We start from the raw sequence: 56,604 nt of genomic DNA, 5'->3' as shown, positions 1-56,604 counted from the left end.
CGTACTGCCCGGACCGCGCCACCGGGCGGGCCGGCGCAGGCCGTCAGCCGCTGGCGCCGCGTCCGAGCTCCCACAGCTGGAGAGTCGAGGACGAGTTGAGCGCGTAGGCGGTGCCGGTAACGTTGTCGCGGGTGGCGACGTACTGCTTGCCCTGCCACAGGGGCAGCACCGGAACGTCGCGGGCAACGATGTCCTGGATCTCCGTGAGGCTGTCGGAGGCGGACAGCCGGTCGGCCTGGCGGCGCGACTCGGGGATCAGTTCCTTGATGATCTCGGGGTTGGCGTAGGGCGAGTGGAGGAAGTTGTCCTTGTCGAGGAAGGGCGCGGTGAAGGCGTCGGCGTCCGGGTAGTCGGGGAACCAGCCCATGCCGTAGACGTCGTACTTGCCCTTCTGCGCGGCGGTCTTGTACTTGCCCCAGGTCTCGCCCTTGATGTCGGTCTGGAACAGGCCGCTGTCGTTGAGCTGCTTGCTCAGCTGCTCGAACTCTTCCTTGGTGGCGGGACCGTAGTGGTCCTGGGTGTAGTGCAGGGTCACCTTCACCGGGGTGCTGACACCGGCTTCCTGCAGCAGCTTGCGGGCCTTGGCCACGCTCGGGTCGCCGTACTTGTTGAAGAAGGCGTTGGAGTGGCCGGTGACGCCGGCGGGGACCAGTGAGAACAGCGGCTGGGCCTGGGAGCCGTAGACCTTGCCGACCAGTTCGCTGCGGTCGATCACCTGGGCCATCGCCTGGCGGACGGCCTTGTCCTCCACGGACTCGGCCTCGGTGTTGAAGGCCAGGTACCGGATCTCCAGGCCGGGCGACTCGACGAGTTCGATGTCCCCGTCGACGGCGGTGCTGAGTTTCTGGATCTGCTCCGGTGACATGCTGCGGGTCATCAGGTCGATCTCACCCTTCTCGAGCGCCTCGCCCATGGCGTCCGCGTCGTCGTAGGTGATCATCTCGACCTCGTCGTTCCTCACCTCCAGCGCACCCTTGTAGAACTTGTTCTTGGTGAAGGTGGCCCGGACCATCGTCCCGTCCTCGACCGTGGCGTCGAAGGTGTACGGGCCGGAGCCGTCGAGCTCGAAGCCCTCGCGCAGTGCGCCCTTGTCGTAGTCGTCCGAGTTGACGATGCCCGCGACCGGGGTGGACAGCTTGTACGGGAAAGTGGCGTCGGCGCTGTTGAGGTGGAAGATCACCTCGCGGTCACCCTGCGTCTCGACGGTGTCGATGGTCGACAGCAGCGCGTAGACGTAGCTGTCGCCCTCGATGGCGAGCGCGCGATCGATCGAGAACTTCACGTCCTCCGCGGTGATCGCGTCGCCGTTCGCGAATTTCAGGCCGTCACGCAGGGTGCAGCTGTACCGCTGGTTGCCCGCGTCGGTGAACCCGCACGTCTCGGCGGCCTCGGGCACCGGCTCGCCGTCGCCCCGGGGCTGGACCATCAGGGTCTGCACGGTCTGCCGCAGGATGTTCCAGGTACCGACATCGTAGGCCCAGGCCGGGTCGAGGGGCGCGGGACCGTCCTCCTTGGACGCCGTGAACCGGTCCGTGGTGCCCACGACGATCGTGCCGCCGCTGCCACTCCCGCCGTCACCGTCGCCGCAGGCGGCGAGCGCCGGGGCGAGCAGGCCCATCGCGGCCGCCAGCACCAAAGTCTTACGGTTCATGCTCGAGTTTCTCCAGGACTGTCGACTCCGTGTATCCGGCATGTGGGGTTGTTGCAGCGGATCACAAGGATGGGGCGAGGTTTTCTCGCGACGACATTAGTCCGCGCCCGCAGAGGGGTTCGCGGCGGCTGGAGTTGACCGCCCATCACGCAGTGGAACCAGGTGTGAACGGATCCGCGACGGTGTCCGGGGAAGGATTGGTGCAGCTTCCCATCAATCGGGACACAAGGACGCACCGGCGATGCCCGAAATAGGACGGAGAGCACACCCGGACATCGTTGTCGAGACCCCTCCCTGTGGTGAACCTCACAGGTGAATGGAGTCATCGGGGGCCGCTGTGCGGCAGCCGTCAACCGGAGCGAATTCTTTCGATACCGACCCGTCATCGGGGAACCGAGTGGCACCAATTCCGTTCGACGGGCCGCCGTACGCTAAGTGAACGCCTAGCGCATTCCCGTCATCAAACCCCGCAGGAATGTCAGGTCCACGACTTCCAGGGAGGGGACGACCGTCCGCCGGGCGGCCGACGTGATCGGCCCCACCGAGGGCACCGCGACGACGTGGCAGCCCGCCGCCTCGGCGGCGGTCACGCCCGTCACGGTGTCCTCGACGACGGCGCACCGCAAGGGGTCCACACCGAGTCCGGCGGCCGCCGCGAGATACGGGTCGGGGTGCGGCTTGGTGCGTGGCACCTCGTCACCCGCGACCGACAGCGTGAAGTGCTGCGCGCCCAGCGTGGTCAGCACCCGGTCGATGATGCGCCGGTGGGAGGCGGAGACGAGCGCCGTGGGAATCTCGTACTCGGACAGCTCGGCGAGCAGCCGCGCGGCGCCCGGCATCAGCGGGAGGGCACGGTCGATGCGGTCCTCGAACCCGTCGTTGAGCAGCACCGTCAGGTCGGCGAGCGGGATGTCCGCACCCGTCGCCTCGATCAGGAACCCCGCACTGCGGGTCATGGGACCGCCCACCACCACATGGCGCCAGGAGTCGTCGAGGGTGTGGCCGAGGGAGGCGAAGACCTCGACCTCGACGTCCCACCAGAAGCCCTCGGTGTCCACCAGGGTGCCGTCCATGTCGAGAAGGACGGCCTGGAGGGCCGAGCCTTCGGCCGTAAGGGTTCCGAGCGCGGGGACCGTACTGGTCATCCACATACCTCCTTGAGGGACGATCAGGCCGGTTCCCACGAGGGGAACCGGCCTGCGGTGGACCGACAAGTGTACGCCGGGCGGGCCCGTGACGCCTGATACGACACGTGCGACCGTCCGCGGGGGCCTCAGCGGGCGCCCGCGCGCTCGTTGCTCAACGGGCGTTGAAGTACTTGGCCTCCGGGTGGTGGATCACGATGGCGTCCGTGGACTGCTCGGGGTGCAGCTGGAACTCCTCGGAGAGCTGGACGCCGATGCGTTCCGGCTGGAGCAGATCGGCGATCTTGGCGCGGTCCTCGAGGTCCGGGCAGGCGCCGTAGCCCAGGGAGAAGCGGGCGCCCCGGTACTTCAGGGCGAACATGTCCTCCATCGCGGCCGGGTCCTCACCCGCGAAGCCCAGTTCGGAGCGCACGCGCGCGTGCCAGTACTCGGCGAGGGCTTCGGCCAGCTGCACGGACAGCCCATGCAGCTCCAGATAGTCGCGGTAGGCGTTGGCCTCGAACATCCGCGCGGTCTCCGCACTGATGCGCGAGCCGACGGTGACCACCTGGAACCCCACGACGTCGGTCTCGCCGGACTCCTCCGGGCGGAAGAAGTCCGCCAGGCACAGCCGGCGGCCGCGGCGCTGGCGCGGGAAGGTGAAGCGGGTGCGCTCGTTGCCCTGCTCGTCCAGGACGATCAGGTCGTCGTCCTTGGAGACACACGGGAAGTAGCCGTAGACCACGGCCGCCTCCAGCAGGTTGTCCGTCTGGAGACGGTCCAGCAGCCCGCGCAGGCGCGGCCGGCCCTCGGTTTCGACCAGCTCCTCGTAGGTCGGTCCGTCGCCGCTACGGGCCTGCTTGAGACCCCACTGGCCCTTGAACAGGGCACCCTCGTCGAGCCAGCTCGCGTACTCCTTGAGCTGGATGCCCTTGATCACGCGGGTGCCCCAGAAGGGCGGGGCGGGGAGCGGGTTGTCGGTGGCGACGTCGGAGCGCACATGCCCTTCCTCGGGGCGCTCCTCGATCTCCACGGTGGCCGCGCGGACCCGGCGCTGCCTGAGTTCGGGCAGCTGGACGCCGGGGACTCCGCGCTTGACGCCGATGAGGGCGTCCATCAGGCGCAGGCCTTCGAAGGCGTCGCGGGCGTAGCGGACCTCGCCACGGTAGATCTCGTGGAGGTCCTGTTCGACGTAGGCGCGGGTCAGCGCCGCGCCGCCGAGGATGACGGGGTAGTCGGCCGCGAGTCCGCGCTGGTTGAGCTCCTCGAGGTTCTCCTTCATGATCACGGTGGACTTGACCAGCAGACCGGACATGCCGATGACGTCGGCCTTGTGCTGCTCGGCGGCCTCCAGGATCGCGGAGACGGGCTGCTTGATGCCCAGGTTGACCACGTTGTAGCCGTTGTTCGTCAGGATGATGTCGACCAGGTTCTTGCCGATGTCGTGCACATCGCCGCGGACGGTGGCCAGCACGATGGTGCCCTTGCCCGCCTCGTCGGTCTTCTCCATGTGCGGCTCCAGATGCGCCACCGCGGTCTTCATCACCTCGGCGGACTGGAGGACGAACGGCAACTGCATCTGGCCGGAGCCGAACAGCTCACCGACCACCTTCATGCCGTCCAGCAGCGTGTCGTTGACGATCGCCAGGGCCGGACGTTCGGTGAGGGCCTCGTCCAGGTCGGCCTCCAGGCCATTGCGCTCGCCGTCGATGATCCGGCGCTTGAGCCGCTCCTCCAGCGGCAGCGCGGCCAGCTCCTCGGCCCTGCCGGCCTTGAGCGACTTGGCGGTGGCGCCCTCGAACAGTTGCATGAGCTTCTGCAGCGGGTCGTAGCCCTCACGACGCCGGTCGTGGATGAGGTCCAGGGCGGTGGTGACCTCCTCCTCGCTGAACCGCGCGATCGGAAGGATCTTCGACGCGTGCACGATCGCCGAGTCCAGGCCGGCCTTGACGCACTCGTCCAGGAACACCGAGTTCAGCAGGATCCGGGCGGCCGGGTTCAGACCGAAGGAGATGTTCGACAGGCCGAGGGTCGTCTGCACCGCGGGGTGGCGCTCCTTCAGCAGGCGGATGCCCTCGATGGTCGCCAGACCGTCCTTGCGGGACTCTTCCTGACCGGTGCAGATGGTGAAGGTGAGGCAGTCGATGAGGATGTCCTCCTCCCGGATGCCCCAGTTGCCGGTCAGGTCGTCGATCAGCCGCTCGGCGATCTCCACCTTCTTCTCGGCGGTACGGGCCTGCCCCTCCTCGTCGATGGTCAGCGCGATCAGCGCGGCCCCGTGCTCGCGTGCCAGCTGCGTCACCCGCGCGAACCGCGACTCGGGTCCCGCGCCGTCCTCGTAGTTCACCGAGTTGATCACCGCGCGGCCGCCGAGCTTCTCCAGCCCCGCCCGGATCACGTCCACCTCGGTGGAGTCCAGCACGATCGGCAGGGTGGAAGCGGTGGCGAAGCGCCCCGCCAGCTCCTCCATGTCGGCCACGCCGTCCCGGCCGACGTAGTCGACGCACAGGTCGAGCATGTGCGCGCCCTCGCGGATCTGCTCGCGGGCCAGCTCCACGCAGTTGTCCCAGCGGCCCTCCAGCATCGCCTCACGGAACTTCTTCGACCCGTTGGCGTTCGTCCGCTCACCGATCGCCAGGTACGAGGTGTCCTGCCGGAAGGGGACCGTCTGGTAGAGGGACGCGGCGCCCGGCTCCGGGCGCGGGTCGCGCTCCGCCGGGGCCAGACCGTTCACCCGCTCGACGAGCCGGCTCAGGTGTTCGGGCGTCGTACCGCAACAGCCGCCCACCAGGGACAGGCCGTAGTCACGTACGAAGGTCTCCTGTGCGTCCGCCAGCTCCGCCGGGGACAGCGGGTAGCGCGCGCCGTCCTTGGTCAGCTCGGGCAGACCCGCGTTCGGCATGCACGACAGCCGGATCCTGGAGTGGCGGGACAGATAGCGCAGGTGCTCGCTCATCTCGGCCGGCCCGGTCGCGCAGTTCAGGCCGATCATGTCGACGCCGAGCGGCTCCAGCGCGGTCAGCGCGGCGCCGATCTCCGAGCCGAGCAGCATGGTGCCCGTCGTCTCCACCGTGACCGACACGATCAGCGGGACCTCGAAGCCCGCGGTCTCCATCGCGCGGCGGGCGGCGACGACGGACGCCTTGGTCTGCAGCAGATCCTGGGTCGTCTCCACCAGGAGCGCGTCCGCGCCGCCCGCGAGCAGGCCTTCGGCGTTCTGCTGGTAGGCGTCGCGGATGGCCGCGAACGTGGTGTGGCCGAGGGTGGGCAGCTTGGTGCCCGGTCCCATCGAGCCCAGGACCCAGCGGGGCCGGCCGTCCCGCGCGGCGAACTCGTCCGCCGCCTCACGGGCGATCCGGGCACCCGCCTCGGACAGTTCGGTGACGCGGTCGGGGATGTCGTACTCGCCCAGGGCGGTGAGGTTGGCGCCGAAGGTGTTGGTCTCGACGCAGTCGACCCCGGCGGCGAAGTACTCGGAATGGACCGAACGGACGATGTCCGGGCGGGTCAGGTTCAGGATCTCGTTGCAGCCCTCGAGGTTCTGGAAGTCCTCGAGGGTGGGGTCCTGGGCCTGGAGCATGGTGCCCATCGCTCCGTCGGCGACCACCACGCGGGTGGCGAACGCCTCACGGAGAGCGGACGCACGGGTCCGGCTGTCGGCGGTAGGGGTCAGCGGCAACGAGGCCATGAACAGGGCTCCCTCAGGTGCGACGGCTGTCGGCTTTGCGGCTGTCCGGAAAGCGTTTGTTCGCGCTTCCCGGCGGGGCGCACGCCGTCAGGGTATCCGGGACCGCGCCCCGATGTTCAGGACGTCCACGGGGCGGACGATGATGGCCGGGACACGCCGTACGGAGCAGGAGTTGCGTACCGATCACCGTCGACCATTGGCGAGAGGTCGGCATGGGCCGGTAGTGTTCGGCATTGTCGAACGGCGGCAGTGGACGTCGCGAGCGGCGGTCTAAGGGGATGGAGGCAGTACGGCGATGGCACGGAACATCCAGTCGCTCGAACGGGCGGCGGCGATGCTGCGGCTGCTCGCGGGCGGCGAGCGCCGGCTCGGCCTGTCGGACATCGCCTCGTCGCTGGGCCTCGCCAAGGGCACCGCACACGGCATCCTGCGCACCCTCCAGCAGGAGGGTTTCGTCGAACAGGACGACGCTTCCGGGCGCTACCAGCTGGGCGCCGAGCTGCTGCGCCTGGGCACCACCTACCTCGATGTGCACGAACTGCGGGCGCGCGCCCTGGTGTGGACGGACGACCTGGCCCGGTCCAGCGGCGAGAGCGTCTACCTGGGGGTGCTGCACCAGCACGGCGTCCTGATCGTGCATCACGTCTTCCGGCCCGACGACAGCCGGCAGGTCCTGGAGATCGGGGCCATGCAGCCGCTGCACTCCACGGCCCTGGGCAAGGTCCTGTCCGCCTACGACCCGGTGGCCCACAGCGAGGCCATGGAGGCGGACCGCAAGGCCTTCACCGAGCGCACCGTGTGCGATCTCGACGCCTTCGAGCACATCCTCGACCTCACGCGCGCGCGTGGTTACGCGGCGGACGTGGAGGAGACCTGGGAGGGCGTCGCCTCCCTCGCCGCCCCCATCCACGACCGGCGCCGCATGCCGGTGGGCGCGGTCGGCATCGCGGGGGCGGTGGAGCGGCTGCGCCGGGACGGTGAGATGCGGCCCGAGCTGATCGCGGCGGTACGCGACTGCGCCCGCGCGGTGTCGCGGGATCTGGGCGCCGCGCGGTTCTGAGCGGCACCAGCAACGAGAACCGGGATGCCGGACGGCATCCCGGGCACAGGCATGCCCAGGGGCCGCGCACCGGGAACGGGCCCCGGAACCGTCATGGAGATCGACAACTCGGGGCAGTCAATAACGATCGCGCTTCCGGCAACCAAACCCTTGACGCATCCGGGGCGCCGGGCAAGACTCCCGTCCATCGGTCGGCATTGCCGAACAGTAACCGGCAAACGCGTTAGAGTGTGACAACGCCAAGGGCCGGCATCGCTCTCACCCCCTGAGGGCGCCGATCCCCGGTGGGACCCGGGGATCGGCACCCTGGACGAAGGACAAAGGAGTCGCGGGTGTCCAGCTCCGACATCTTCATCGGCGAGACCATCGGTACCGCCATACTCATCCTGCTCGGCGGCGGCGTGTGCGCCGCCGTGACGCTCAAGGCCTCCAAGGCCCGTAACGCCGGCTGGCTCGCCATCGCCTTCGGGTGGGGCTTCGCCGTCATGACGGCTGTGTACATAGCGGGACCCCTTTCCGGGGCCCACCTCAACCCGGCCGTGACCGTGGCCCTCGCCATCAAGGACGGCGAGTGGAGCAACGTTCCGGTCTACTTCGCCGGAGAGTTCCTCGGCGCGATGCTCGGTGCGACGCTGGTCTGGATCGCCTACTACGGCCAGTTCCAGGCCCACCTCACCGACAAGGAGATCGTCGGCGGTCCGGGCGCACAGGCCACCGCCGCCAAGTCGGTCGAGGCCCAGGAGCAGGGCGCGGGCCCCGTGCTCGGCATCTTCTCCACCGGTCCGGAGATCCGGCACACGGTGCAGAACCTCGCCACGGAGATCGTCGGCACCGTCGTCCTGCTGCTCGCCGTGCTCACCCAGGGCCTGAACGACGCGGGCAACGGCCTCGGTGTACTGGGCGGCCTGATCACGGCGCTCGTGGTCGTCTCGATCGGTCTGTCGCTGGGCGGCCCGACCGGTTACGCGATCAACCCGGCCCGTGACCTCGGTCCGCGCATCGTCCACGCCCTGCTGCCGCTGCCCAACAAGGGCGGCTCGGACTGGTCCTACGCCTGGATCCCGGTGGTCGGTCCGCTGATCGGCGGTGCCCTCGCGGCCGGAATCTACAACGTCGCCTTCGCCTAGGCGACCACATCGCCCCGAAGCGCGAATCTTGTAGTAGCGCCGCACACCCAGCCCCGTAATCAAGGACAACCAGGAGCACACAGTGACCGACGCCCACACCGCCGGCATCGCCTCCCACGGCCACGGGCCGTTCATCGCCGCCATCGACCAGGGCACCACCTCGTCCCGCTGCATCGTGTTCGACCGCGACGGCCGCATCGTCTCCGTCGACCAGAAGGAGCACGAGCAGATCTTCCCCAAGCCGGGCTGGGTCGAGCACGACGCCACGGAGATCTGGACCAACGTCCAGGAGGTCGTCGCCGGAGCCATCGAGAAGGCCGGCATCACCCGCGCGGACATCAAGGCCATCGGCATCACCAACCAGCGCGAGACCACCGTGCTGTGGGACAAGAACACCGGTGAGCCCGTCCACAACGCCATCGTCTGGCAGGACACCCGCACCGACGCCCTGTGCCGCGAGCTCGGCCGCAACGTCGGCCAGGACCGCTTCCGCCGCGAGACCGGCCTTCCCCTCGCCTCCTACTTCGCCGGGCCCAAGGCCCGGTGGCTGCTCGACAACGTCGACGGTCTGAAGGAGCGGGCCGAGGCGGGCGACATCCTCTTCGGCACCATGGACACCTGGGTCATCTGGAACCTGACCGGAGGCGTCGACGGCGGCCACCACGTCACCGACGTCACCAACGCGTCCCGCACCATGCTGATGAACCTGCACACCATGCGGTGGGACGAGAAGATCGCCGAGTCCATCGGCGTCCCGCTGGCGATGCTGCCGGAGATCCGCTCCTCCGCCGAGGTCTACGGCGAGATCACCGGCGGCAAGCTGGGCGACCTGCTCGGCGGCATCCCGGTCGCCTCCGCGCTCGGCGACCAGCAGGCGGCCCTGTTCGGCCAGACCTGTTTCTCCGAGGGTGAGACCAAGTCCACCTACGGCACCGGCACCTTCATGGTGATGAACACCGGCGACAAGATCATCAATTCCTACAGCGGCCTGCTCACCACGGTCGGCTACAAGATCGGCGACCAGGACACGGTCTACGCCCTGGAGGGGTCGATCGCCGTCACCGGTTCGCTGGTGCAGTGGATGCGCGACCAGATGGGCCTGATCTCCACCGCCGCCGAGATCGAGACCCTCGCCCTGTCGGTCGAGGACAACGGCGGCGCCTACTTCGTGCCGGCCTTCTCCGGTCTGTTCGCCCCGTACTGGCGCTCCGACGCCCGCGGTGTGATCGCCGGACTGACCCGGTACGTCACCAAGGCGCACCTCGCGCGCGCCGTACTGGAGGCCACCGCCTGGCAGACGCGGGAGATCGCGGACGCCATGACGAAGGACTCCGGTGTGGAGCTCACCGCCCTCAAAGTCGACGGCGGCATGACCTCCAACAACCTGCTGATGCAGACGCTCTCGGACTTCCTGGACGCCCCCGTGGTGCGTCCGATGGTCGCCGAGACCACCTGCCTCGGCGCCGCCTACGCCGCCGGCCTCGCCGTCGGCTTCTGGAACAGCACCGACGACCTGCGCGCCAACTGGCGGCGGGCCGCCGAGTGGACCCCCCGCATGGACGCGGAGACCCGCGACCGTGAGTACAAGAGCTGGCTCAAGGCCGTCGAGCGGACCATGGGCTGGCTCGAGGACGAGGAGTAAGAACCGTCATGACCACCCAGTCCACCCTGCAGTCCGTGCCTGCCCTGGGGACGCGCCCGGCGTCCGGCTCGAACCCGAGCCGTGCCGAGACCCGGGAGCAGCTCTCCAAGGCGTCGTACGACCTTCTCGTGATCGGCGGCGGCATCCTGGGCATCTCCACCGCCTGGCACGCCGCGCAGTCCGGCCTCAGGGTGGCCCTGGTGGACGCCGGTGACTTCGCCGGCGCCACCTCCTCCGCCTCCTCCAAGCTGCTCCACGGCGGTCTGCGCTACCTGCAGACCGGTGCGGTGAGGCTGGTGGCGGAGAACCACTTCGAGCGCCGTGCGGTCTCCCGCCAGGTGGCCCCCCACCTGGCGAACCCGCTCACCTTCTACCTCCCCGTGTACAAGGGCGGGCCGCACGGCGCGGCGAAGCTCGGCGCCGGCGTCTTCGCCTACTCGGCGCTGTCCGCCTTCGGCGACGGCGTCGGGCACCTGCTCTCGCCGGCCAAGGCGGCGCAGGACGTGCCGGAGCTGCGCACCGACAACCTCAAGGCCGTGGCCGTGTACGGCGACGACCAGATGAACGACGCGCGCATGGCGCTGATGACGGTCCGCGCGGCGGCCGAGTCGGGCGCGGTCGTCCTCAACCACGCCGAGGTGACGGGCCTGCGGTTCACCAGGGGCCGGGTCACCGGCGCCGAGCTGCGCGACCGTCTCTCCGGCGACGAGTTCGGCGTCAGCGCCCGGCTCGTACTGAACGCGACCGGTCCCTGGGTCGACCACCTGCGCCGTATGGAGGACCCCGGTGCCGCGCCGTCCATCCGGCTGTCGAAGGGCGCGCACCTGGTCCTGAAGCGGACCTCCCCGTGGAGGGCCGCGCTGGCCACGCCGATCGACAAGTACCGGATCACCTTCGCCCTCCCCTGGGAGGACATGCTGCTGCTCGGCACGACCGACGAGGAGTTCGAGGGCGACCCGGCGGATGTCGCGGTCACCGAGAAGGACACCGCGCAGATACTCGACGAGGCCGCGTTCTCCATCCGCGACCAGCAGCTCGACCGCGATCTGATCACGTACGCCTTCGCCGGTCTGCGGGTGCTGCCGGGCGGTCCCGGGGACACGGCAAAGGCCAAGCGGGAGACGGTCGTCACCGAGGGCCGGGGCGGCATGCTGTCCGTCGCGGGCGGCAAGTGGACCACGTTCCGCCACATCGGCCGCACGGTGATGCAGAAGCTCCAGGCGCTGCCCGGCCACCCGCTGGGCGAGAACCACGAACCGGTCTCGTCACTGCCCAGGAAGCTGCCCCTGCCGGGTGTGGCCAACCCCCGCGCGGTGGCCCACCGGCTGCTGGTGGACGGGCCGGCGCCCGGCCCGCGCATGGCGGCGGACACCGCCCGGCACCTCGCCACCCACTACGGGTCGCTGGCCTTCGACATCGCCCGCCTGGCGAACGAGGACCCGGCGCTGGCCCGGCGCGTCCACCCGGACGCCCCGGAGATCTGGGCGCAGGTCGTCTGGGCCCGGGACCACGAGTGGGCCGAGACGGCGGACGACGTACTGCGGCGCCGTACCACGCTGACGATCCGGGGCCTGGCCACGGACGAGGTCCGCGCGAACGTCCAGGACCTGCTCGACAAGAAGTGACCGCGCCCCTCCCCGGGGAGAGGCCTCCCGGAGCGGCGCTCCGGGAGGCCCTGTGCCCTCGGCACCGGCCGGGTCCGGACCTCCCCGCAGGAGCATCACGCGGGCGGAGTCCATGTCCCTGGGGAGACGGCTCCGCACGCGGTGCGGCTGGAGATGCGTTCGGACGGCGGACGTGCGTGCCTGGCTCCCGCTCCGCACCTGGCGCGGTCCTCGCCCGTGGGCATCTCCACCGTCCGGCACGCCGCGCGGCATGCGTTCACATCCTTCCCGGCGTCACATCGCCGAGCACGGGATGCGATTGGCTCCGGAAGCCGGAAGTGATCCGCGCCCTGCGCACCGGGTGCCCGCGGATCGCGCAGGGGTGTTTCCCCGTGCGCGACGGGGCAGTGATGGGGGCACTCCCCCGGTTGAAGGGGGCTGCGGGCGCCCTCCGGGCACGCCGTAAGGTTGGGGCGTACGCGAGGGCACGTCGGAAGGAGGCGCTGGGTGATCGAGCTCGAGGGGGTTCCCGAGCTGGTCGACCCGGTCATGGTGGCCGCGTTCGAGGGCTGGAACGATGCCGGTGACGCAGCCTCCACGGCGGTCGCGCATCTGGACAGGGAGTGGAAGGGCGAGGTGTTCGCGGCGCTGGACGCCGAGGACTACTACGACTTCCAGGTGAACCGCCCCACGGTGTTCATGGACGGCGGTGTCCGCAAGATCACCTGGCCGACGACGCGGCTGTCGGTGGTCAGGGTCGGCGGCGACACACCACGGGATCTGGTGCTGGTCCGCGGCATCGAACCGTCCATGCGGTGGCGTTCCTTCTGCAACGAGATCCTCGGCTTCGCGCACGAACTCGGGGTGGAACTCGTGGTCGTCCTCGGCGCGTTGCTCGGGGACACGCCGCACACCCGTCCGGTCCCGATCAGCGGCACGACGTCCGATGCGGACCTGGCCCGCCGCATGGATTTGGAGGAGACCAAGTACGAGGGTCCCACGGGCATCGTCGGCATCCTCCAGGAGGCGTGCACCCACGCCGGCGTGCCCGCGGTGTCGCTGTGGGCGGCGGTCCCCCACTACGTGTCGCAGCCGCCGAACCCGAAGGCCACCCTGGCTCTGCTCAACCGGCTGGAGGACCTGATCGACGTGCGGATCCCGCTGGGTGAACTCCCCGAGGACGCACGCGCCTGGCAGGTCGGGGTGGACCAACTGGCCGCGGAGGACACCGAGGTGGCGGAGTACGTCCAGTCACTGGAGGAGGCCCGGGACACCGCCGAACTGCCGGAGGCGTCCGGCGAGGCCATCGCCCGCGAGTTCGAGCGCTATCTGCGGCGCCGTGACGGGGCGTCGGGCCCGCCCGGCGGACATGCGACGGCGGACGGTTCGGACGCTCCGCCGTACCGGCGGGACACCCCGGGCGGCCGCTCCCGGCCGCCGAAGCCGCCGAAGCCGGGGGCGGACACGGACTCGGACGGCGAGGAGTCGTCGGAGGACTGAGCCGGGTCGGCCGGACACGGCAAGGGCGCCTCACCCCGCGCGGGGTGAGGCGCCCTTGCCGTGTCCGGCCGGTCTCTAGAGCGCCACGCCGAGCAGTGCGTCCACCGCACGGGAGACGACGCCGGGCGCGCCGGTGTCGGTACCTCCGCTCTCCTCCTGGAGCAGGGTCCAGCGGTCCACGGCGGCCAGCGCGGCCGGGGCGTCCAGGTCGGCCGCCAGGGCGTCGCGGATCTCCTCGACCAGCGCGTCGGCGGGCGGTCCGTCGGGGCGGGAGACGGCGGCGCGCCAGTGTTCCAGGCGGGTCACCGCGTCCTGGAGGACCTGGTCGGTCCACTCCCAGTCGGCGCGGTAGTGGTGGGCCAGCAGCGCCAGCCGGATCGCCCCCGGGTCCACACCGTCGCGCCGGAGCGCGGACACGAAGACCAGGTTGCCCTTGGACTTGGACATCTTCTCGCCGTGCAGGGCCACCATGCCGGCATGGACGTACGCCTTGGCCATGGGGAACTCGCCGGTGAGCACCTGGGCGTGGGAGGCGCCCATCTCGTGGTGCGGGAAGACCAGGTCGGAACCCCCGCCCTGGACGTCGAAGCCCATGCCGAGATGGTCGAGGGCGATCGCCACGCACTCGATGTGCCAGCCGGGGCGGCCCCGGCCGAGCGATCCGCCGTCCCAGCTCGGCTCGCCCTCACGGGCGGCCATCCAGAGCATCGGATCGACCGGATTCTTCTTTCCCGGACGCTCCGGGTCGCCGCCGCGTTCGGCGGACAGCAGCCGCATGGCTGCCGCGTCGAGGTTCGAGACCTGGCCGAAGTGGGGGTCGGACTCGACGGAGAAGTAGATGTCGCCATCGATCTCGTAGGTCGCGCCGAGTTCGCGCAGCCGTTCGACCAGGGGAACGATGCCGGGTATCGCTTCCACCGCGCCTATGTAATGCCGCGGCGGCAGCATGCGCAGGGCCGTCATGTCCTCACGGAACAGGGCGGTCTCCCGCTCGGCGAGCACGGCCCAGTCGAGGCCGTCCCGGTCGGCCCGCTCCAGCAGCGGGTCGTCGACGTCCGTGACGTTCTGGACGTAGTGAACCTGCCGCTTGGTGTCGAGCCACACGCGCTGCACGAGGTCGAAGGCGTTGTAGGTCGCCGCGTGACCGATGTGGGTGGCGTCGTAGGGGGTGATGCCGCAGACGTAGATACGGGCGACGGGACCGGGGTCCAGGGCGATCGGGCCCCCGGTCGCGGTGTCGTGGATCCTCAGGTCGCGGCCCTGACCGGGCAGGGCGGGGACCTCGGAAGCGGGCCAGGCATGCATGTCACGAGCGTAACCGGACCGGAGTTCCGGATACGAACCGGAGGAGGCCGGACGACCGAGAAGGCGCTCTTGCGCGGCCCCGCGCGGTGTGTCTCCGTCCGTGCGTGTGCGGCGGATCACGCGGTGCGGCACGCGGTTGCGGCACGCGGTGCGGCACACAGTGCGGCACACGGTTGCGGCACGCGGTTGCGGCACGCAGTGCGGCATCCGCCGGAGCACGCGGTGGGGCACACACTGGAGCAACGCGGTGGAGCACGCGCGGTGGAGCACGCGCGGTGGAGCACGCGCGGTGGAGCACCCGCGGTGGAGCACCCGCGGTGGTCAGACCGGCGGCCAGGGGATGGCCGGCCAGTCGGTGCCCGGCTGCGGGTGGACGCCCGTGGCGAGCAGGGACGCGACGCGGGCGCGCGTGGCGTCGATCTCCGCGGGGGTGATCAAGGGGGTCAGAGCGGCGGTGAGGGAGCCGTTGGCCGTGAGGGCGCTTCTCATGGCCTCGAGGACGTCGAGGGCTTCCGGGGTCAGGGGCTCCCCCGCCCAGCCCCACAGCAGCGTGCGCAGCTTGTCCTCGGTGTTGAACGCGACCCCGTGGTCGATGCCGTACAGCCGTCCGTCCTCCGTGGGCAGCAGATGCCCGCCCTTGCGGTCGGCGTTGTTGATCACCGCGTCGAACACGGCCAGCCGGCGCAGCCGCTCGTCGTCGGCGTGCACGAGCAGCGCGGTGCGGCCCTCACCGGCGTCCGCGAATCCGATCGCCTTCCAGCCCGGCCCGGGCTCCTCGGCGTCCACCAGGGCGAGGAGCTCCGCGCCCGGAGCGGTCTCGATCCACAGCTGGCACATGCCCTCGCCGTACGGTCCGTCCCGCAGCACGGTGGGCGGTACGAGCCCCCAGCCGGCCGCCTGGGACACCTCGTACGCGGCGACCTCGCGCCCGGCGAGCGTCCCGTCGGGGAAGTCCCACAGGGGCCGCTCCCCGGCGACCGGCTTGTAGACACAGGCCGCCTCGCGTCCCTCGTGGGTGACGGTGCAGTACAACGCCGCGTTCGACGCCTCACGGATACGTCCGCGCACCGTCAGCTCGCCCTGGGCGAGCAGCACGGCGGCGGCCGGGTCGACGGTCGTCACGCTCCGCGGCGGTATCCGTTCTGGCGCGGACATACGTGTCCCTCCGGATCGAGCGGGAGACTGCACAGCGGACACGGCGGCCGCCCCGCGTTGACGACGTCCAGGGCGCGCTTGGCGAAGGCTCGCGCCTGCGCGCCGGTGAGGCGGACGCGGAGCATCGGGGGCCCGTTCTCCTCGTCCTGCAGCAGCCGCTCCTCGGCCTCGGCGAGGTCCTCCTCGGAGTCGGCGTCCAGCTCCACGAGTGCCTGCGCCTCGACGATCATGCGCTCGTCCTCGCCGTCCCAGGCGAGTGCCATGGTGCCGACCCGGAACTCCTCCTCGACGGGAGCGTCCAGCGGGGCGGTGTCGGCGACCTCGGTCGGCGGCACGGCCGGCACCGGGGCACTGCCTCCGCTACGGCGTACGACCTCGTCGAGCAGTTCTTCCATGCGCTCGGCGAGCGCGGCGACCTGGGTCTTCTCCAGGGCCACGCTGGTCACCCGGGAGCCGGCGGAGGCCTGGAGGAAGAACGTACGGCGCCCTGGCAGTCCGACCGTACCGGCCACAAAACGTTCCGGCTGGTCGTAGAGGAACACCTGACGGGACACGTCCTGTCTCCATATGAGAGTCGTGGGAACGGGTGGCTGTTCGGACGGGAACGCAACGCTGCGACCGCTTCACCCTACTGCGGCCGACGATCACGGTGCGCCCGCGTCGCCGCCGACCGTGGCGTCGTCGGCGGGCGCCTCCTCGCGCGGCACCAGCGACCCGAAGTCGCCGGTGTCGCCGAGGCGGACGAGAAACGGACGCAACCGTGTGTAACGGATCGCGGTGATGGAACACGGTTCCACGGCGATCCGCTGGAAGAGGTCGAGATGAAGTCCGAGTGCGTCCGCGACGAGCGACTTGATGATGTCGCCGTGCGAGCACATGAGATACACGGCGTCGGCGCCGTGATCGCGCTCCACGCGGGCGTTCCACTCGCGCACCGCCTCGGCGGCGCGCGTCTGCATCGCCCGCATGGACTCGCCCCCGGGGAACGCCGCCGACGACGGGTGCGCCTGCACGACGTCCATCAGGGGTTCGTCCCGCAGTTCGGCGAGCTTGCGGCCCGTCCAGTCGCCGTAGTGGCACTCTCCGATGCGTTCGTCGGTGTGCGCGGTCAGGCCGGGGCGGGCGTCCAGCAGCGGCCGGATCGTCTCCTGGCAGCGCTGGAGCGGGCTCGCGACGATCTCGGCCAGCGGCAGCTCCGCGAGCCGTCCGGGCAGTGCGGCGGCCTGCGCGGCCCCGCGGTCGTCGAGGGCCACACCGGGCGTCCAGCCGGCGAGCAGTCCCTCGGTATTGGCGGTGGAGCGTCCGTGCCGGACCAGGATCAACGTGGGCATGCGGCCCAGGGTAGGCGTACGGGTACGTGTGGTGTCCGGGTAGGACACCGGTGGGATGTTCCGGGTATGAGAGGGGAAACCGCTTCGTGATCGTCGACTGTGCCATTTACCGGGAGGGCCGGCGGTCGGAGGGGCCGCTCGACTTCTCCGACGCGCTGGACGAGGCGCGGTCGGCCGGGGGCTTCGTCTGGATCGGGCTGCACGAACCGTCGGCGGACGAGTTCGACCTGGTCGCGCAGGAGTTCGGGCTGCATCCGCTGGCGGTGGAGGACGCGCTCAAGGCCCATCAGCGGCCCAAGCTGGAGGTGTACGACGACTCGCTCTTCGCGGTGCTGAAACCGGTGGTGTACGAGCCGCGGAGCGACACCGTCTCGTCCGGCGAGATCATGATCTTCCTCGGTGACTCGTTCGCGGTGAGCGTACGGCACGGGGAAGGCTCCCCCTTGGCGGCGGTACGGGACCGGCTGGAGCGGGAGCCGGAACTGCTGGACGAGGGGGCGACGTCGGTGCTCTACGCGGTCGCCGACGCCGTCGTCGACCACTACCTCGAGGTGGCGACCGAACTGCAGACCGATCTGGAGGAACTGGAGACGGAGGTCTTCACCCCCGACGCCGGCGGCTCGCGGTACACCGCGTCCCGGATCTACACCTTCAAGCGGCAGATCCTGGAGTTCCGCCGGGCCACCGGGCCACTGACCCCGCCGATGGCCCGGCTCGCGGGAGTCGGCACGTACGGGGGGAAGGTGCCGTTCGTCGAGAGCAGCACGCGGCCGTTCTTCCGTGACGTGCACGATCACCTCACCCGGGTGAACGAGTCCGTGGAAGGGCTGGACCGGCTGGTCTCGGACGTCCTCTCCGCGCATCTCGCCCAGGTGGGCGTGCAGCAGAACGACGACATGCGGAAGATCTCCGCCTGGGCGGCCCTGGCCGTGGTCCCGACGATGATCGCCGGGATCTACGGGATGAACTTCGAGCACATGCCGGAGCTGCGGTGGGAGTGGTCGTATCCGGTGGTGATCGCGGCGATGGGCATGCTGGAGGTGTTGCTGTACCGGATGTTCAGGCGGCGGGGGTGGATGTAGCCGACGGTGCGGTGGGATCGGTCGGGCGGCTTCCGGTTCCGGGGCCGCCGGGCCGGTCAGGCGGCTTCCGGTTCCTGGGTCGCCGGGCCGCCCAGGGCGTTACGGCGGTCGGGCGTCCTGAGGGAGACCATGCGGCGCCAGCCCGCCAGGCGTTCGTAGGCGTACACCGCGTGGATGCCCGCCGCGAGGGTCGCCGCCCTGGGCCGGGACCAGTTCAGGATGCGGCCCATGTGCGCCATCACCGCGAGGCTGACATCCCGGTAGACGCGGATCTCCGCCAGCGCGCACTCGCGCAGGGTGCGCTGGATGGCCCGGCCGTGGCCGGCGTACGCGAAGCGCAGCAGTTCCTCGTGGCAGTAGGCGAGGTGGCTGTCCTCGTCGTCGGAGATCATCCTCACCGCGCGGCCGAGGTCGGGGTGGTCGGCGAAGTGCTTGCGGAGCAGGTCCATCTGCTCCGAGGCACGCTGTTCGGTGACCCTGCTGTGGGCGAGGTACGTGACGATGTCCTGGACCGTGAGCGGCTCGTCCCGTTCGAGGCGGCGGTGGGCCAGGCCGATGCCGTTGCGCTCCAGGAGCATCGTGTAGTCGGTGTCCGCGGGGACCGGGACGGGTTGCAGACCGCGCTTCTTCAGCAACGCGTTGAAGATCCGGCCGTGCTTGTCCTCGTCCGCGCCGTGCCGGGTGATCTTGGGAGTGAGGGCGCGCTGGCTCTCGGGGACCAGCGCGGCGATGCGGGCGTTCTCCCAGCCGCCCTGTGACTCGCCGCTCGCGGCGATGGAACAGAACAGTGCGAACGACTCGTCGTTGTCCAGGATCTCCTGGAACAGGCTCTTCGCCGAAAGCATGATGGGCCGCCTCTCCGCGCGCGTCCGCTTCCGCAGTACTGCGCTGTCTCCTGCTTGGGTCCCGCAAAGAACGAGTCAAGTGCGCGGGAGCGGGTGCGGCAACAGGCGTGTCCGACAACTGCGCCAAAAGGAGTACGTGTGGCGGTGTGTGGGGGTGGGGTGGGGGGGTGGTGGGGGCGCGTGAGTGCGGTCGGGCGTAACCATGGGGGCGGACGGGCGTTGTTGTGGGTGACGGCCGTGGCGGGGTGGACCCCCGAGCCCCCACCACGGCCGTAAGAACCTCTCCGCCCCTCGCCCGGAGCGGGCCGGTCAGGCCAGGCCCGCGCGCTCCAGGGCCTCGGTGCCGGCGCGGAGCGACGCGAGACGCTCGTCGAGCGTGAAGCCGGCCGGGGCGAGCGTGAGGGTGGTGACCCCGGCGGCGGCATAGGCCTTCATCCGGTCGGCGATACGGTCCACCGAGCCGAGGAGGGTCGTCTTGTCGATCAGGTCGTGCGGGACGGCGGCCGCCGCGCCCTCCTTGTCGCCGGACAGGTACTTGTCCTGGATCTCCGCCGCCTCCCGCTCGTAGCCCATGCGCTGGGCGAGCTGGTTGTAGAAGTTCTGCTTCCGGCTACCCATGCCGCCGACGTACAGCGCGGTGTACGGGCGGAAGGTGTCGGCCAGGGTGGTGACGTCCTTGTCGTCCCCGACGGCGAGGGGCAGCGTGGGACAGATGTCGAAGCCGTCGAGGGTCTTGCCGGCCTTCTCGCGTCCGGCACGGATGTGCTGGACAGCGGTGTCCTCGAGATGGTCGGCGGACGGGAAGATCAACAGAGCACCGTCGGCGATCTCACCGGTCTGCTCGAGGTTCTTCGGGCCGATCGCGGCGATGTAGAGGGGGATGTGCTCGCGCTGGGGGTGCACGGTGAGCTTGATCGGCTTGCCCGGGCCGCCGGGGAGGGGGAGGGTCCAGTGCTCGCCCTCGTAGGAGAGGCGCTCGCGGGTCATGGCCTTACGGATGATCTCGACGTACTCGCGGGTGCGGGCGAGGGGCTTGTCGAACTTGACGCCGTACCAGCCCTCGGAGACCTGGGGGCCGGAGACGCCGAGGCCCAGGCGGAAGCGGCCGCCGGAGAGGGAATCGAGGGTGGCGGCGGTCATCGCGGTCATGGTGGGCTGACGGGCCGGGATCTGGAAGATGGCCGATCCGACGTCGATGCGCTGGGTCTGGGCGGCCACCCAGGTGAGCACGGTGGCGGCGTCGGAGCCGTAGGCCTCTGCGGCCCAGCAGACCGCGTATCCGAGGCGGTCCGCCTCCTGGGCCACGGCGAGGTTGTCCGCGTCCATTCCGGCGCCCCAGTAGCCGAGGTTGATCCCTAGCTGCATGCCGTCTCCCCTTACCGATGAGTAACGTCGCTTGTGCGCCGACCTTATACCTCCGGCGGTCCCCGAGCCCGTGTCCACCACCGGTGCCTTCCTGACGGGGTCACCGGTTGTGTGCCTGCGGCACCGGTGCCCATCCCGGCGGGGGCCGTCGTTTTGTGCCTGTGGCACGGGTGACTGTCCCGTAGGGGTGCGAGTTCTGTGCCTGAGGCGTCGGTGCTCTGCCGGCGGAGAGGTCGTACCCGGCGGGGGCCGGCGGTTCGTCCGCATGGCTGCCTGTCCGGTGGGGGTGCGGGTTCTGTGCCTGCGGCGCAGCTTTCGGTCCGGTGGGGGCTGGGTAGCGCCCACGTCTTCGGCAACGCGACCGACGGCGCCGGGCCGCCCATCGGCGAGGGCAGGCCGGAGGGGCACGTCCGGGGTCCGGCACCGGCGCGTCCCGCCCGGGCCGGATCCCTCGGGGCCGCAGAGTCCGATCGGTTCGGTCGGCACGGCGCCGGACCGCCTGGTCAAACGGCCCCGGTCAGACGGCCCCGGTCAACGCGTCGGCCCAGTGGGCCGGTCGGCCGGTGTCGGGCGAGTCGGCGGGGCGCCCGCACCGAGGCGCTCCAGGCAGGCGCCCGTGACGGCGAGCGCGGCCGCCATGATGCTCAGCTGGGGATTGACCTCCGGGCAGCTCGGGAGGACGGACGCGTCCGCGACGAGCACACCCCGTACCCCGCGCAGTCGCCCCTCCGCATCGGCCGGGGCGCGCTGCGGGTCCGCCCCGGCCGCCGCCGTACCGGTCGGGTGAAAGGCCGACAGATGCAGGGCACGCGGCCCGGTTTGGCTCAGCACCTCGTCGAGTTCCGCCAGGGTACGGACGCGGGGTGCGGCCGGGATGCCGGTGAGCACCTCCGTGGCCCCGGCGGCGAAGAGGACCGCGCCCATGGCACGCACGGACCTGATCAGCCGGGCGCCGTCGTGCCTGTCGAGGTCGTACCTGATCAGGCCGCCCCCACGGCCGAGGACGCGGCCCGAGGGCCGGTCCCCGATCATCGCACCCAGGGTGGCCAGGTGGCCGGTGCCCTCCAGTTCCTGCCGCAGCTCCCGCCCCAGGCCGGGCAGCACGAAGCTGCCCATGCCGGGCGGGGCGGCAGTCGCCTCGATGAGGATGCCGTCGGTGTGCAGTTCCTCCACGCCCGCGCTCTGGAGGACGCCGCGCCAGGAGGTGACCTCCTCCTCGAACCGGCCCGCCACGCTGGTGGCCGGATGGACGCTGAGGTTGCGGCCCAGCCGCGGATGCCCGCCCAGACCGGAGCGGCGCAGCAGCGGCGGCGTCTGCAGCGCCCCGGCGGCGGACACGACCAGCGGGGCCAGGATCTCCGTCTCTCTCCGGCCGCCGTCCCGGCTCCGTATGCGCACCCCGACCGCCCGTGGCCCGCCCGGCAGGTCGCCGTCCACCAGGATCCGCGACACCCTGGCACCGGTGACGATGCGTGCCCCGGCCGCGCAGGCGTCGGGCAGCACCGACAGCTGCACACTCTGTTTGGCTCCGGTCGGGCAGCCCACGACGCACTGGCACGAGCCCAGGCAGCCGGGGGCGTTGCGGCGCAGCGGGGCGGCCCGCCAGCCCAGCCGTTCCGCTCCGGCCAGGGCCAGCCCGCCGTTGCGTCCCAGGACGTCCAGCGGCTGGGTGGCCACCCGCAGGGTGCGCTCCACCTCGTCGAGGAGTGGGCCGAAGCCCTCGGCGAGCCGGAAGCCCGACCGGGCGCTCCAGCGGCGCAGGACGTGCTCCGGTGTGCGGTAACAGGTGCCGGAGTTGATCACGGTGGTGCCGCCCACCGCGCGTCCCTGCGGCAGCAGCAGCGGCGGACTGCCGACGGCGACGCCCGAAGCGCCGTCACGGTACAGGTGGGTGAAGCGCTCCAGTGGCGGCCGGCCGGCGAACCATGCGGTGCTGTAGTGCTCCCCCTCCTCCACGACCACGACGTCCAGGCCGGCCAGCGCCAGTGTCCGCGCGGCCATGGCGCCGCCCGCTCCGGAGCCGATCACCACGGCGTCGGCAGTACTGCGCGCCGGCCAGTGCCCAGCGGGTGTGCAGTCGAGGGGCGGGTCCGTCGGCGGAACGATCCGCGGGGCGGCGGACGGGGCGACGGAGGCGGTGGCCGACGGGACGGTGGACGCGGTCGCCGACGGGGCGGCGGACGCCTGCTCGTGCAGCATCCGTTCCGTGCCCGCGGCCAGCAGCACCGGCATCTTCACCACGTCCAGCAGCCCCACGATCGCGGGATGCGCGGACAGCGGGGTGAGCACCGCCTCGCGTTCGTCGACCGAGAGTGCCGCCAACCGACGCCCGGTCCTGGCCAGGGCAAAAGCGTCCAGGGCAGCCGCGGCCGCGCGCAGCGCGAACCGCGTGCGGCCCGGCATCGCGGCCACCACCTGATCCACCCGCTCCCCCACTCGGGCCGACCACGGCTCGGTGCCGTCGTCGGCGAGCAAGGCCGCCGCGAGAGAGGTCAGGCTCACCGGTCACCCACCTCCGCATGCGCGGTGCCCTTCAGCGTCCACTGCGCCTCCCGGCACCAACGGCCCCGCCACCGCTCCACGAGAACCTCGGCGTCGGCGGTCTCGCTGTTGCTGCACACGGCCGGACTGCCGTCCGGATCCTGGTAGTCCAGGGCCAGGGTCCGGTCCGGGGGCTGAGTGACCTCCACCCGGATCCGGCGCAGTCCTGCGCGTCCCGCCACGGTCCAGGTGGGCAGGCCGATCCGGGCCCTGAAGCGGCCCGGTCCCATCCACCCGACCGCTCCCCGCTCGACACGACGCGGCCAGGTCCTGCCGCCCTGGCGCAGACGCAGGAAGACCAGCGGAGGCAGCGAGCGCAGCCCCGGGCGGGTCGAGACCGCGGCGACGATCTCCAGGACGTCCCCGCCGCCGAGGTCCGCGTGGAGCCAGGCCCAGCGGCGGGCGTTGCCGTGACCGTAGATGCGGGCGGAGGCGCCCTGGGCGCCGCGAAGGGCGAGGGTGTGGCCGTCGTGGGTGAACTCGCCGTCGTAGGAGGCCCGTCCGGTCGGCAGCATGTGCGCCGCCGGCAGGAGGGGCCGCCGCCACGACCAGCGGGGGAAGGTGAACAGCGGCGGCGCCTCGGGGCGTTCGGTGACGTCCCAGGAGAATCCGCCCGCCGTGCCAACGAGCCGCCCCGGAGCCACGAACACCCCGGCGGCGGCGAAGCCGGCTCCGGTGCCGACTCCGGTGCCGGCTCCGGTGCCGACTTCAGTGCCGGCTCCGGTGCCGACTTCAGTGCCGGCTCCGGTGCCGGCTCCGGTCTGGGGATTCCGCTCCGAGTCCGGCTCCGTGCCGCACTCGGAATCCGTCCGTGTCTCCGGCCACGGCACCGGACCGAAACGGGCATGCCGTGGCGGGCCGTCGTGCGGGAAGGCGGCCACCCAGCCGTGGGCGAAGGCCCGTGATCCGTCGGCGGGAGCGGTGAGTTCGTGATGCAGCCAGATGCCGGTGCCGGTCTCCGGATCGGTCAGGGTCGTGTACCAGACCTCCGTACGGCCCGCGGTTCCGTCCCAACGCGGCGCGAGATGACGGTCGTACGCCGTCTGCCCCGCTCCCGCTGCGCTTCCTGCGTCCGCCCCGACCACCGCCCCCGCTGCCCTCTCGGTGGCACCCGCCTGTCCCAGCCGCTCGGCGTGCGGGAAGCGGAAGCTCGCGAGGAACGGGACGAGGCCCGTGGCGGCGGGGAAGCGCAGGGTGCCCTCGCCGACACGGGCGCCGTCCTCGTACACGCTGAACGGCAGGACGGTCATCGAGGCCACCGGCCTGACGGGTGTGACCGACTTCCAGCCGTCCAGTTCCAGACGGCGGCCGCCGGCGGTGAACGACAGCCGGTAGCGGATACGGCGCCGCGCGAGCGGCGATATCTCCAACTCACCCGTGGCATGCGGGTCGTCGGCCAGTCCCGCGATCCGGATCCGGCCCTCGGCCCGCGCCCGGGTGGTCGCCCAGGGGCGCAGCACACGGTCGGCCCGTACGCGCAGATCCAGCCGTATCCGGTGTTCCTCACCCGCCAGACGGACGGTGCCGAGCATCGTCTCGCCGAAGCGTGTGCCCCTCATTCGCCCTCGCCCCCGAGCATGATCAGCTCGGTCTCCAGCAGATAGTCCTCGGCCGCCGTGTGGGCGGCTCCTCCGTCACCCGCCACCACCGCCTCGACCACCGGCGCCAGCCGGGCGTGCGCGGCGGCCGGGTTGGTGAAGGGCGCCACGAGCGCGGAGCGGACGGGAAGGTAGGCCTGGAACAGAGTGTTCGTCAGGAGTACGTACACACGGTTGCCGGTCGCCCGGGCCAGGGCACGGTGCACCTCGATGTCCGCGAGCTGCACGGCGTCCGCGTCCCCGGCCTCGGCCACCGCCGTCAGCAGTGCGCGCAGCTCTCCCTTCTGCACCGCCGTGGCGCGTGCGGCAGCTTGTTCGGCGATCAGCGCGCCGATACTGCGCCGCACTTCGAAGACCTCACCGATCCATCCGGAGCTGTGCCGCACCAGCATCGGCAGCAGGTCCGCCCCGCCCAGGCGCGCGTAGTCGCGGACGCGGGTGCCCACGCCGTGCCGGGTTTCAAGCAGTCCGGCCTGGACGAGCCGGCCGAAGGCGTGCTTGAGGGTGGTGCGGGTGACGCCGTACCCGTGTGCCAGTTCCCGCTCGGGCGGCAGGTACCCGCCGACCGGGTGCCGGCCTGCGAGAATGTCCTCGCGCAGCCGGTCCTCGAGCACGTCCACGATCGTCTGACGAGGCAGCGCCTCCACAGCATCCCTCCCGGGCACGGGTACACGGCGACACCACGGGAGCCTGTATGGCTCAGTGGCTGAGCCACTCAACCAGTGGGAGCGAGGGCGGTCAACCCTTCGAGCGGTACGAGCCTGACGCGAACCGTACGGAACGCATCGGCGACCGGGGGGCAGCCCGCACGCGCCGACCCCGCGCGCCGACCGGCACCGGACCCGCCAGCGAGACCGGAGGACCGGCACCGGCAAGGAAGACCGGGGGCATGCCGGTCGCCGGCTGCTCCTCCGACCGCTTCGGCTCCGCGCGCGTCGCCACCCTCTGGTTCACGCTCACCGCCGTCGGCGTCCACCTGCTCGCATCCACATGCCGCCGACCGTCACCTTGCGGGCGCCCTCCGGGGCCGGGGACAGGGCGTCGTACGAGGCCCTTGCACGGGCTCCTGCGCCCGATCCCGCCTCGGTCTGCGCGCTCCACCGGCGTTCGGACGCGTGCCACGCCGGATGGCGGAGGGCCCGGAGACCGGTCCTCCTCCCAGTGGCCGGAAGAACGGCCGCTGGGCGGATACGCGTCCGCGCCGCGCTCCGTAGCGTCCACCGCGTGAACAGCGGCAAGGAGCTGAGGATCTGATGAGACATTCGGCGGTGAAGGCTACGGGCCGGGAGGAGTCGGCCGGCGGAGCGGAGGACGGCTCGCCGGACCCGGCCGTCCGCGTGCGCGGACTGCGCAAGTCCTACGGCACGTTCGAGGCGGTACGCGGACTCGACCTCACGGTACGGCGGGGCGAGGTGTTCGCGCTCCTCGGGCCGAACGGCGCCGGCAAGACCACGACGGTGGAGATCCTGGAGGGCAGCAGGCACCGCAGCGGCGGCGACGTCCGGGTCCTCGGCGCCGACCCGGCGCGTCCGACGTCCGCGTGGCGGGCACGCATCGGCCTGGTGCTTCAGGCCTCGCGGATGCCGCCCGAGCTGACCGTGCGGGAACTGGTCGCTCGCCACGCCGGCTTCTACCCGGCGCCGCGCGACGTCGACGAGACGATCGAGCTGATCGGGCTGGCCGGCAAGCGCGACTGCCGGGCGGGGAGGCTCTCCGGCGGGCAGCAGCGGCGGCTGGACGTGGCGCTGGCTCTGGTCGGCGACCCCGAACTGGTGTTCCTCGACGAGCCCACGACGGGCTTCGATCCGGCGGCGCGCCGCCAGGCCTGGTCCATGATCGAGGCGCTCCGGGACCTCGGCAAGACCGTCTTTCTGACCACCCACTACATGGACGAGGCGGAGGCCCTGGCGGACCGGCTCGCGGTCGTCGTCGGCGGACGGGTGGTGGCGGAGGGCACCCCCGCCACGCTCGGCGGACGGGAGACGATGCCCTGCGAGATCCGCTTCCTCCGGCCGGAGCGGATCGACCCCGGCCTGCTCGAGGGTGCCACCCCGGCGGCGGCCGGCGAGCCGGTGACGCTGCGCGCCGCGGATCCGGTCGGCAGACTCGGTCCGCTCATGGACTGGGCCCGGGCCAACGGCACCGGCCTGCCGGGACTCGAGGTGCGCCGGCCGTCCCTCGAAGACATCTATCTGGCCGTCACCGAGAAGGCGGGCACGAACCGCGGGGAGGATGCGCGATGAGCACCGCTGTCGGAGCGCTGCTGCGGCGCGAGACCGCCTGCGCGGTCAAGGTCGTGCTGCGCAACCCGCAGACCGCCTTCCTGGTCGTCGTCCTGCCGCTGCTGTACCTGTTCGTACTCGCCTCGATCTTCGACGGCGAACAGGTCCATGCCCCGGACCGCCCCTGGACTCTTGACGTCTCCACCATCATGACCGCCTCGGTGGTGGTCGTCGGAGTGGTCTCCGCCGCGTTCCAGAACCTGGCGATGACCCTCGTCGAGGACCGCGAGTACGGCGTGCTCAAGCGCCTGCGCAGCACGCCTGTGCCCGCCCCGGTCTTTCTCGCGGGGCATGTGGTGACCGCCACGGTGATGTCGGTGGTGCTCGCCGTGCTCGTCGTCTGTCTGGGTGTGCTCGTCTTCGACGTGCCGTTCCCGGGGGCGCGGATCCCGGCGGCCGCCGTCACCGTGCTCGCCGGAACGCTCGCCTGCTGCCTCGTGGCGATCCCGTTCAGCGCCCTGGTCAGGAGTGCCTCGGCGGCCCTGCCCATGGCTTTCGGGACCGGCCTGACGCTGTTCTTCCTCTCCGGGAACTTCTTTCCCGGGAAGGACCTGCCTGTGGCGATGCAGCGTGTCGCGGACGTCTTTCCGGTCCGGCACTTCTTCCTTGCCATGCTGACCGCGTTCGACCCCCACACCACAGGCGCCGGATTCGAGTGGGGCCACCTGTCGGTGCTCGCGATCTGGGCGGCCGCGGGTGCCGTGCTCTCCGTCGCCGTCTTCCGTTGGACACCCACCGGGGAGAAGTGATCCCACGGTGCCTCGGGGATCAGGGGCGTGCCGGGATGATCCGGGTGGGCTGGGCCGACCCGGAGTGAGCCGGGGTGAGCCCATCCCACGGTGCCTCGGGGATCAGGAGCGTGCCGGGATGATCCGGGTGGGCTGGGCCGACCCGGAGTGAGCCGGGGTGAGCCCGTGGTACTGGGGGATCCCGGAGTGAGCCGGACACTCCGGTCAGTCCGGTGCGACGCCCGTCCGGACCGCCAGCACCGCGAGCCGCACCCGGTTGGGGGCGCCGGTCTTCGCCATGAGTCCGGAGACATGCGTCTTGACGGTGGTCACGCCGATGTGCAGCCGCTCGGCGATCTCGCCGTTGGACAGTCCGGCTCCGACGAGGGACAGCACGTCGCGCTCGCGCTGCGTGAGACCGGCGGGCGGGTCGGTCCGCCGCTCGCCCTCCGCCCCGCCTTCGCGTTCGCCGCCCCGCGTCCGTACGGCCTGCCCGACCAGACGGCGCAGCACGGACGTGCTGAACGGGTCGTCCCCGCGGGCGGCCCGCCGAATGCCGTCCAGCAGCTCGGCCGGTGCGGCGTCCTTGACGAGGAAGCCGCACGCGCCGGCGGCCAGCACGGGATAGAGGTGGTCGTCGTCGTCGAAGGTGGTCAGCGCGACGACACGGGTGGCGGGGCGGGCGGCGAGGATCCGGCCGGTCGCGGCGATGCCGTCGACGCCGGGCATGCGCAGATCCATGAGGATCACGTCGGGCAGCAGCTCCTCGGCGAGGCTCACCGCCTGCCGCCCGTTCTCGGCCTCGCCGACGACCTGCACGTCGGGGGCGGCCTCGCACAGCATCCGCAGTCCGGCACGGACCAGCCGCTGATCGTCGACGAGGAGGACGCGGATCACGGGCGGCCTCCGTTCCGGTCCTGGTGTTCCGGCCGCGCACCGCCAAGGCGCTCGGCGTCCGGGCGCTCGGCGTCCGGTCCCACCGGCCCGGCCGGCAGTGTGACCGAGAGCCGCCAGCCGCCGTCGTCCGGTCCTGCCCGCATCGACCCGCCGAGCAGGGCGACCCGCTCCCGCATGCCCACCAGGCCGAGTCCCGGCCCGGACGCGGCGAGCACCTTCCGGTCGCCGCCGGGCGCGGCGCCACGGTCAAGGATGCGCAGACGGACAGCGCCCGCCTCCGTCATCCCGACCGTCACGCGGGCGCGTGCCGACGGACCGGCGTGCTTGGCGACGTTGGCCAGTCCCTCCTGGACCAGCCGCAGGACGGCGAGGCCGCGCACAGCGTCGAGGTGCCCGATCCCCGGATCCGTCGACTCCTCGACGTCGAGGCCGATCCGCCGACCGTGTTCGATCACCGCGTGCAGTGCGGCGGGCAGCCCGTCGGGGGCCACCAGTGTCGCCGCGGCGTCGTCCTGGAGGACCTGCGCCGGATCGCGCAGAACGGTCACCAGGCGGCGCAGGTCGGTCAGGGCGGTGGTACCGGTGACGTGCAGGTCGTCGAGGACTTCGGTCACCCGCTCGTCCGCGACCGGCAGCACGTGCCGGGCGACTCCCACCCGCAGCACCATGGAGGAGACGTGATGGGCCACCAGGTCGTGCAGTTCCCGTGCGATCGCGGTGCGCTCGGCGACCCGCGCTGCACGCGTCCGCAGCTCCTGGGCACGTGTCTCCTCCTCCGCGTGCTTCTGCGCGTGCCAGGCGGCCTGGCGGGTGGCCCGTACGTAGCCACCCAGCAGCACCGGACCGCCCACCGTCACCACCACCCTGTAGAGCAGGGAGGGCAGCTCCGCGGGCATGGCCTCGAACGTGTGGATGGTGTACACCCCGGTCAGCGCCGCGGCGCCGATCGCCGCCCTCGGCCACGGCCGACGGATCGCCAGTTCCAGCAGGGACAGGACGGCGATGTACTTCACCAGGGCCGCCGGACCGTGCGCATAGCTTCCGTACGCGTCCGCCGCGAGCAGCAGGGCCGCCTGGCAGAGCGCGGTGCCCAGCGGCCTGACGGCGCCGAACAGGCCGATCACCACCGCCGCGAGCCCGAAGCCCCAGGCGGTCGGTGACGACCGGCTGCCGGTCTGCAGCAGCAGGAGATCCCCCACGACGACCAGGAGCAGGACGATGAGGCGGGCTGTGGTGTTCGGCTTGTCAAGGAGCCGGTACGGCCATGAGGACGGCACGTCGTCATCCTCGCACGGGGCATCGGCACCGCTCCGCCCACCCGGGCGGCGGTCCGGCCCGGGCGGGGGCGCCGACAAGCGCCGGGTCGCGCACCCCACCCCGGGCCCGCCGACGCCGAGGCACCGCACCCCGCACGGTGCCCAGGTTGCCGACCAGGCCGCGTGGGGCGTGGAAATCGGTTGTCCACAGGCCCCCACGCCCCCGCCTCCGGCCAGTAATCTCGGCGTTCATGGAGCAGAGGCATCTCGGCCGTACCGGCCTGCGTGTGTCCCGGATCGGGCTGGGGACGCTGACCTGGGGTCGGGACACCGACGAGCACGACGCGGCGGATCTCCTGAAGACGTTCTGGGAAGCGGGCGGGACGCTCGTCGACACCGCCGACGTGTACGGCGACGGAGAGGCCGAGTACCTGCTCGGCAGGCTCATGGAAGGGCTCGTGCCACGCCGTGACCTCGTGATCTCGACGAAGGCCGGCAGCGTGCCCGACCCAGACCGCCGGTTCGACGGCTCACGGGGCCATCTGCTCGCGGCCCTGGACGCCTCGCTCGCCCGGCTCGGCACCGACTACGTCGACGTGTGGCACGTCCACGCCTACGACCCCACCACCCCGCTGGAGGAGACGCTCCAGGCGCTCGACATCGCCGTCGGCAGCGGCCGGGCGCGCTATGCCGGCGTGTCCAACTTCTGCGGCTGGCAGCTCGCCAAGGCGGCGACCTGGCAGCTGGCCGCCCCGGCGGCCCGGACCCGGCTCGCCTGTACGCAGATGGAGTACTCGTTGCTCCAGCGCGGCGTGGAGCGTGAGGTACTGCCCGCCGCGCTGGATCTCGGGATCGGGCTGCTGCCGTCCTCACCGCTCGGGAGGGGCGTGCTGAGCGGCAAGTACCGGGGCGACGCCACCCCTCAGGACTCCCGGGGCGCCTCGGACCATCTCGCGCCGTTCGTCGCCCCGTACCTCGACAACACGGCGAGCAGGATCGTGGACGCCGTGACCACGGCGGCGGACGGACTCGCGGTGACCGCGCTGCAGGTGGCCCTCGCCTGGGTCCGGGACCGGCCCGGTGTGACCGCCCCCATCGTCGGCGCGCGCAACGCACAGCAGCTCACGGCGGCGTTGTCAGTGGAGGCCCTTAGTCTTCCTGACGAGATCTGCCGGGCGCTGGACGATGTGTCGGCGCCCGTGCACCGCTACCCCGATCACGACTGGAGCACGCTGTGAGCACGGAGCCGCCCGAGACGCCGGAGGACGGCGAGCCCGCCGGAGGGGACACCGCACCCGCCGAGGGCACGCCGGTCTCCGAGGCCGAGGCCGAGGCCGAGCTGGCCGCGCAGCGCCTGGAGCGGGAGCGGATCGAGCAGCGGAAGGCGGAGCGGCAGGGCCCGATCGAGGCCGGCGCCAAGCTGAGCGGTACGGCCGCCGATCTGCTGGCCGCCGTGCGGGCCGTGGAGAGCGGGGAGAAGCCGGCCGCCACGGTGTTCGAGGAGGCCCGGCCCACGCCCCGGCGGCCGGCTCCCGAGCCGGTGCGCCCGGCACCGGCCGTGGTGGCTCCCGCCGCCGGGGCCGTGGAGGAGGTGCGGGCAGTGCTGGCCCAGGGGGGTGTCCCGGACTGGCTTGCCGTGCGGGCCGCCGCCGAGTTCGGGGAAGGGGGCGCCGACCTGCTGCGGTCCGATCCCTGGCAGTTGCTGCGGATCGCCGGGGTACGGCCCGGGCAGGCCGACGGGTTCGCGCGGGCGCTGCTCGGTGACGAGGCGGGGCCCGGTGACGGGCGGCGGGGCCGAGCGGTCGCGGTGTGGCTGCTGGAGCAGGCGGCGTTGGCCGGGCACACCGTGCTCGAGCCGGCCGCGCTGGCCGACGCGCTGGGGCGGCAGGGAGTGCCGGAGCCCGAGGGAGCCGTGCAGGACGCCATCGCGGAGGGGGACGTTCTCGTCTTCCAGGACGCCGTCGGCGAAGCCGGGGAGGACGAGGAGCAGCCGGTCCGGGTGCTCGTGGGTCTTGAGCGGTACGCGATGGCCGAGGAGAGCCTCGCCGACGGTCTGGCCCGGCTGGTCAGCTCCGTGACCGAGCGGGAGGAGTGGGAGCGCGCGGCCGCCACCGCGGAGGGTTCCGCCGGTGAGCTGATCCGCGCGGTCGCCGGGCACGCTCTGGTGCTGCACACCGGCGGAGCGGCCTCGTCGGCCGAACCGGCGGCGCTGCTGAACGCGGCACACGGCCTGGGCCTGCGGGTCTGGGCCGCCACGCACGGTCCGGTCGGCCGTGCGCGGTTCGCGGCGCTGCTCGACGGACCCGGCGTCGCCACGGTCGCCGGGCTGCTGTCCGGTGCCGAGGGGCCCGGCCGGGACGCCGACGGTGCGCTGGACGTCGATCTGCTGGTGGTGCTCGACGCACCGCAGCTGGACGTCGAGACCGCCGCGCTGGTGACGGAGTCGCTGCCGGACGGGGCCCGGCTGGTGCTGGCCGGTGACCCCGGGGTGCTGTGGTCGGTGGGGCCCGGGCGGGTGTTCGCGGATCTGCTGGCGGCGCGGGTCTGCCCGCAGATCGCCTCCCGGCGGCCGGATCCCGGGCCGCTGGGCGAGCTGGTCTCCGGGATCGGCGTCGGTGAGCTGCACCAGGTGGCGGCGCCCGGCAAGGAGGTCGTGATCGTGCCGGTCCGGGACGCGGGAGAGGCCGTGCACCGGACCGTGCAGCTGGTGGTGGACTCGGTGCCGCGCGCCATCGGGGTGCCGGCCGAGGAGACGCAGGTGATCACCCCGGGGCACGGCGGCGCGGTGGGGACGCGTGCGCTGAACGCGGCGCTGAAGGAGCGGCTGAATCCGGGGCCGGGGCGTTTCGGGGGCTTCGACCCGGGCGACCGGATCGCCTACTCCCCCGCCACGGGGCGTACGCTGCCGGGCCGCGTGGTGACGGCCGACGACGCGGGGCTGCACCTGGAGTGCGTCGGCGAGGAGATCGTCGTCCCGAGGGAGCGGGTGGAGTCGTCCGTACGGCACGGATGGGCGCTGACCGCGCACCAGGCGGTGGGCTGCCGGTGGCCCGCGGTGGTCGTGGTGCTGCCCGGCGACGCCGCGCAGGCGCTGAGCCGGCCCTGGGTGTACACGGCGTTCGGCCGGGCCGAACGGCATCTGTCGGTGGTCCACGGGGTGGAGCAGGCGCTGCCGCGCGCCGTGGCCGAGGTGACGGCGAAACCGCGGACGACGCGGTTGCCGGTGCTGCTGGCGCCGCAGGTCCCGGCGGGCGCGGGCGGCTGAGGCCGCGGCCTCGGACCGTGACGGGGGCGGCACCTGAGGTGCCGCCCCCGTCACGGTGAGTGACCTCGGTCAGCGGTCCGCGTCGAGTGGTTCCAGGTCCTCGTCGAGATCCGGGACCGGATCGTCCTCCGGTCCGTCGTCGAAGACGGCGCTGACGTCGAAGCGGCAGACCACCCGTTGCGCATCCGCCTCGTCGAACGGGGCCTCCAGCCATTCGCCGGGTTCCGCCGGTTCGTCCGATACCGTCACCCAGAGCGTGGAATCGCCCTCCTCCAGGCCGAACTCCTTGTGCCGGGAGGCGATCTCGTCCGGTTCGAACTCGCCGAACAGCAGGCCGAGAGCGCCGTGGACGGTGCCGGAGGCCCCCGAACCCTCGTCGTCCGCCGCCTCGATCCGCTGGGCGTGCGCGAGCAGCCGCTGCGGTTCGGCGACGGCGTAGTCACGGCGGATCAGCACACTGAGCGCGCTCGGCTCCTCGGGGCCGGTGTACGGGGGCGCGTCCTCGGCGCTGGGGATCTCGAAGGGTGTGACCTCGTCGTAGCGGTCGTAGAGCAGCTCGTCGTACGCCTCCGCGGCCGCGGCCAGTTGGTTGAACGCCTCGTAGACGGCCGGGTCGTCCTCCCCGGACCGGCTTTCGACCGCGGCCAGGTGGCGGTCGAGCGCGGTCTTCACCGCCTCGGCGGCGGCGCGTACCTCGGCAGCGGTGGGCTGCGCAGCATCAGACATAGTGCAGACGCTATCCGTACCAGGGCCCGGACCGCACAATAGATGCGATGCCGGAATACGAATTTGCCGACGTGTACGTGCCGCGCGGGGTCTCCCGCAAGGAAACGGCACGTCTGCTGACGGACCACGCAGAGTACGGTCACTGGGAGTTGTACCGCCTGACGCTGATGCGTGACGGCAGCCGCAGGGTGCGGCTGCGGCGGCGGATCATCCGCCAGGTGCGCGCCACCTGGTGAGCTCGCCTCTCCCGGCCGGAATCACACAACGGAGCGGGCCCCGCGGTCGCGGGGCCCGCTCCGTGTGTCCGATGTCACGCGGCGCCACGGGCCTTGCGGTAGAGGACCGCGCCGGCGAGCAGGGCTCCCGCACCGACCGGGAGGACCAGCCCCATGGGCATCTCGCTGCCGGTCCTGGCCAGCTGTGCGTCGGCCCGGGGCGGGGTCACGGGGTGGGCGTCGGGCCGGTTGCCGTCCGGGGAACCCGGCGGGGTCCGGTCGCCGGGGCCGTCCGGCTCGTCGCCGGGGTGGTCCGGCTGCCCGGGGTCACCCGGATCACCGGGGTCACCCGGGTCGCCTGGGTCACCCGGATCACCGGGGTCACCGGGCACGTCCGGCGTCTGGTGGCCGGAGCCACCGTTCGCACAGCCGTTGCCCTCGGCCGCGTTGCCGGCGCCCAGGACGTCGACGCTGTTACCGCAGACGTTCACCGGGATGTGCACCGGGGCCTGGATCTGGTTGCCGGAGCCCACGCCGGGCGAGTCGCCCGTACGCGCGTCGGCGCCCGAACCGCCGTGGTGGGCGGAGCCGCCGTGGCCGTCCGAGGCGGAGGCGCCGCCCTCGTTGGCGCAGGAGTTGCCCACGGACGGGTTGAGGACGCCGATGACGTCGACCGTGTTGCCGCAGACATTGACCGGAACGTGCACCGGTGCCTGCACCGTGTTGCCCGAGAGCACGCCGGGCGATCCGGTGGCCGCGCCGGTCGCGCCGGAGTCGGCGTGGGCGGCCGCCCCGCCCGCGGCGAGCATTCCCGTGGCGGCCGCCATCGTCATCAGGCCCTTGCGGGTGACCTGTCGCATTCTGAATTCCCTGCCTTCGACCTGGTACCGGGAAATGGCGTCACGCTCGGATTCCCGGTCTTCCGACGTTTCCGAAGACCGGTCGGCCCCGGGGCGCATGGCGCGCGCTCCGGGGCCGACGGCTCGAGCCCTCAGCGGGCATGCCCTAGAGGGCGAGGCGCAACGTCACGCGTTGACGCAGGTGTTGCCGAAGGCGGGGTTCAGCAGACCGATCACGGAGATCGTGTTGCCGCAGACGTTCACGGGGATGTGGATCGGGGCCTGCACGACGTTGCCGGAAAGGACACCCGGGGAGTGCACGGCGGCACCCTGGGCGCCCGAGTCGGCGGCGGCCATGCCCGCGCCCGCGAGAACCAGACCACCCGTGGCAGCGGCGACGGCGACGACCTTCTTGAGCATTGTTCCTCCTAGTTGGCAAGGCGATCCAAAGTCGCGGATCACATCACGGGTAACGAGGAGGAAGTAATGAGGCTACGAGCTTATCGTCGCATTCACTCTTCCCGGTCAACTCTGCACGCCTGCCCGATTATTGGGTTCATCGGGTTACCGGCTCACGACGCGTCCAGGAAACGGTCGAGCACCCGCACACCGAACTTCAGGCCGTCCACCGGCACCCGCTCGTCGACCCCGTGGAACATGCCCGCGAAGTCGAGCTCCGGGGGAAGCCTCAGCGGCGCGAAGCCGAAGCAGCGGATGCCGAGGTCGTCGAAGGACTTGGCGTCGGTACCACCGGAGAGCATGTACGGCACCGCCCGCGCGATCGGGTCCTCGGCGCTCAGCGCGGTCTGCATGGCGTCGACGAGGCGGCCGTCGAAGTCGGTCTCCAGCGCCTTGTCGGAGTGCACGTCCTCGCGCTGCACGCGTGGGCCGAGGATCCGGTCGAGGTCGGCGAGGAACTCCTCCTCGTAGCCGGGCAGGAAGCGCCCGTCGACATGCGCGGTGGCCCGGCCGGGGATGACGTTGACCTTGTAGCCGGCGCCGAGCTGGGTGGGCGCCGCCGAGTTGCGCAGCGTGGTGCCGATCATGCGGGCGATGCCGCCGAGCTTGGCGAGGGTTTCCTCCATGTTCTCCGGGTCGAGCTCGGTGCCGAGCGCGTCGGAGAGCTCGTCCAGGAAGGCCCGCACGGTCTTGGTGACCCTGACCGGCCACGTGTGCCGGCCGAGGCGGGCCACGGCCTCGCACAGTTCGGTGATCGCGTTGTCGTCGTTGGTCATCGAGCCGTGCCCGGCCGTGCCGTCGACGGTGAGCCGCATCCAGTGCATGCCCTTCTCGGCGGTCTCGACGAGGTAGAGGCGCAGCTTCTCGTTGACGGTGAAGGAGAAACCGCCGACCTCGCCGATCGCCTCGGTGACGCCCTCGAACAGCTCGGGATGCTCGCGCACCAGGTGCTTGGCGCCGTATGTGCCACCCGCCTCCTCGTCCGCGAGGAAGGCGAGGACGATGTCGCGCGGCGGCCTGCGTCCGCTGCGCAGCCGGTCGCGGACGACCGCGAGGGTCATGGCGTCCATGTCTTTCATGTCGACGGCCCCGCGTCCCCACACGCATCCGTCGGCGATCTCGCCGGAGAAGGGGTGGTGGGTCCAGTCGTCCGCGTCGGCCGGTACGACGTCGGTGTGGCCGTGGATCAGCAGCGCGGGCCGGGACGGGTCCTCGCCCTGGATCCGGGCAACCGTGGAGGCGCGCCCCGGGTGCGACTCGAAGATCTTCGGCTCGAGTCCCACCTCGGCGAGCTTCTCGGCGACGTACTCGGCCGCCTTGCGCTCTCCGGGGCCCGAGTGGTCGCCGTAGTTGCTGGTGTCGATCCGGATCAGCTCGCGGCAGAGGTCCACGACCTCGTCCTCACCGGTGACGCTCCTGGCCGTGTCCGTCTCGCTCACGTGCTGCCTCCCGCTGCTGGTGTCCCTGCGGTTTCCCGCCGGTGGGTCCTCCTCCTCATCCTCCCTCCCCCGCGGGCCACGCCCCAAGACCCGGCCCGGCCCGTCACACGCCGTTCACGCGACGGTGCGGCCGGGCGTGGGGTGATCGGCCACCCCTGAACACCTGGTAATGTTTACGTCGTCGCCGCGGGGGGAAACCCGCGCGACAGACACCTTGTCCGGGTGGCGGAATGGCAGACGCGCTAGCTTGAGGTGCTAGTGCCCTTTATCGGGCGTGGGGGTTCAAGTCCCCCCTCGGACACCACATCGCTTGGCGATACGCATACGAGGGCCTCGACCGTACGGTCGCGGCCCTCGTGACGTTTTCGTAACGGATGGTGATGCCGAGGGCTTCGTAGAGCGGGCCTTTGTCGGCGGGGTCGGCGTCCCGGATACGTTGCGCGACGCCGATGCGCCCGACGCGCTCCCGCCCGTCAAGAGCGCTCAGGCCAAAGTGGAGGGCGGCCCTACCTGCTGCGCGGCCTGATCCGCTGCGGTGTGTGCGGGCGCAAGATGCAGCACGCCACCATCCGCGACACCGTCTACTACCGCTGCGAGTACAAGGTCGACGACGCCCTCCACCACCCCGGGCTCGACCACCCCCCCGCACCGTCTACCTGCGCGAAGACCCCCACACCACCGCACTCGACCCCTGGATCGCCCGCGCCTTCGAACCCTGGCGCATCACAGCCACCCTCCACGCCCTCACCCAGGTAGCCCAGGACTGGCCGCCGCGGCAGACGCCGTCACTCCCGAAAACGCACCTGGCCCGCCGGCAGATCACCGACGGCGACAAACGCCTCGCCCACTACCAGCGCACCCTCGACGCCGGAGCCGACCCCAAAGCGGAGCCGCCCAAATGTCCCGGACATCCGGGCCTGCGCTCCGTCAGCCCAACCCCCGCCTCACTCGCCGAGACGTCCGGGGGAACGCGGGCGAGGCAGGTCCCGGAGGATGCTGCCGACTGTGCGCAAGCGGGCAGACCGCCGCCCGGGTCCTGCCGAGAAGGGCCCGTGATGGCGGGCCGCTCGTAGTCGGCCATCCGGCGGCGGACTTCACCAGCTTGATCGCTTCGGCACCGCAATCCGCCACTCCCTCGCGGCGCTAGGGTCATGCAGCGTGAGCGAGTACCAGTACTACGCATTCCAGGCCCTCGACCGCCCACTGACCCGGGAGGAACGCGAGCAGCTGCGGGCCGTCTCCAGCCGGGCGAGGATCACCGCCACCAGCTTCACCAACACCTACAACTGGGGTGACCTGAGCGGCAGTCCACGCCGTATGACCGAGCTGTACTTCGACGCGCATCTGTACGTCACCAACTGGGGCACCCACCGCCTGATGCTCCGTCTCCCCAAAAGGGCCATGCCTCTCGACACTGCTCAGCGCTACTGCCTGGATCATCACGTCGAGGCCTGGACCACTCGCACCCATCTGCTGCTCGACCTGACCAGCGAGGACGAGGGCGGCGACTGGGTGGAAGGAGCCGACGACGCGCTCGCCGCTCTCATCGGCGTACGCGACGAACTCGTCGTCGGCGACCTGCGCCCCCTTTACCTGGCCTGGCTCTCCGCGCTCACCGCCTGGGAACTGGAGGACGACGACGAAGAGGAGTACCGGAACTGCCCCGAACCACCCGTCCCCGCCGGCCTCGCCGAACTCAGCGCACCTCAGCAGGCGCTCGCGGACTACCTGCGCGTCGACCCCGATCTCCTCGCCGCCGCGGCCCAGGTCAGTCCGGCTGTCCCCTCGAAACCCGCGAAACCGACGAAGCGGGAACTCGCCCCGCTGATCACAGCACTTCCCAAGCGGGAGAAGGACGCCTTCCTCCTCAGACTCGCACTCGGCCCCGAGCCGCATCTGCGAACCGAGCTGCTGCACCACCTCCGCGGCCCGGCCTCCCCCTCCACCGCTCCAGGACTCCGGTCAGCCGCCCAACTCCTCGACGCCGCCCACGCCCGCCGCGCCGAGCGCCGGCAGCACACCGAACGCCGACGCACCGAAGCCCGGGACCAGCATCTGACCGCCCTCGCACGTGAGGCGGAATCCCACTGGAAGCAGGTGCACGAGCACATCGGCACCAAGAAGACCAGCGCCTACGACACCGCCGTCACCCTCCTCACCGAACTCCGCGACGCCTACACGCACACGGGCCAGGAGGCCGACTTCCGCACACGCCTGACCCACCTGCGCGACAACTACCGGCGCCGCCCCGCTCTCATGGAACGCCTCGACCACTGCGGCCTCCGGTGACCCAAACCCACGGTGAGTCGCCCGGGACGCGGCGCACTCCCAGCGGCTGCCACGAGCATGGAGGGGGTCTGGTCCGAGTTGGCAAGGGGCCTGGACGGACACGGCCGGCTGGAGGAGACGGCGTCCGGTGGCTCCGGAAGTGTGGCCGACCCCCTGGGAGCGGGTACCACCGGGCGGTACGGGGACGGCCTCGACGTGACGGCGAGCCTGCCACGCCGGCAGAGCGACGGGTGTACGTACCGCTCTTCACCATCACGCAGCGGCTCACCGACGGTGCACGCAGGACCGCCGTGCCGTCGCCCTCAACCGGGCGGGGCGGCCAGCCGCCAGCCCTCTTCAAGCAACTGGTCGACTGCCTCCAAGGCGAGTCGTAGCCTGGTCGAGCGGTCGCCGCGCACCTTCTGCCAGGGCACGCTGCGACCGGACAGCACCTTGCGGAACCGCTCGGTCATCCAGAGCCGCAACTCCTCTCCGTCGCGCAGGCCGTCATCGTGGAACGGCACATCCTCATGGTCGGTGAGCAGATACAGCGCCTTGGGCGGCATGGCGTCGGCGAGCACGTGCACCGCCTTGGTGGTGCGGCCGACGTAACGCTCCTGCCAGACGGTGGTGGCCAGCGCGTCGGTGTCGCACACCAGCACAGGCCCGCCGGTTCGGGCCGCGCGTTCCTCCGCGGCCGATTGGCGGGCGGCGACGGCCTCGAAGTCGGCGTCGCTCCACTCCAGGTCGAAAACCGTGGGCTCCCGAAGGCCGCTGCGGGCGGCCAGCGCGCGGGCCACCGCGAGCTTGGCAACGGTCAACTCGCGCCCGTACTCGGGAACCCACTGGGTGAGCGAATGCGGACCGCCACGGGTACGAAGTGCCTCCGCCAGGTCGCGGGACAGCGTGGTGGTACCGGTGGACTCGGCGCCCAGCACCACCACCCGCCGGGCGAACCAGGCCCGCACCGGCGGCTCCAGCGTTTCCCAGCGGGCCACCGGGTCGCTGCGGACCGCGGTGGCGGAGACCGCGAAAGTTTCTCGGGCAGCGTCCAGGCGGACGTCCGCCGCGCTGAACCGGCGCGCCAGTTCGGCCCCATACGGCTCTGAGGTGAACACCGCGTCCACCGGGACGTCCGCATGCGCTCCGGCGGCCACCGCCTCACGCATCAGGGCGACTTGCCCTGCCCACACGCTGTCGCTGCCGTAGTCCACCGGGAGGTTGTCGACGACGCCGGCGATGGCCACCTGGAGGCGGTCCGCGTATGCCTCGCGCAGCCAGCCGACCCGTTCGGCCAACGGTATCGACTCAACGTCGGCTGCCATCACCACGACCGTGACGCGACGGCAGCTGTCCGCTGCGGTGCGCACCAGAAAATGGTGACCTGCGTGAGGAGGGTAGAACTTGCCGATGACCAGCCCGTGGTCGAAGACGGCCGTCATGAACGCACCAGGGCCGCTGCGGCGGTCGACCGGTCGGCGACCAGCTCCCGGCGCCAGCTGCGCAGTCCGAGCAGGCACATCGTCAGGAAGAGCACGTAGACGATGCCGGTCAGGTAGAGCGCCTTGACGAAGTACAGCGGGATGTAGACCAGGTCCGCTGCGATCCAGAAGTACCAGGTCTCGTAGGACTTGGTGTTGAGAAGCCACTGGGCGGCCAGCGACAGCACGGTGGTGAGGGCGTCCCAGAACGGTGCGCTGTCCTGGGCGCGGGTCAACACCACAGTCAGACCCCAGGTCGCGGGCACGGCGAGCAGCAGCAGAACGACGATGGTGCGTGCGGATGCATGGCCCATCTTGCGGGCGGAGCGGCGCTCACCGCCGTGCAGCCAGCTCCACCAGCCGACGGCGGCCAGCATCAGGTACACAACCTGCAGCGTGGCGTCGGCATACAGTTGGGCGTTCCAGAACAGAACCAGGAAGAACAAGTTGTTGGCGATACCGACGGGAAAGTTGGCGATCCTAGCCCTGACGGTCAGCCAGACACACACCGCACCTGTGGCGAAGCCGAGCAACTCCGCCCAGGTCACCGCATCATGACCGAAGTCGAACAGTACGGTGTTCAGGGGCGCAACTATATCGCCCAGGATGTGACTGACGGCCATACAGACCCCTTCACCCAGAAAACGTCAACATGACGATAAACCGCGGGGCCTTCGCGTGCCAAGCCCATTCCGACAGATCCACTCAGCACCTGGAACTTCTTCGGCCGCCTGGCGAAGTGCCGAACGAGGCCCGGACAGCAGCCAGCCGTTCACTTGCCGGCCGACCCTTCAGCACGGCCCACTCACCTACCGCCTGCCACCGACCCGCAGGACTCGCCGCACAGGTCACCCGCCAGGAGGCCGCCGGACGCCTCGCCGACCAGGACGACACCTGGCGCGACGCCGCGCGAGCGCTCGCCGCCCGGCTGGACAAGGCCCACGCAGCCGAGTAGGCGGCCCCGCACCTGGCCCGCGTCAAGGCCGCCCAGAAATGGCTCAAGGCCACCCACGACGAGATCCGCGCCAACCGGCAACCGGATGCGGCCCATCGCCGAGGGCGCCCAGCACATCTGGTCCAACCTGTGCCAGAGCAACGTCCCCCTCGGCCCGGTCCGCCTGAGCGGCTCCGCAACCCAGCGCAAGGTCGCCTTCGATATCACCGTCGACGACATCGACGCCCCTGCCCTCGGCGTGATGAGTCAGGGAGAACTGCATGCCCTCGCCCTGTCCCTCTTCCTCCCGCGCACCTTCCTGCCGGAGAACCCCTTCCGGTTCCTCGTCATCGACGACCCAGTGCAGTCCATGGACCCCGCCAAGGTGGACGGCCTCGCCCGCGTCCTCGCCCCTCCTCCCCGAACACGGCCCTTCTTCCGCCCAGTCGGCGGCCCACGCGCCGGCGAACGTGGACCGATTCAGATTCCAGGCAGAAGGGCAGCGCGCACCTGCGCGTCACGCAGCAGGGCGAGGGCTTCGAACTGGTCCACGAAGATGTCGTCGGCACCGGGGGCGATCGCCTGGTGGAACATGGCGTGGACGACGTCGGCAGTCGGCTGTTCCCAGATGGTGGCCGCGCAGTCCGCGGCATCCTCCTGGTCACCTCTATCCACGGCGATTCGCCATTCCCTCAGGAGCAAAGGGGTGATCCGGTAGGCGTTGAGACGTCCTCGGACGAGGACGCCCCGGTTGAGACCGAAAACCTTGATCGTCTCTTTGCCCCTGTTCGTGAGGTCCATGTACACACCGGTGGCGAGCGAGAGATGCAGGTGCGCCGCCGGGTCCTCACTGCTCGGATCGATGAGGAGAGGTGAGCCGTCAGCGGCCATCGGGAAGACATCACGCTTCAGGTGGCTGTTGCACAGGGAGCACGCCAGGAGGTGGTTGCTCCAGTCGAAGGTCCGTAACGGATTCTCACGGACGGGCTCGAAGTGATCGATGTCCGTGCCCTGGTTGTCTCCGCAGTACATGCAGCGTTCCAGGCCGGGCGCCATCTCCGCCAGGGCTGTGCGCAGGGCCGGGTGTACATGTCTCCGTACAGTCGTGTGCTTCCATAACTGCTTGGCCCGCTGCCGTGGGACGAGGGCCTGCCTGATGTCGTCCGTGTGACCGGACATTGCCGTCAGGGTCTGCTGCGGGAGGGCCCCTCGCGTGATCCGGATCACGAATCGCCTCGTGCGCGGCCCGAATGGCGCCGGGCCGTGATCTCGTCGACACGGGTCGCGGGGGAACTGGTCAGCTTGCGCTTAGAGCCCGGTAGTGCGCCTTCTCCCCCTCACTGGCACGGCCACGCACCACGTCCAGTTCCAGGGCGATGAGCTCCTCCCGCTTCTGCTCGGCCTTCTCCGAGTACGGGGTGTCGAGCCCGAACAGGTCGGAAAGTACGGCGTCGTCCCCGCTGCCGAAGACGATGCGGTCGTAGAGGTGCTCGGGCACGATTTCCACCGGGCTGTCCTCGTCCGGGCCCGGGAGTCGGATCAGGCCGCCGGGGTCGGCCGCCTGGCAGATGTACGGGCTGTGCGTGGTGACGATGAACTGGACGTTCGGGAAGTGCGCCTTCAGCCAGCCACCGATCCGCTTCTGCCAGGAGACGTGCAGGTGGGCATCGATCTCGTCGATGATGACGACCCCCGAACTCGGCACGTTCGGGACACCGTCCGTCGTGTCGAGAACGAGTTCGCCGTAGGCGTCGTGGATCTGCTTGAGGATGTCCACCACCAGGGCGGCCACCGTACGGTAGCCGTCGCTCATCTCGCGCAACGGGAACTTATGGTTCCGGTTTATGACCCACAGGCCCTCGGAGTCGACGCTGTCGACGCGGTAGTCGTCGGGGAGCAGATCGTCACCGAGGATGGCCAGTGCGGCAGCCTTGAGGTCCCGGGCACCCTCGCGGTCCTCGAAGGCGCGCAGATGCTGCTCGATGAGCCAGCTCACGCCCTCCGCCAGGGAGGCGTCCTCGTGAAAGAGGCTGGTCAGCCGGGCAACCGGGCCCGAGGTGGACATCAGCCGCTGGATGTCGCTGGAGCCGCCGGCCAGTCTACAGAAGGGCCCGTACCCCGCGCAGAACCACCCCACGGGGTTGTCGGACCACGGGCCGCGCAGGGCGACAGGCCGCTCCTTCTGGTAGCCGATGGGCATCAGCGACGGCTGGCCACTCCTGCTGGACCCCGGCTTGCCGGACAGCGACCCCTCGTTCGACACGGTCCACCGCAGCCCAGCCCAGATGGGCAGGGCCGGGCGCCTTCCCGTCGTGAAGTCGTCGTCCTCGGCGTCATGGACCAGGCACACCTCCGCCTTCGCCACCCTTTCGTCCCTTGCGACCCAGGTGTCGAACCCTGGGACGAGGCTCCGGGCGACGGCCGGTCCGCTGACCGCCAGGGCGAGTGCGCGCAGCAGCGTCGTCTTGCCCGAGCCGTTCCGGCCGGCCAGTACCGTCCAGCCGGCATAGGAGCCGTCGGGTCGGGTCAGGTCCAGGTCGACTGTGCGCGCACCGTGGAACGACCTGATGTTCCTTAGAGGGCCCGGCAGTAGGCAGGTACGCGCGGTTGGGATGGTGCCCCTGTTGTGGAGCACGCGTGGTCGAAGTGATCATGGAATTCTCTACACTCAGTGATCACCGGAGAGCCCGTGCCTGTTCTGCCCTCAAGCCTGCTTGACCTTCTGCCGGCGAGTTCGCAACGCTACTGCCCAGGGCGGGCGGCAGTTGCAGGCCTGGCACAATGCCTGTGGGTAAGGCTGACCAACGAGAACAAGGTGGGGTCATTCCAGCATCAGGCGACCTTGAAAGCCGAAGCTGTTACGTCCTCGAGACCGCAAATGATGCGCAGATGGCTTGGAGCGTGTTCTTCGTCTACGGAGACCGTGAGCACATCCGCTTCCTGCTGCGGAGCATCTTCGTTGAGAATGACGATCAGGATGTGGTCGACGCACATCTCGACCAGACGGCTGATCTCTGGTTGATCGAAAACGGACGCCGTGTCGGGCATATCGATCTACATTCCCTCATCTCGATTCATGACGATGCAGGCTCGAGGCAGGTGTTGCTCGACTGGGCCCGCTTCGATCAGCTAGTCCCGGCTTCCCTGACTGGTTTGGTCCTACGCCATGGCGAGGAACTGCAACTTCTCGCCGCTCAAGAAGATTTTGCCGATACTCAAAGCAACTTGCCCCTTCTGTACCCCGACACCCCGATTGGCTTCGGGATGCAGGTGTGGGTCGATGGGGATCTGACCGACCAGCCGTACGAGGTCTATCCGGACCCTGATCCTGCAGGGAGGGACTGACACGTTGCCCCCCCGCCGTACGCTCTTGGACCATCCGCTGGTAGACACTACTTGAGCCTTCGGGTGGTGGGGCGCCCGTCCCAGCGATACCGCGGGACAGCGCGGCGGATGAGCATGCGGAGTGTGACGATCACGGCGGCCCAGGTGATCGCGAGCTGTTCGCGTGTCCGGGTGGCAGCAACGAACAGCAGGGAGCGCTCGCGCTGCAGGTCATCAGCGGTTCGATTCACCGTTCCTGCACATCCGGAGACTCGCCCTTACCCACGGACACAGTGGTCACGGGCGGCTGCGGGAGACTTTCGTGTGGACCGGGTCAGGCATCGGCGCTACGGCGCACGGCGAAGCCGGTGAAGGCCGTCCATGCGGCAGGAGTCACGGCGAGCGCAGGACCAGTAACGATCTTCGAGTCACGGACGTGGACGGCCTGCCGCGAAGTGGCCACCTCTACGCACTCACCGCCTTCTTCGCTGCTGTGGCTGCTCTTGATCCACTTCAGTCGAGGCACAGCGGACCCGAACTTGTCGACCTTCACGGCTCTCCCAGCAACTTCTCGACATAGGCAAGGGACTCCCGGGGTGTGAGCGCCTGCGCTCGGAGGATCCCGTACTTCACCTCAAGCCCCCGGACAAGGTGTCGCTCCGTGTGCACATGGCTCACGTTCTGCACCTCAACGTACGCGATCCTGCGCTCTCCCTTGGTCTCGGTCAAGGTGAAGGGACCGGCCAGTCCTGCGTTCTCCTCTCGTTCCAGAGGCATGATCTGCACCTCGACTGTGGGCTTCTGCCCGATGAGAAGAACTTGCTCCAACTGGCCTCGCAGGATGCCTCGTCCACCGATCGGCCTCCGCAGTACCGACTCGTCGATGACGAAACTCATCAGCGGTGCCGGGCGTTTGGTGAAGAGGCTCTGGCGAGCCAGGCGAGCTGCCACGCGCTGATCGATGACTTCCTCGTCCATGGGCGGCCGCATCATCGTGAATACCGCACGCGCGTAGTCCTCCGTCTGCAACAGACCGGGGACCGCCTGGTTCGCGTACACGTGTAACTCAACTGCTTCGGCCTCCAGCCGCGCCGCATCCCGGAAGAACGCCGGATACCGCGCCCGCGCGACCTCTTCCTTCATCGCCCGCAGGACGCCCCCGGCATCCAGTACCTCGTCCGCCTTGTCGATCAGCTCGGGTTTGGGGATGCGCCGGCCGAGTTCGACCGACGTGATCTGGTCCTCCCCGTAACCGAGCCGGGACCCCAGCTCCCTCCGCGTCAGCCCTGCCCGCTCCCGCAGGAGCCTCATCTGCCGCCCGAAGCACCGCAGGAAGCTCGCCCCGTCGTCCTGTTCCACCATGCCCGCCGCCTCCGGCACCTCATCACCCACGGTTCTGGCGCGCGGCCGTACAGGACGGAACCGTGTACGCAGCGCACTGACTCACGCTACGCGCAGTGATGAAAGGCTGGTCCCCCGAACGCCCACACGTTCCCTCGTACGAGAACTCGCCTCTGTGTGTACATACTTGGCAGCCACCTGTACAGCCCCAGCCAGTACAGGCGTTTCCGCTGGTCAGCGCCGCATTGTCTTCGGCAGGCTCGCCGCCATGAAAACCTCGGACACCACCACCGCCCAGGCACCGGAAGTCCCGGCCTCCCCGCACGAGTTCGCCATGCAGTTCACCTCCACCCCGCGCGGCGCCCGCCTCGCCCGGCGTCTCGTCTCGCACCGGCTCGACCAGTGGGGGCACCCGTACGACTCCCCCGCCAACGAGACCCTGACCCTGATCGCGGCCGAACTCACTTCCAACGCCATGCGGCACGGCCACGTCCCCGGCCGGGACTTCCACCTCCGGCTCACCGCGACGCCGGAGACACTCCGCGTCGAGGTGACGGACACCCGCACCGAACAAGTGCCGCCCTCCTCCGTCCATGAGGCGCCCGGCGACGCGGAGTCGGGCCGGGGACTGCTCCTGGTGGCCCGGCTGGCCACCCGCTGGGGCACCGACCCGCGACCTGCCGCGCCCGGCAAGACTGTCTGGGCGGAGCTCATTCCGGAAACCAGCAGGGCAGTACGCCCTTGAGCCTCGGGCCCGCCCGGTCTACCAGAAGCCGTACCGTCGGTCTTCGTGCTCCGAAAGAATGTCACTCCCCCCTGCCCACTTCACCCCGCAGACATGACACTGCACATGCCATTCGTCACTTGGCTCCAGAAAGATGGTCCTTCCCCGCTGTCCCACGCCCGGACACTCCCGCCCCACGTTCGGGTCAAGGCTCAGTCCCAAGGACGAGAGCCTGTAGAGCATCTGCTGCACCAGATCCTCGGACTCCTTCAGTTCCCGCGGACCATCAGCCCGATACAGGCTCTCGTCGGCATCACCGCGTCTCCGGTGGAGGGTGACCGCGAAGTCGGTTGCCCGGCTGTCCGGATCGAGAGGACGGTCCAGCACACTGAAGGTCCACTGCTGCGCCTGCGCCGCCGAAGCACGGCTGTCTTGGGTCAGGACAAGCGCCTCGTGATGCCGAAGGCGTCGGCGTAGGCGGACGGCGACCGTCCCGTTCCGAAGAGCGCGCCACAGAGGCTCAACCTCGGTCTGGCTGCTGTCCCGCAGCAAGAACTGCCGTAGCTCGCTGTAGTCCACAGCAACGCGAGACATCGCCGCAACACTCTCGGCGACCTGTGTCTCCGTTTCCGTGGCATCGCTCAGATCGCAGGAAGCGGTCAACTGCCGACGGACGGCAGACCCCAGAAGGGGGTCCAACGCGCCCAGCTCCCACGCTTTCGATGGCGTCCCTTCTCGTGGTGTAGCCGATCAAGGTGGCGGAATCCCTAGGTCACGGGCCGAATTGCCCCCGCCGGAGGCGCTGCTGGGGCTCACCGAGCCGGGACCAGCGGCGATCGCCAGGCGGCCCGCAGCGGCATGCGCCGGACGGCTTTGAAGCGGAGCTGACAGACCGTGATCGGCTACACCACGACGAGGGACACGACCACGCTTTCTCCGCCGCCTCCACGGTGAACAGCGCACCACGGTGCAGGTCGCGTCGGCCGACCGGCCGGCCTTCCTCCTCAAGATGTCCGCAGTCTTCTGTCGCGAGGTCTGCCCCGCGGCCATGCAAATCGACCATTTCCCACCCTCTCGTATCAACGATCCGGCGACACTGTGATCGTCAGTCCGCCAGCCGCTTGTACAGGATCACGGCCCACTCTGCCCCGTCCACGCCATCAACGTCCCAGCCGCACCAGCCAGTTCCACGTCAGCTCCGCGTGAGGCAGAGGACGGTTCGTGCGGACGCACCTGCCGGTCACCATCCGACGGACCGACGAGGACAGGGCATCCCAAGAGCTCGGCCCGCACCACCTCGCGGACCACTGTCAAGACTCGGAACCGACCGGGCAAAATAGCCGCCATGAACACACGTTCCTGCCCCTGCGGGCTCCCCGAGGCGTACGAGGCCTGCTGCGGGCGCTTCCACACGGGGGCCGCCGCCGCACCCACCGCCGAGAAGCTGATGCGGTCGCGGTACTGCGCGTTCGTGCGGCGGGACGAGGCGTATCTGCTGCGGACCTGGCATCCGGGGACGCGGCCGGAGCGGATCGACTTCGATTCCGGGATGCGGTGGACCGGTCTGGAGATCCTGGAGACGAGCGGCGGGTCCGCCTTCCATTCCTCCGGGACGGTGACCTTCCGGGCGTCCTGGCGGGGTGGCTCGCTGCACGAGCGCAGCCGGTTCGAGCGGGTCGGCGGGGCGTGGGTGTACGTCGACGGGGAGTTTCTGGGCTGAGAGGTCACCCACCGGCCGGCGCAGGGCGGAATGGCTGTTTCTCGTCTGCCTCACCACAGCCTTCAGGCGCTTAATGGTGCTCCCGCGTGATATGCGGGTGCGGTTGACGGCGATACGGGGGAGCCATGAGCTACACGGGAAACGTTGGCGCACCGCTGCCCCAGCCGCCGTCCCAGCCTCCCCCGTTGCCGCCGGCTCGTCCGAAGGGGAGTCCCCTGGTGCTCCGGGTCAGCCGCCGCATCCTGTGGGTGGGGACGGCCGCCATCCCCCTGCACAACATCGCCTGGGTCGACGCCTTCAGACTGAAGCCCGACTGGGGCGCGGCCTTCCTCCGCATCCTGAAGTGGCTGTTCGGCGCCTTCCTGGTCTATGCCACGATCTACTACGTCAGTGAGGGCGAGGCGCGCCTCGGGGACGGCGGCAGCCCTGCGGTCATCGTCCTGGTGGTCGGACTGGTCGTTACCTTCACCGAGCTGTTCTCGTCGAAGAAGCCAGTGCTGATCGTCGAGATGAACAGCGGCTCCCGGGTGATCGTGACCCTGCCGACCGTGGACGAGCTGCGGGGGATCGCCGGGCGGATCGTGGACGCGATCGACAACCCGGCAGCCGAGTTCACCGCCGTCGTGCAGCAGTTCAGCAGTCGGCACACGAACAACTTCGGACCTGTCGTCAACATGACCGGCGGCCGGGAGAACACGGGGTTCAAGCTGTGAGCGGGGATTCGCACTACTACGGGCCCGTGGTCAACATGAACGGCGGCCGGGAGAACGTCGGCATCCACTACGACACCGTCGGCGGTGCGGCCCAGGACGCCGGGCTGCGCGCCGCCGTCGAGGAGCTCACCGGGCTCCTGGGGGAACTGCGGCCACACCTCGCCCCGGACCAGGACCGAACCGTCGAGGACGCGCTGCCCGAACTCGTTCCCGACCGGAACGCCCTGCGCGAGCGTGGCATCATCCTGGCGTCCCTCGCGCAGATCGCGGCCACCGTCGGCGAGGTGGGCCGGCCCGCCGCGGACGCGGTGGGCCGCCTGCTCGCGCTGCTGGGCTGAGGTCCCGGGAAGCGGCCATCAGGGCGCCAGGATGTCGAGCTCCTGGAGGGCGCCCTCGGTGATCTCGCGGGTCAGCCGCTCCGCGCGGGCGGCGTCGCGTTCGCGGACGGCCTCGGCGAGCTGGACGTGGAGCGTGACGGCGGCCGGGTCGGGGTCTTCGAACATCACCTCGTGGCGGGTGCGGCCGGCCAGCACCTCCGCGACGACGTCGCCGAGGCGGGCGAACATCTCGTTGCCGGAGGCGGTCAGGATGACGCGGTGGAACGCCACGTCGTGGAGGAGGTATCCCTCCAGCCGGTGACCACGCGAGTGGGCGACCATGCCGAGGGCGCACTCGGTGAGTTCGGCGCACTGCTCGGCGGTGGCGTTGCGGGCGGCCAGGGCAGCCGCGAACGGTTCGACCGCCGAGCGCAGCATCGTGAGCGAGCGCAGTTGCCGGGGGCGGTCCGTGCCGGCCAGGCGCCAGCGGATGACCTGGGGGTCGTACACGTTCCATTCGCGGGTCGGCAGGACGGTCACGCCGACCCGGCGCCGGGACTCGACCAGGTGCATGGACTCCAGGACGCGGACCACCTCGCGCATCACGGAACGCGAGACGTCGAAGCGCTGGGCCAGCTCGTCGGTGCGCAGAACGCTTCCGGGAGGGTAGGCGCCTGCGGTGATCTCGGGGCCGAGGGTGTCCAGAACCCGGCCGTGCAGCCCCCGGCCCGTGGTGCTCATGCACTCAGAGTACGGGGCGGATCACGCGAACAAAAAGTCAGACTTATATGTCACACAGTCTTGAACTCGTCGTATCTAATGCGCTTCAGTTGCGTCGACATCATGCGTCGACCAAGACAGCGGACAGTGAGGCAGCGCGATGAAGACCCCCCAGGTCGTCGTGGTCATGGGCGTCGCGGGCACCGGGAAGACCACCATCGGTCCCCTGCTCGCGGCCCGGTACGGCGTTCCGTACGCCGAGGCCGACGACTTCCACCCGCCGGCCAACATCACCAAGATGTCGGCCGGTACCCCGCTCACCGACGACGACCGGTGGCCCTGGCTCGACGCCATCGGCGACTGGGCCCACGGCCGGTCCGGTCTCGGCGGGGTGGTCAGCTGCTCGGCGCTGAAGCGGTCGTACCGCGACCGGCTGCGGGCCGCCGCGCCCGGCGTGGTCTTCGTGCACCTCACCGGTGACCGCGCGCTCGTCGAGGACCGGATGTCGCACCGGCAGGGGCACTTCATGCCCACGGCACTGCTCGACTCCCAGTTCGCCACGCTCCAGCCGCTGGAGCCGGACGAGGCCGGGGTCGCCGTGGACGTCGCGGGCAGCCCCGAGGAGATCACCGACCGGGCGGTCGCCGCCCTCGCGGCTCTCCCGTAGGTCCCCGAACCCGCCCTCCCCACTGGGCATCAGCTCTCCTCTCCCCCACCCCCGTAGACCAAGGGAACCCACCACCGTGACCAGACTCAGCGTCGAGATGCTGGCAGCGGACGCACCCGAGCCGATCACCTCGGCCGGCCACGCTCAGCTGGGCATCGCCGTCCTGGCGGGCATCGCCGTCATCGTCCTGCTCATCACCAGGTTCAAGCTGCACGCCTTCCTGTCGCTGACCATCGGCTCGCTGGCGCTCGGCGCGTTCGCCGGGGCGCCGCTGGACAAGGTGATCACCAGCTTCAGTGCCGGACTCGGCTCCACCGTCGCCGGCGTGGGCGTCCTGATCGCCCTCGGCGCGATCCTCGGCAAGATGCTCGCCGACTCCGGCGGCGCCGACCAGATCGTCGACACCATCCTCGCCAGGGCGAGCGGCCGTACGATGCCGTGGGCGATGGTGCTGATCGCCTCGGTGATCGGTCTGCCGCTGTTCTTCGAGGTCGGCGTGGTGCTGCTGATCCCCGTGGTGCTGATGGTCGCCAAGCGCGGCAACTACTCCCTGATGCGGATCGGCATTCCCGCGCTCGCCGGTCTGTCGGTGATGCACGGTCTGGTCCCGCCGCACCCCGGCCCGCTGGTCGCGATCGACGCCGTCGAGGCCGACCTCGGGGTGACGCTGGCGCTGGGCGTGCTGATCGCCATACCGACGGTGGTCATCGCCGGTCCGCTGTTCTCCCGGTACGCCGCCCGCTGGGTGGATGTCCCGGCGCCGGAGAAGATGATCCCGCAGCGGCCGTCGGAGGACCTGGAGAAGCGTCCCGGCTTCGGGCCGACGCTGGCCACGATCCTGCTGCCGGTCGTGCTGATGCTGGCCAAGGCGCTGGTCGACATCGTTGTCGACGACCCCGAGAACTCCGTGCAGCGCGTCTTCGACGTGATCGGCTCCCCGCTGATCGCCCTGCTCGCGGCCGTCCTGGTCGGCATCTTCACGCTGGGGATGCCCGCCGGGTTCAGCCGGGAGCGCATCTCCTCCATCGTCGAGAAGTCGCTCGCGCCGATCGCGGGCATCCTGCTGATCGTCGGAGCGGGCGGCGGCTTCAAGCAGACGCTGATCGACACCGGCGTGGGCCGGATGATCCTGGACATCTCCGAGGACTGGTCCATCCCGGCGCTGCTGCTGGCCTGGCTGATCGCGGTGGCGATCCGGCTGGCGACCGGTTCGGCGACCGTCGCGACCGTCTCGGCGGCCGGTCTGGTGGCCCCGCTCGCGGCGGACATGTCGACCACGCACGCCGCGCTGCTGGTGCTCGCCATCGGTGCCGGATCGCTGTTCTTCAGCCATGTCAACGACGCCGGGTTCTGGCTGGTGAAGGAGTACTTCGGGCTGAACGTCGGCCAGACGATCAAGACCTGGTCGATCATGGAGACGATCATCTCGGTGGTCGCCGGCGCTCTGGTGCTGCTGCTGTCACTGATCATCTAGCCGGACACGGAACACCGGACACAAGCCCCACGGCCACCCGCTCCCCGCCGGGGCGAGGGTGGGCCGTGGCGCGTGTCATGGCCGCCACAGGGGATGCTCGCGCTCGGCCCACTCGCGGCGGACGGAGCCCGTACGCATGCCGCGGCGGGCCTCGGGGTCCGCCAAGGCCATGCCGATGTGCCCGGCCAGGACGATGCCGAGGGTCAGCGCCAGCCAGTCGTGGACGAAGGTCGCGCTGGTGCGCCACACCAGCGGAGTGAGATGGGTGAACCACATCATGAGGCCGGTGCCCAGCATCACCAGGGTGGCGCCGGCGATCCAGGACGCGTAGAGCTTCTGTCCGGCGTTGAACTTCGCGGCCGGCCGGGAGGAAGGGCGCCTGTCGCGGCGCAGGGCGGCGCGCAGCCAGGTGCGGTCGTACGGTCCGAAGCGGTTGAGTCGGCCCAGGTCGGCGCGGAAGGCCCGGGAGACGAGTCCGGCGAGGACCGGAACGGGCAGGAGGAGTCCGGACCACTCGTGGACGGTGACGACCAGGGCGCGGCGGCCCACGAGCTGGGCGAGCTGCGGGACGTAGAGGCAGGCGGCCGTGAGGACGCAGACGCCCGTCAGTACGGCCGTGGCGCGGTGCACCCAGCGCTGGGCGGGGCCGAAGCGCCGTACGGCCGTGCCGGCGGGCGGGGTGTCAGTGGGTGGGCTCATCGTCGCGTCCGTTCGAGCGGCCGACCCAGGCGTCGATGTCGTAGCCGCGTTCCTCCCAGTAGCCGGGGCGGACGTCCTCGGTGACGGTGATGCCGGAGAGCCACTTGGCGGACTTGTAGAAGTACATGGGGGCCACGTAGAGGCGGACCGGGCCGCCGTGGGCGTGGCCGAGGTCCTCGTCCCGCATGCGCAGGGCGACCAGGACGTCCGCACGGCGGGCCTGATCGAGGGTGAGGCTCTCGGAGTAGGCGCCGTCGAAGCAGGTGAAGCGCACCGCCCCGGCCGTAGGGCGCACCCCGGCGGCGTCCAGGAGCCGGGACAGGCGCACCCCCTCGAACGGCGTGGCCGGCACCCGCCAGCCGGTGACGCACTGGACGTCCCGGACCGTGCGGGTCTGCGGCAGGGACCTCAGCTCCGCCAGGGTGTACGTGGCGGGGCGGTCGACGAGGCCGTCGACGGTGAGGCGGTAGGTGTCGGCGTTCTTCCGCGGGACGGAGGAGGTGACCGAGTAGTAGCGGAAGCCGCCGCCGTTCGGCAGCAGTCCGGTCAGGCCGGTGGGGTCCTTGTCGGAGGCTCCGGCGAGAAAGGACTCCAGGCCGCGTTGCAGGGTGGGCGCGGTGGCCACGCCGAGGGCGCCGAGGGCAAGGGTGCCGAGCAGGACCCGGCGGCCGATGGGCCTGCCGGGCTCGTGCCGTTCGGTTCCGCCGGTCCGCCCGGTCCGCTCGTCCTGGCCTGGTGACGGCTGTTCGGAGTTCACCGCTCCATTCGAGCACCCGCGCCCCGGCCGGGCCAGGGATCGCGGGTGCCCGTCAGACTTCCGTAACCACCGGAGTCCTAGGAGGTGCGCTCGGCCTCCTGGTCGAGCTGGAACGCCTCGTTGCCCAGTCCGATGCGGGCGTGTGTCTCGGGGGCGCGGGCGCGCAGGACCGCGCCCTGGACCAGCCCGGCGACGAGGGCGAGCCCGATGACGCCGGGCAGGATCCAGCTCAGGGAGGAGCCGGGGCCGGCTCCGACCAGCACGTCGAAGTCCTTCACCGTGTAGCCCGCGATCACCACCAGGGCGATGCCCGCCAGCGCGGAGGTGATCAGTCGCCAGGCCTGCGCGCCCGCGGCTCCGCGCCGTACGAAGAAGACGACGACGGACAGCGAGGCGATGGCCATCAGCACGATCACGCCGAGGGCGCCGATGTTGCCGCCCCAGGTGAACATGTGCAGGACGGGTGCGGTCGGGTCGCCGACGGGCTTGTCGTCGGTGAACGCGAAGACCAGGAGCAGCACGAGGGCGATGCCGGTCTGCAGCAGGGAGCCGGTGCCGGGGGCGCCGCTGGTGCCGGTGGTGCGGCCGAAGGCGCCGGGCAGCAGGCCCTCGCGGCCCATGGCGAAGGCGTACCGCGCGACGACGTTGTGGAAGCTGAGCATCGCCGCGAACATGCCGGTCACGAAGAGGATGTGCAGGACGTCGGTGAAGGTACCGCCGAGCCGTTCCTCGGTGAGGAAGAACAGCAGGCCCGCGCTCTGCTCCTGCGAGGTGCCGATGATCCCGGAGGGGCCGGTGGCGACGGTGAGCGCCCAGCTGCTGATGGCGAAGAAGACGGCGACGCCGGTGACCGCGAGGAACATCACCCGGGGCACGACCTCGTGCGGCTTGCTGGTCTCCTCGGCGTACACGGGGGCCTGTTCGAAACCGAGGAAGGCCGCGATGCAGAAGCACAGGGCGGTGCCGACGCCGGCGCCGGTGAGGGTGTCCGGGTTGAACGCGTGCAGCGACAGGCCCTCCTTGCCGGGGTCGGCGATGGCGGCGATGTCGAAGATCACGACCAGCAGCACCTCGATGACCAGCAGCACGCCGAGCACCCGCGCGTTGACGTCGATCTTCAGCCAGCCCAGCGCGCCGACGGCGAGCACGGCCACCAGCGACGGTATCCACCAGGCGATCTCGATGTCGGCGTAGGTGGCGAAGAGGCCGGAGACCTCGAAGCCGAAGATGCCGTAGATGCCGACCTGGAGGGAGTTGTAGGCGACGAGCGCGACCATGGCGGCGCCCGCGCCGGCGGTGCCGCCGAGTCCGCGGGATATGTAGGCGTAGAAGGCGCCCGCGTTGTGGACGTGCCGGCTCATCTCGGCGTAGCCGAGGCTGAAGAGGACCAGCACGGTGCCGAGGACCACGAAGAGCAGCGGCTGGCCGACGATGCCCATCACCGCGAATGTGGTGGGCATGACACCGGCGACCACCATGAGCGGGGCGGTCGCGGCGAGTACGGAGAGCAGCAGGCCCCCCGTGCCGAGCCGGTCGGCGCGCAGGGCGCGCTCCTGCCCCTTGAAGGTGCTGATGCCGTCGACTGCCTGTCTGCTCTTGCTCGTACTGTCCGTCGTCATCTCGGGACCGTCCTTGGGTCGGTGGTGGTGGTACGGCGGGTGCGAGGGGTGGGGTGATGGGGAGTGGCGGGGATGGGGTGATGGGGAGTGGTGGGGATGGGGTGATGGGGAGTGGTGGCGGGGATGGGGTCAGAGGGCCCCCAGGGCGATGGCGCGGGCGGTGTGGAAGGCGGTCAGGGGGTCGCGTTCGGGGTAGGACCAGGGGGCCGGTGTGACGTGGTCGCCGATCCGGTGGAACAGGGCGGCGGCCTCGGCGCCCCGGCCTTCGCAGACCTTGGCGTGTGCGAGGAAGTTCAGGTCGACCAGCCGGCGCGGATGGTCCTCGTGCTCCCACTCCAGCCACCAGTCGAAGGCGGCCTTCATCACCTGCCGGGCGCGTCGGCCGACCCAGTGTCCGGAGGCGACCGGGTCGGCGGGTTCGTGCCCGGCGGCGGCCAGGGTGCGGTAGCGCTCGGCGTGCGCGATGACCGGCAGGATGGCCAGCGGAGAGTCGGCGGGCGCCTGCTCGGCGGCCCAGTTGGCGAAGTCGTACACCTCGTGCAGCGGGTCCGGGCCCGCCTCCACACGACGCTCCGCGAGCCAGGCGACCACCAGGTGGTGGGCGTGGTGGTGGTCCGCGTAGCGGGTGCGGACCTGCTCGAAGATCCGGACCACGTCCCCCTCCGCTCCCTGGGCGCACTCCAGCATCAGCAGGCCCAGCCAGGGAGTCGGGTCGGCGGGCAGGAGCTGGGCCGCTTGCCGGCAGGTCTCGCGGACCCGGGCCGGTTTCTCCTTGCCGCGCAGCGCGCGCCGCACCTGGGCCAGGGCGAGCAGCACCGAGGCGTCACCGGAGTCGGGCTCGGCGAGCAGCCACTCGCGGGCCCAGCCGGCACAGTACGACTCCTTCGCGAGCACCGTGATCCGATGCCCCCGGCGGTCCCAGTCGTCCCCCGTACGGACGAGCAGTGAGCGGGTGTTCTGCCATCGGCCCTGCGCCAGCGCGGCCCTCGCGGCGGCGAGTTCGGCGTCGTCGAGAGCCTCGTCGAAGGCCTGTGCCGCGCGTTTGCGGGCACGGCCGAGGGGAGGCGGGGGTGGGGACACCGCGGAACTTCCTCACGCGCTCTTCTTGTGGCACGGCTCACG

51 protein-coding genes, 1 tRNA gene and 1 pseudogene are annotated in these 56,604 nt (G+C 70.8%); 22 read left to right on the top strand and 31 right to left on the bottom strand.

What is annotated here, in order from left to right:
- Window positions 1–43 precede the first annotated feature (43 nt).
- The 3 genes from ACIF9R_RS00790 to metH form a co-directional block, all read right to left on the bottom strand.
- Window positions 44–1,651 (bottom strand): ABC transporter substrate-binding protein, encoded by a 1,608-nt coding sequence (locus tag ACIF9R_RS00790; protein WP_399972382.1) that lies wholly within the window; start codon window positions 1,649–1,651, stop codon window positions 44–46.
- A 443-nt stretch (window positions 1,652–2,094) separates the two neighbouring features.
- Complete coding sequence (locus ACIF9R_RS00785; protein ID WP_399972379.1) at window positions 2,095–2,796, bottom strand: HAD family hydrolase; 702 nt, start codon at window positions 2,794–2,796, stop codon at window positions 2,095–2,097.
- 154 nt (window positions 2,797–2,950) lie between these two features.
- Window positions 2,951–6,463 carry a methionine synthase gene (gene metH, locus ACIF9R_RS00780; protein ID WP_399972376.1) on the bottom strand — a complete coding sequence of 1,171 codons (3,513 nt, stop codon included), beginning with the start codon at window positions 6,461–6,463 and terminating at the stop codon, window positions 2,951–2,953.
- Between the two features lie 295 nt (window positions 6,464–6,758).
- Between metH and ACIF9R_RS00775 the strand changes: the two genes are divergently transcribed.
- The 5 genes from ACIF9R_RS00775 to ACIF9R_RS00755 all read left to right on the top strand — a co-directional run bounded on the left by ACIF9R_RS00775 (window position 6,759) and on the right by ACIF9R_RS00755 (window position 13,396).
- Window positions 6,759–7,523, top strand: a complete 765-nt coding sequence (locus ACIF9R_RS00775) for an IclR family transcriptional regulator (protein WP_399972374.1) — start codon at window positions 6,759–6,761, stop codon at window positions 7,521–7,523.
- Between the two features lie 332 nt (window positions 7,524–7,855).
- Window positions 7,856–8,650 carry an MIP/aquaporin family protein gene (locus tag ACIF9R_RS00770; RefSeq protein ID WP_399972372.1) on the top strand — a complete coding sequence of 265 codons (795 nt, stop codon included), beginning with the start codon at window positions 7,856–7,858 and terminating at the stop codon, window positions 8,648–8,650.
- Between the two features lie 82 nt (window positions 8,651–8,732).
- Window positions 8,733–10,292 (top strand): glycerol kinase GlpK, encoded by a 1,560-nt coding sequence (gene glpK / locus ACIF9R_RS00765; protein WP_399972370.1) that lies wholly within the window; start codon window positions 8,733–8,735, stop codon window positions 10,290–10,292.
- 8 nt (window positions 10,293–10,300) lie between these two features.
- Entirely contained in the window at window positions 10,301–11,917 is a 1,617-nt protein-coding gene (locus ACIF9R_RS00760) for an FAD-dependent oxidoreductase (protein ID WP_399972367.1), read from the top strand.
- A gap of 486 nt (window positions 11,918–12,403) precedes the next feature.
- Complete coding sequence (locus tag ACIF9R_RS00755) at window positions 12,404–13,396, top strand: PAC2 family protein (RefSeq protein WP_399972365.1); 993 nt, start codon at window positions 12,404–12,406, stop codon at window positions 13,394–13,396.
- A 75-nt stretch (window positions 13,397–13,471) separates the two neighbouring features.
- Here ACIF9R_RS00755 and mshC read toward each other — a convergent pair whose 3' ends face one another.
- From mshC to ACIF9R_RS00735, 4 genes are all read right to left on the bottom strand, one after another.
- Window positions 13,472–14,701, bottom strand: a complete 1,230-nt coding sequence (gene mshC / locus ACIF9R_RS00750; protein WP_399972362.1) for a cysteine--1-D-myo-inosityl 2-amino-2-deoxy-alpha-D-glucopyranoside ligase — start codon at window positions 14,699–14,701, stop codon at window positions 13,472–13,474.
- Between the two features lie 321 nt (window positions 14,702–15,022).
- Window positions 15,023–15,856: an SCO1664 family protein gene (locus tag ACIF9R_RS00745; protein ID WP_399972359.1), complete on the bottom strand. Its 834-nt coding sequence runs from the start codon at window positions 15,854–15,856 to the stop codon at window positions 15,023–15,025.
- The gene (locus tag ACIF9R_RS00740) at window positions 15,820–16,410 is read right to left on the bottom strand and encodes a DUF3090 domain-containing protein (RefSeq protein ID WP_215205950.1); all 591 of its coding nucleotides are present in this window, start codon (window positions 16,408–16,410) and stop codon (window positions 15,820–15,822) included. Before ACIF9R_RS00740 ends, ACIF9R_RS00745 begins: the two co-directional genes overlap by 37 nt.
- Window positions 16,411–16,500: 90 nt before the next feature.
- Window positions 16,501–17,187 carry a histidine phosphatase family protein gene (locus ACIF9R_RS00735; RefSeq protein ID WP_399972356.1) on the bottom strand — a complete coding sequence of 229 codons (687 nt, stop codon included), beginning with the start codon at window positions 17,185–17,187 and terminating at the stop codon, window positions 16,501–16,503.
- Window positions 17,188–17,273: 86 nt separating this feature from the next.
- Here ACIF9R_RS00735 and ACIF9R_RS00730 point away from each other — a divergent pair, with 86 nt between their 5' ends.
- Window positions 17,274–18,269 (top strand): magnesium and cobalt transport protein CorA, encoded by a 996-nt coding sequence (locus tag ACIF9R_RS00730; protein WP_399972353.1) that lies wholly within the window; start codon window positions 17,274–17,276, stop codon window positions 18,267–18,269.
- 56 nt (window positions 18,270–18,325) lie between these two features.
- On the opposite strand, the gene ACIF9R_RS00725 is transcribed toward ACIF9R_RS00730, so the two are convergent.
- The 5 genes from ACIF9R_RS00725 to ACIF9R_RS00705 all read right to left on the bottom strand — a co-directional run bounded on the left by ACIF9R_RS00725 (window position 18,326) and on the right by ACIF9R_RS00705 (window position 25,265).
- Window positions 18,326–19,114 (bottom strand): ferritin-like domain-containing protein, encoded by a 789-nt coding sequence (locus ACIF9R_RS00725; protein ID WP_399972350.1) that lies wholly within the window; start codon window positions 19,112–19,114, stop codon window positions 18,326–18,328.
- A 309-nt stretch (window positions 19,115–19,423) separates the two neighbouring features.
- Window positions 19,424–20,479, bottom strand: a complete 1,056-nt coding sequence (locus ACIF9R_RS00720) for an LLM class F420-dependent oxidoreductase (RefSeq protein WP_399972348.1) — start codon at window positions 20,477–20,479, stop codon at window positions 19,424–19,426.
- A gap of 531 nt (window positions 20,480–21,010) precedes the next feature.
- Window positions 21,011–22,981: a GMC family oxidoreductase N-terminal domain-containing protein gene (locus ACIF9R_RS00715; protein WP_399972346.1), complete on the bottom strand. Its 1,971-nt coding sequence runs from the start codon at window positions 22,979–22,981 to the stop codon at window positions 21,011–21,013.
- Complete coding sequence (locus tag ACIF9R_RS00710) at window positions 22,978–24,579, bottom strand: hypothetical protein (RefSeq protein WP_399972343.1); 1,602 nt, start codon at window positions 24,577–24,579, stop codon at window positions 22,978–22,980. Before ACIF9R_RS00710 ends, ACIF9R_RS00715 begins: the two co-directional genes overlap by 4 nt.
- On the bottom strand, window positions 24,576–25,265 hold the full coding sequence (locus ACIF9R_RS00705) for a FadR/GntR family transcriptional regulator (protein WP_399972340.1): 690 nt from the start codon (window positions 25,263–25,265) through the stop codon (window positions 24,576–24,578). The genes ACIF9R_RS00710 and ACIF9R_RS00705 overlap by 4 nt, the downstream gene beginning before the upstream one ends.
- A gap of 606 nt (window positions 25,266–25,871) precedes the next feature.
- On the opposite strand from ACIF9R_RS00705, the gene ACIF9R_RS00700 reads away from it, so the two are divergent.
- Window positions 25,872–26,861, top strand: coding sequence for an ABC transporter ATP-binding protein (locus ACIF9R_RS00700; protein ID WP_399972338.1), 990 nt, complete (start codon window positions 25,872–25,874; stop codon window positions 26,859–26,861).
- Window positions 26,858–27,649 carry an ABC transporter permease gene (locus ACIF9R_RS00695; protein WP_399972335.1) on the top strand — a complete coding sequence of 264 codons (792 nt, stop codon included), beginning with the start codon at window positions 26,858–26,860 and terminating at the stop codon, window positions 27,647–27,649. The genes ACIF9R_RS00700 and ACIF9R_RS00695 overlap by 4 nt, the downstream gene beginning before the upstream one ends.
- Before the next feature lie 204 nt (window positions 27,650–27,853).
- On the opposite strand, the gene ACIF9R_RS00690 is transcribed toward ACIF9R_RS00695, so the two are convergent.
- Both ACIF9R_RS00690 and ACIF9R_RS00685 read right to left on the bottom strand, forming a co-directional pair.
- On the bottom strand, window positions 27,854–28,525 hold the full coding sequence (locus ACIF9R_RS00690) for a response regulator (protein WP_399972333.1): 672 nt from the start codon (window positions 28,523–28,525) through the stop codon (window positions 27,854–27,856).
- A complete protein-coding gene (locus tag ACIF9R_RS00685; RefSeq protein ID WP_399972330.1) occupies window positions 28,522–29,802 on the bottom strand; it encodes a sensor histidine kinase in 1,281 nt (426 codons plus the stop codon). The genes ACIF9R_RS00690 and ACIF9R_RS00685 overlap by 4 nt, the downstream gene beginning before the upstream one ends.
- A 230-nt stretch (window positions 29,803–30,032) precedes the next feature.
- On the opposite strand from ACIF9R_RS00685, the gene ACIF9R_RS00680 reads away from it, so the two are divergent.
- Window positions 30,033–31,019 carry an aldo/keto reductase gene (locus ACIF9R_RS00680; RefSeq protein ID WP_399972328.1) on the top strand — a complete coding sequence of 329 codons (987 nt, stop codon included), beginning with the start codon at window positions 30,033–30,035 and terminating at the stop codon, window positions 31,017–31,019.
- Window positions 31,016–33,046 (top strand): helix-hairpin-helix domain-containing protein, encoded by a 2,031-nt coding sequence (locus tag ACIF9R_RS00675; RefSeq protein WP_399972325.1) that lies wholly within the window; start codon window positions 31,016–31,018, stop codon window positions 33,044–33,046. The genes ACIF9R_RS00680 and ACIF9R_RS00675 overlap by 4 nt, the downstream gene beginning before the upstream one ends.
- Window positions 33,047–33,115: 69 nt before the next feature.
- Here ACIF9R_RS00675 and ACIF9R_RS00670 read toward each other — a convergent pair whose 3' ends face one another.
- Window positions 33,116–33,772, bottom strand: a complete 657-nt coding sequence (locus ACIF9R_RS00670; protein WP_399972323.1) for a hypothetical protein — start codon at window positions 33,770–33,772, stop codon at window positions 33,116–33,118.
- A gap of 47 nt (window positions 33,773–33,819) precedes the next feature.
- Here ACIF9R_RS00670 and ACIF9R_RS00665 point away from each other — a divergent pair, with 47 nt between their 5' ends.
- The gene (locus tag ACIF9R_RS00665; protein WP_030225438.1) at window positions 33,820–34,008 is read left to right on the top strand and encodes a DUF5703 family protein; all 189 of its coding nucleotides are present in this window, start codon (window positions 33,820–33,822) and stop codon (window positions 34,006–34,008) included.
- A gap of 74 nt (window positions 34,009–34,082) precedes the next feature.
- Here the strand turns inward: ACIF9R_RS00665 and ACIF9R_RS00660 are convergent, their stop codons facing one another.
- The 3 genes from ACIF9R_RS00660 to ACIF9R_RS00650 form a co-directional block, all read right to left on the bottom strand.
- On the bottom strand, window positions 34,083–34,847 hold the full coding sequence (locus ACIF9R_RS00660) for a chaplin (RefSeq protein WP_399972320.1): 765 nt from the start codon (window positions 34,845–34,847) through the stop codon (window positions 34,083–34,085).
- 165 nt (window positions 34,848–35,012) lie between these two features.
- Window positions 35,013–35,246: a chaplin ChpH gene (gene chpH, locus ACIF9R_RS00655; RefSeq protein ID WP_398369068.1), complete on the bottom strand. Its 234-nt coding sequence runs from the start codon at window positions 35,244–35,246 to the stop codon at window positions 35,013–35,015.
- 152 nt (window positions 35,247–35,398) lie between these two features.
- Window positions 35,399–36,724, bottom strand: a complete 1,326-nt coding sequence (locus ACIF9R_RS00650) for a M20/M25/M40 family metallo-hydrolase (RefSeq protein WP_399972317.1) — start codon at window positions 36,722–36,724, stop codon at window positions 35,399–35,401.
- Window positions 36,725–36,940: 216 nt separating this feature from the next.
- Between ACIF9R_RS00650 and ACIF9R_RS00645 the strand changes: the two genes are divergently transcribed.
- The 3 genes from ACIF9R_RS00645 (at window position 36,941) to ACIF9R_RS00635 (ending at window position 39,013) form a co-directional block, all read left to right on the top strand.
- Window positions 36,941–37,028: transfer RNA gene (locus ACIF9R_RS00645), tRNA-Leu, on the top strand.
- Between the two features lie 206 nt (window positions 37,029–37,234).
- Window positions 37,235–37,480 (top strand): recombinase zinc beta ribbon domain-containing protein, encoded by a 246-nt coding sequence (locus tag ACIF9R_RS00640; RefSeq protein WP_399973011.1) that lies wholly within the window; start codon window positions 37,235–37,237, stop codon window positions 37,478–37,480.
- Window positions 37,481–37,882: 402 nt separating this feature from the next.
- Window positions 37,883–39,013, top strand: coding sequence for a hypothetical protein (locus ACIF9R_RS00635; protein ID WP_399972314.1), 1,131 nt, complete (start codon window positions 37,883–37,885; stop codon window positions 39,011–39,013).
- 302 nt (window positions 39,014–39,315) lie between these two features.
- On the opposite strand, the gene ACIF9R_RS00630 is transcribed toward ACIF9R_RS00635, so the two are convergent.
- Together ACIF9R_RS00630 and pnuC are read right to left on the bottom strand one after the other, a co-directional pair.
- Window positions 39,316–40,434: an AAA family ATPase gene (locus ACIF9R_RS00630; RefSeq protein ID WP_399972311.1), complete on the bottom strand. Its 1,119-nt coding sequence runs from the start codon at window positions 40,432–40,434 to the stop codon at window positions 39,316–39,318.
- A complete protein-coding gene (gene pnuC / locus ACIF9R_RS00625; RefSeq protein WP_399972308.1) occupies window positions 40,431–41,096 on the bottom strand; it encodes a nicotinamide riboside transporter PnuC in 666 nt (221 codons plus the stop codon). Before pnuC ends, ACIF9R_RS00630 begins: the two co-directional genes overlap by 4 nt.
- Before the next feature lie 116 nt (window positions 41,097–41,212).
- Here pnuC and ACIF9R_RS00620 point away from each other — a divergent pair, with 116 nt between their 5' ends.
- Complete coding sequence (locus ACIF9R_RS00620; RefSeq protein ID WP_399972305.1) at window positions 41,213–41,428, top strand: hypothetical protein; 216 nt, start codon at window positions 41,213–41,215, stop codon at window positions 41,426–41,428.
- Window positions 41,429–41,887: 459 nt separating this feature from the next.
- Here the strand turns inward: ACIF9R_RS00620 and ACIF9R_RS00615 are convergent, their stop codons facing one another.
- Window positions 41,888–42,586, bottom strand: a complete 699-nt coding sequence (locus tag ACIF9R_RS00615; protein ID WP_399972302.1) for an HNH endonuclease — start codon at window positions 42,584–42,586, stop codon at window positions 41,888–41,890.
- Window positions 42,587–42,704: 118 nt separating this feature from the next.
- Entirely contained in the window at window positions 42,705–44,042 is a 1,338-nt protein-coding gene (locus ACIF9R_RS00610; protein ID WP_399972299.1) for an AAA family ATPase, read from the bottom strand.
- Between the two features lie 254 nt (window positions 44,043–44,296).
- On the opposite strand from ACIF9R_RS00610, the gene ACIF9R_RS00605 reads away from it, so the two are divergent.
- Window positions 44,297–44,752, top strand: a complete 456-nt coding sequence (locus ACIF9R_RS00605; protein ID WP_399972296.1) for a hypothetical protein — start codon at window positions 44,297–44,299, stop codon at window positions 44,750–44,752.
- 47 nt (window positions 44,753–44,799) lie between these two features.
- Here the strand turns inward: ACIF9R_RS00605 and ACIF9R_RS00600 are convergent.
- From ACIF9R_RS00600 to ACIF9R_RS00590, 3 genes and pseudogenes are all read right to left on the bottom strand, one after another.
- Window positions 44,800–44,892, bottom strand: a pseudogene (locus tag ACIF9R_RS00600) (IS5/IS1182 family transposase); the annotation flags it as partial.
- 173 nt (window positions 44,893–45,065) lie between these two features.
- Complete coding sequence (locus ACIF9R_RS00595) at window positions 45,066–45,284, bottom strand: DUF397 domain-containing protein (protein ID WP_399972293.1); 219 nt, start codon at window positions 45,282–45,284, stop codon at window positions 45,066–45,068.
- Entirely contained in the window at window positions 45,281–46,093 is an 813-nt protein-coding gene (locus ACIF9R_RS00590; RefSeq protein ID WP_399973008.1) for a helix-turn-helix domain-containing protein, read from the bottom strand. The genes ACIF9R_RS00595 and ACIF9R_RS00590 overlap by 4 nt, the downstream gene beginning before the upstream one ends.
- 247 nt (window positions 46,094–46,340) lie before the next feature.
- On the opposite strand from ACIF9R_RS00590, the gene ACIF9R_RS00585 reads away from it, so the two are divergent.
- Window positions 46,341–46,817, top strand: coding sequence for an ATP-binding protein (locus tag ACIF9R_RS00585; protein ID WP_399972290.1), 477 nt, complete (start codon window positions 46,341–46,343; stop codon window positions 46,815–46,817).
- Between the two features lie 18 nt (window positions 46,818–46,835).
- On the opposite strand, the gene ACIF9R_RS00580 is transcribed toward ACIF9R_RS00585, so the two are convergent.
- Entirely contained in the window at window positions 46,836–47,495 is a 660-nt protein-coding gene (locus ACIF9R_RS00580; protein WP_399972287.1) for a hypothetical protein, read from the bottom strand.
- Window positions 47,496–48,141: 646 nt separating this feature from the next.
- Between ACIF9R_RS00580 and ACIF9R_RS00575 the strand changes: the two genes are divergently transcribed.
- The 3 genes from ACIF9R_RS00575 to ACIF9R_RS00565 all read left to right on the top strand — a co-directional run bounded on the left by ACIF9R_RS00575 (window position 48,142) and on the right by ACIF9R_RS00565 (window position 49,567).
- Window positions 48,142–48,516, top strand: coding sequence for a YchJ family protein (locus ACIF9R_RS00575; RefSeq protein ID WP_399972284.1), 375 nt, complete (start codon window positions 48,142–48,144; stop codon window positions 48,514–48,516).
- Between the two features lie 218 nt (window positions 48,517–48,734).
- The gene (locus ACIF9R_RS00570) at window positions 48,735–49,229 is read left to right on the top strand and encodes a DUF6232 family protein (RefSeq protein WP_399972281.1); all 495 of its coding nucleotides are present in this window, start codon (window positions 48,735–48,737) and stop codon (window positions 49,227–49,229) included.
- Window positions 49,226–49,567 carry a hypothetical protein gene (locus ACIF9R_RS00565; RefSeq protein ID WP_399972278.1) on the top strand — a complete coding sequence of 114 codons (342 nt, stop codon included), beginning with the start codon at window positions 49,226–49,228 and terminating at the stop codon, window positions 49,565–49,567. Before ACIF9R_RS00570 ends, ACIF9R_RS00565 begins: the two co-directional genes overlap by 4 nt.
- 18 nt (window positions 49,568–49,585) lie before the next feature.
- Here the strand turns inward: ACIF9R_RS00565 and ACIF9R_RS00560 are convergent, their stop codons facing one another.
- Window positions 49,586–50,287, bottom strand: coding sequence for a FadR/GntR family transcriptional regulator (locus ACIF9R_RS00560; RefSeq protein ID WP_399972275.1), 702 nt, complete (start codon window positions 50,285–50,287; stop codon window positions 49,586–49,588).
- 139 nt (window positions 50,288–50,426) lie between these two features.
- Here ACIF9R_RS00560 and ACIF9R_RS00555 point away from each other — a divergent pair, with 139 nt between their 5' ends.
- Entirely contained in the window at window positions 50,427–50,933 is a 507-nt protein-coding gene (locus tag ACIF9R_RS00555; RefSeq protein WP_399972272.1) for a gluconokinase, read from the top strand.
- A gap of 76 nt (window positions 50,934–51,009) precedes the next feature.
- On the top strand, window positions 51,010–52,407 hold the full coding sequence (locus ACIF9R_RS00550; protein ID WP_399972269.1) for a gluconate:H+ symporter: 1,398 nt from the start codon (window positions 51,010–51,012) through the stop codon (window positions 52,405–52,407).
- A gap of 75 nt (window positions 52,408–52,482) precedes the next feature.
- Here ACIF9R_RS00550 and ACIF9R_RS00545 read toward each other — a convergent pair whose 3' ends face one another.
- The 4 genes from ACIF9R_RS00545 to ACIF9R_RS00530 all read right to left on the bottom strand — a co-directional run bounded on the left by ACIF9R_RS00545 (window position 52,483) and on the right by ACIF9R_RS00530 (window position 56,562).
- Entirely contained in the window at window positions 52,483–53,106 is a 624-nt protein-coding gene (locus ACIF9R_RS00545) for a cytochrome b/b6 domain-containing protein (RefSeq protein WP_399972266.1), read from the bottom strand.
- Complete coding sequence (locus ACIF9R_RS00540) at window positions 53,090–53,863, bottom strand: molybdopterin-dependent oxidoreductase (RefSeq protein ID WP_399972263.1); 774 nt, start codon at window positions 53,861–53,863, stop codon at window positions 53,090–53,092. Before ACIF9R_RS00540 ends, ACIF9R_RS00545 begins: the two co-directional genes overlap by 17 nt.
- 77 nt (window positions 53,864–53,940) lie before the next feature.
- Window positions 53,941–55,482 carry an APC family permease gene (locus ACIF9R_RS00535; protein ID WP_399972260.1) on the bottom strand — a complete coding sequence of 514 codons (1,542 nt, stop codon included), beginning with the start codon at window positions 55,480–55,482 and terminating at the stop codon, window positions 53,941–53,943.
- A gap of 129 nt (window positions 55,483–55,611) precedes the next feature.
- Window positions 55,612–56,562: a hypothetical protein gene (locus ACIF9R_RS00530; protein ID WP_399972257.1), complete on the bottom strand. Its 951-nt coding sequence runs from the start codon at window positions 56,560–56,562 to the stop codon at window positions 55,612–55,614.
- Window positions 56,563–56,604 lie beyond the last annotated feature (42 nt).

The organism is Streptomyces sp. NPDC086080 (genome assembly GCF_044540255.1).
Taxonomy (GTDB): domain Bacteria; phylum Actinomycetota; class Actinomycetes; order Streptomycetales; family Streptomycetaceae; genus Streptomyces.
This window is presented reverse-complemented; position numbering and strand designations above follow the sequence as displayed.

Excerpts from the sequence above, each read along its gene's own strand:
- ACIF9R_RS00790 (WP_399972382.1), bottom strand. The coding sequence starts at position 1,651 with ATGAACCGTAAGACTTTGGTGCTGGCGGCCGCGATGGGCCTGCTCGCC.
- ACIF9R_RS00785 (WP_399972379.1), bottom strand. The coding sequence starts at position 2,796 with ATGACCAGTACGGTCCCCGCGCTCGGAACCCTTACGGCCGAAGGCTCG.
- metH (WP_399972376.1), bottom strand. The coding sequence starts at position 6,463 with ATGGCCTCGTTGCCGCTGACCCCTACCGCCGACAGCCGGACCCGTGCG.
- ACIF9R_RS00775 (WP_399972374.1), top strand. The coding sequence starts at position 6,759 with ATGGCACGGAACATCCAGTCGCTCGAACGGGCGGCGGCGATGCTGCGG.
- ACIF9R_RS00760 (WP_399972367.1), top strand. The coding sequence starts at position 10,301 with ATGACCACCCAGTCCACCCTGCAGTCCGTGCCTGCCCTGGGGACGCGC.
- mshC (WP_399972362.1), bottom strand. The coding sequence starts at position 14,701 with ATGCATGCCTGGCCCGCTTCCGAGGTCCCCGCCCTGCCCGGTCAGGGC.
- ACIF9R_RS00745 (WP_399972359.1), bottom strand. The coding sequence starts at position 15,856 with ATGTCCGCGCCAGAACGGATACCGCCGCGGAGCGTGACGACCGTCGAC.
- ACIF9R_RS00735 (WP_399972356.1), bottom strand. The coding sequence starts at position 17,187 with ATGCCCACGTTGATCCTGGTCCGGCACGGACGCTCCACCGCCAATACC.
- ACIF9R_RS00725 (WP_399972350.1), bottom strand. The coding sequence starts at position 19,114 with ATGCTTTCGGCGAAGAGCCTGTTCCAGGAGATCCTGGACAACGACGAG.
- ACIF9R_RS00720 (WP_399972348.1), bottom strand. The coding sequence starts at position 20,479 with ATGCAGCTAGGGATCAACCTCGGCTACTGGGGCGCCGGAATGGACGCG.
- ACIF9R_RS00710 (WP_399972343.1), bottom strand. The coding sequence starts at position 24,579 with ATGAGGGGCACACGCTTCGGCGAGACGATGCTCGGCACCGTCCGTCTG.
- ACIF9R_RS00700 (WP_399972338.1), top strand. The coding sequence starts at position 25,872 with ATGAGACATTCGGCGGTGAAGGCTACGGGCCGGGAGGAGTCGGCCGGC.
- ACIF9R_RS00695 (WP_399972335.1), top strand. The coding sequence starts at position 26,858 with ATGAGCACCGCTGTCGGAGCGCTGCTGCGGCGCGAGACCGCCTGCGCG.
- ACIF9R_RS00680 (WP_399972328.1), top strand. The coding sequence starts at position 30,033 with ATGGAGCAGAGGCATCTCGGCCGTACCGGCCTGCGTGTGTCCCGGATC.
- ACIF9R_RS00670 (WP_399972323.1), bottom strand. The coding sequence starts at position 33,772 with ATGTCTGATGCTGCGCAGCCCACCGCTGCCGAGGTACGCGCCGCCGCC.
- ACIF9R_RS00665 (WP_030225438.1), top strand. The coding sequence starts at position 33,820 with ATGCCGGAATACGAATTTGCCGACGTGTACGTGCCGCGCGGGGTCTCC.
- ACIF9R_RS00660 (WP_399972320.1), bottom strand. The coding sequence starts at position 34,847 with ATGCGACAGGTCACCCGCAAGGGCCTGATGACGATGGCGGCCGCCACG.
- chpH (WP_398369068.1), bottom strand. The coding sequence starts at position 35,246 with ATGCTCAAGAAGGTCGTCGCCGTCGCCGCTGCCACGGGTGGTCTGGTT.
- ACIF9R_RS00630 (WP_399972311.1), bottom strand. The coding sequence starts at position 40,434 with ATGACGGCCGTCTTCGACCACGGGCTGGTCATCGGCAAGTTCTACCCT.
- pnuC (WP_399972308.1), bottom strand. The coding sequence starts at position 41,096 with ATGGCCGTCAGTCACATCCTGGGCGATATAGTTGCGCCCCTGAACACC.
- ACIF9R_RS00615 (WP_399972302.1), bottom strand. The coding sequence starts at position 42,586 with ATGTCCGGTCACACGGACGACATCAGGCAGGCCCTCGTCCCACGGCAG.
- ACIF9R_RS00605 (WP_399972296.1), top strand. The coding sequence starts at position 44,297 with ATGGCTTGGAGCGTGTTCTTCGTCTACGGAGACCGTGAGCACATCCGC.
- ACIF9R_RS00590 (WP_399973008.1), bottom strand. The coding sequence starts at position 46,093 with ATGGTGGAACAGGACGACGGGGCGAGCTTCCTGCGGTGCTTCGGGCGG.
- ACIF9R_RS00585 (WP_399972290.1), top strand. The coding sequence starts at position 46,341 with ATGAAAACCTCGGACACCACCACCGCCCAGGCACCGGAAGTCCCGGCC.
- ACIF9R_RS00575 (WP_399972284.1), top strand. The coding sequence starts at position 48,142 with ATGAACACACGTTCCTGCCCCTGCGGGCTCCCCGAGGCGTACGAGGCC.
- ACIF9R_RS00560 (WP_399972275.1), bottom strand. The coding sequence starts at position 50,287 with ATGAGCACCACGGGCCGGGGGCTGCACGGCCGGGTTCTGGACACCCTC.
- ACIF9R_RS00555 (WP_399972272.1), top strand. The coding sequence starts at position 50,427 with ATGAAGACCCCCCAGGTCGTCGTGGTCATGGGCGTCGCGGGCACCGGG.
- ACIF9R_RS00545 (WP_399972266.1), bottom strand. The coding sequence starts at position 53,106 with ATGAGCCCACCCACTGACACCCCGCCCGCCGGCACGGCCGTACGGCGC.
- ACIF9R_RS00535 (WP_399972260.1), bottom strand. The coding sequence starts at position 55,482 with ATGACGACGGACAGTACGAGCAAGAGCAGACAGGCAGTCGACGGCATC.